The sequence below is a fragment of the Mesorhizobium sp. M0626 genome (assembly GCF_040320665.1).
Classification (GTDB): Bacteria; Pseudomonadota; Alphaproteobacteria; order Rhizobiales; family Rhizobiaceae; genus Mesorhizobium.
Genome location: NZ_JAMYQD010000010.1, coordinates 108985 through 166655 on the forward strand (window position 1 = coordinate 108985; position 57671 = coordinate 166655).

At 62.6% G+C, this 57671-nt stretch carries 47 protein-coding genes and 2 pseudogenes (2 of these 49 only partly in view); 25 read left to right on the forward strand and 24 right to left on the reverse strand.

Annotation, left to right across the window (positions count from 1 at the left end):
- Positions 1-182: the 3' end of a hypothetical protein gene (locus NKI37_RS14485; RefSeq protein ID WP_023715203.1), read on the forward strand. Its footprint begins 688 nt before the window's first position; only the last 182 of its 870 coding nucleotides appear in the window; its start codon lies beyond the left edge, outside the window; it ends in the stop codon at positions 180-182.
- Here the strand turns inward: NKI37_RS14485 and NKI37_RS14490 are convergent.
- Positions 179-805: a TetR/AcrR family transcriptional regulator gene (locus NKI37_RS14490; RefSeq protein WP_023835099.1), complete on the reverse strand. Its 627-nt coding sequence runs from the start codon at positions 803-805 to the stop codon at positions 179-181. The genes NKI37_RS14485 and NKI37_RS14490 overlap by 4 nt on opposite strands.
- 170 nt (positions 806-975) lie before the next feature.
- Here NKI37_RS14490 and NKI37_RS14495 point away from each other — a divergent pair, with 170 nt between their 5' ends.
- Positions 976-2163: an MFS transporter gene (locus NKI37_RS14495; RefSeq protein WP_023821184.1), complete on the forward strand. Its 1188-nt coding sequence runs from the start codon at positions 976-978 to the stop codon at positions 2161-2163.
- Between the two features lie 79 nt (positions 2164-2242).
- A complete protein-coding gene (locus tag NKI37_RS14500) occupies positions 2243-3178 on the forward strand; it encodes a bifunctional helix-turn-helix transcriptional regulator/GNAT family N-acetyltransferase (protein ID WP_352790322.1) in 936 nt (311 codons plus the stop codon).
- Positions 3179-3220: 42 nt separating this feature from the next.
- On the opposite strand, the gene NKI37_RS14505 is transcribed toward NKI37_RS14500, so the two are convergent.
- The gene (locus NKI37_RS14505; RefSeq protein ID WP_352790325.1) at positions 3221-4054 is read right to left on the reverse strand and encodes an AraC family transcriptional regulator; all 834 of its coding nucleotides are present in this window, start codon (positions 4052-4054) and stop codon (positions 3221-3223) included.
- 462 nt (positions 4055-4516) lie between these two features.
- Between NKI37_RS14505 and NKI37_RS14510 the strand changes: the two genes are divergently transcribed.
- The 4 genes and pseudogenes from NKI37_RS14510 (at position 4517) to NKI37_RS14525 (ending at position 11014) form a co-directional block, all read left to right on the forward strand.
- Positions 4517-4987 carry a MarR family winged helix-turn-helix transcriptional regulator gene (locus NKI37_RS14510; RefSeq protein WP_023705728.1) on the forward strand — a complete coding sequence of 157 codons (471 nt, stop codon included), beginning with the start codon at positions 4517-4519 and terminating at the stop codon, positions 4985-4987.
- Positions 4984-6177: an HlyD family secretion protein gene (locus tag NKI37_RS14515; RefSeq protein ID WP_352790328.1), complete on the forward strand. Its 1194-nt coding sequence runs from the start codon at positions 4984-4986 to the stop codon at positions 6175-6177. The genes NKI37_RS14510 and NKI37_RS14515 overlap by 4 nt, the downstream gene beginning before the upstream one ends.
- Positions 6178-6524: 347 nt before the next feature.
- Positions 6525-8061: pseudogene (locus NKI37_RS14520) on the forward strand (DHA2 family efflux MFS transporter permease subunit).
- 334 nt (positions 8062-8395) lie between these two features.
- A complete protein-coding gene (locus NKI37_RS14525) occupies positions 8396-11014 on the forward strand; it encodes an EAL domain-containing protein (protein ID WP_352794479.1) in 2619 nt (872 codons plus the stop codon).
- 29 nt (positions 11015-11043) lie between these two features.
- On the opposite strand, the gene NKI37_RS14530 is transcribed toward NKI37_RS14525, so the two are convergent.
- From NKI37_RS14530 to NKI37_RS14545, 4 genes are all read right to left on the reverse strand, one after another.
- Complete coding sequence (locus tag NKI37_RS14530; RefSeq protein WP_023671529.1) at positions 11044-11574, reverse strand: CAP domain-containing protein; 531 nt, start codon at positions 11572-11574, stop codon at positions 11044-11046.
- A gap of 145 nt (positions 11575-11719) precedes the next feature.
- The gene (locus tag NKI37_RS14535) at positions 11720-12352 is read right to left on the reverse strand and encodes a LysE family translocator (protein WP_023705731.1); all 633 of its coding nucleotides are present in this window, start codon (positions 12350-12352) and stop codon (positions 11720-11722) included.
- Between the two features lie 155 nt (positions 12353-12507).
- Positions 12508-14481 carry a pilus assembly protein gene (locus NKI37_RS14540; protein WP_023816294.1) on the reverse strand — a complete coding sequence of 658 codons (1974 nt, stop codon included), beginning with the start codon at positions 14479-14481 and terminating at the stop codon, positions 12508-12510.
- A 187-nt stretch (positions 14482-14668) separates the two neighbouring features.
- Positions 14669-16558 (reverse strand): pilus assembly protein TadG-related protein, encoded by a 1890-nt coding sequence (locus NKI37_RS14545; protein WP_027049673.1) that lies wholly within the window; start codon positions 16556-16558, stop codon positions 14669-14671.
- 336 nt (positions 16559-16894) lie between these two features.
- Here NKI37_RS14545 and NKI37_RS14550 point away from each other — a divergent pair, with 336 nt between their 5' ends.
- Both NKI37_RS14550 and NKI37_RS14555 read left to right on the forward strand, forming a co-directional pair.
- Entirely contained in the window at positions 16895-17755 is an 861-nt protein-coding gene (locus NKI37_RS14550) for a TIGR01459 family HAD-type hydrolase (protein ID WP_023829494.1), read from the forward strand.
- A gap of 9 nt (positions 17756-17764) precedes the next feature.
- Positions 17765-18748 (forward strand): bifunctional riboflavin kinase/FAD synthetase, encoded by a 984-nt coding sequence (locus NKI37_RS14555; RefSeq protein ID WP_023682976.1) that lies wholly within the window; start codon positions 17765-17767, stop codon positions 18746-18748.
- Between the two features lie 29 nt (positions 18749-18777).
- Here NKI37_RS14555 and NKI37_RS14560 read toward each other — a convergent pair whose 3' ends face one another.
- The 4 genes from NKI37_RS14560 to NKI37_RS14575 all read right to left on the reverse strand — a co-directional run bounded on the left by NKI37_RS14560 (position 18778) and on the right by NKI37_RS14575 (position 20671).
- Entirely contained in the window at positions 18778-19332 is a 555-nt protein-coding gene (locus NKI37_RS14560) for an HdeD family acid-resistance protein (RefSeq protein WP_023671535.1), read from the reverse strand.
- A 128-nt stretch (positions 19333-19460) separates the two neighbouring features.
- Entirely contained in the window at positions 19461-19874 is a 414-nt protein-coding gene (locus tag NKI37_RS14565; protein WP_023671536.1) for an MAPEG family protein, read from the reverse strand.
- 12 nt (positions 19875-19886) lie between these two features.
- Positions 19887-20369 carry an SRPBCC family protein gene (locus NKI37_RS14570; RefSeq protein WP_352790335.1) on the reverse strand — a complete coding sequence of 161 codons (483 nt, stop codon included), beginning with the start codon at positions 20367-20369 and terminating at the stop codon, positions 19887-19889.
- The gene (locus tag NKI37_RS14575; RefSeq protein ID WP_352790338.1) at positions 20366-20671 is read right to left on the reverse strand and encodes an ArsR/SmtB family transcription factor; all 306 of its coding nucleotides are present in this window, start codon (positions 20669-20671) and stop codon (positions 20366-20368) included. The genes NKI37_RS14570 and NKI37_RS14575 overlap by 4 nt, the downstream gene beginning before the upstream one ends.
- Positions 20672-20883: 212 nt before the next feature.
- On the opposite strand from NKI37_RS14575, the gene NKI37_RS14580 reads away from it, so the two are divergent.
- From NKI37_RS14580 to NKI37_RS14590, 3 genes are all read left to right on the forward strand, one after another.
- Entirely contained in the window at positions 20884-21687 is an 804-nt protein-coding gene (locus NKI37_RS14580; protein WP_023824511.1) for a MipA/OmpV family protein, read from the forward strand.
- Positions 21688-21919: 232 nt separating this feature from the next.
- The gene (ileS, locus tag NKI37_RS14585) at positions 21920-24901 is read left to right on the forward strand and encodes an isoleucine--tRNA ligase (protein WP_023824512.1); all 2982 of its coding nucleotides are present in this window, start codon (positions 21920-21922) and stop codon (positions 24899-24901) included.
- A gap of 200 nt (positions 24902-25101) precedes the next feature.
- Positions 25102-25785: a hypothetical protein gene (locus tag NKI37_RS14590; protein WP_023700630.1), complete on the forward strand. Its 684-nt coding sequence runs from the start codon at positions 25102-25104 to the stop codon at positions 25783-25785.
- A 27-nt stretch (positions 25786-25812) separates the two neighbouring features.
- On the opposite strand, the gene NKI37_RS14595 is transcribed toward NKI37_RS14590, so the two are convergent.
- Positions 25813-26265 (reverse strand): nucleoside deaminase, encoded by a 453-nt coding sequence (locus NKI37_RS14595; RefSeq protein ID WP_023694762.1) that lies wholly within the window; start codon positions 26263-26265, stop codon positions 25813-25815.
- Positions 26266-26445: 180 nt separating this feature from the next.
- On the opposite strand from NKI37_RS14595, the gene NKI37_RS14600 reads away from it, so the two are divergent.
- From NKI37_RS14600 to NKI37_RS14620, 5 genes are all read left to right on the forward strand, one after another.
- Entirely contained in the window at positions 26446-28614 is a 2169-nt protein-coding gene (locus NKI37_RS14600) for a pseudouridine synthase (protein ID WP_352790342.1), read from the forward strand.
- Positions 28615-28661: 47 nt separating this feature from the next.
- A complete protein-coding gene (rsmD, locus tag NKI37_RS14605) occupies positions 28662-29216 on the forward strand; it encodes a 16S rRNA (guanine(966)-N(2))-methyltransferase RsmD (RefSeq protein WP_023730465.1) in 555 nt (184 codons plus the stop codon).
- Positions 29217-29312: 96 nt separating this feature from the next.
- Complete coding sequence (locus tag NKI37_RS14610) at positions 29313-30668, forward strand: M16 family metallopeptidase (RefSeq protein WP_023730466.1); 1356 nt, start codon at positions 29313-29315, stop codon at positions 30666-30668.
- Positions 30669-30856: 188 nt separating this feature from the next.
- The gene (locus NKI37_RS14615) at positions 30857-32233 is read left to right on the forward strand and encodes a M16 family metallopeptidase (RefSeq protein ID WP_023730467.1); all 1377 of its coding nucleotides are present in this window, start codon (positions 30857-30859) and stop codon (positions 32231-32233) included.
- A complete protein-coding gene (locus tag NKI37_RS14620; RefSeq protein WP_023819980.1) occupies positions 32230-33090 on the forward strand; it encodes a patatin-like phospholipase family protein in 861 nt (286 codons plus the stop codon). The genes NKI37_RS14615 and NKI37_RS14620 overlap by 4 nt, the downstream gene beginning before the upstream one ends.
- A gap of 43 nt (positions 33091-33133) precedes the next feature.
- On the opposite strand, the gene NKI37_RS14625 is transcribed toward NKI37_RS14620, so the two are convergent.
- The 10 genes and pseudogenes from NKI37_RS14625 to NKI37_RS14670 form a co-directional block, all read right to left on the reverse strand.
- Positions 33134-33670 carry a dihydrofolate reductase family protein gene (locus NKI37_RS14625; RefSeq protein WP_352790346.1) on the reverse strand — a complete coding sequence of 179 codons (537 nt, stop codon included), beginning with the start codon at positions 33668-33670 and terminating at the stop codon, positions 33134-33136.
- Positions 33671-33778: 108 nt separating this feature from the next.
- On the reverse strand, positions 33779-34447 hold the full coding sequence (locus NKI37_RS14630) for a 4'-phosphopantetheinyl transferase family protein (RefSeq protein WP_352790349.1): 669 nt from the start codon (positions 34445-34447) through the stop codon (positions 33779-33781).
- Positions 34444-34902, reverse strand: coding sequence for a GNAT family N-acetyltransferase (locus NKI37_RS14635; protein ID WP_352790350.1), 459 nt, complete (start codon positions 34900-34902; stop codon positions 34444-34446). Before NKI37_RS14635 ends, NKI37_RS14630 begins: the two co-directional genes overlap by 4 nt.
- Positions 34902-38991: pseudogene (locus tag NKI37_RS14640) on the reverse strand (Pls/PosA family non-ribosomal peptide synthetase). The gene NKI37_RS14635 and the pseudogene NKI37_RS14640 overlap by 1 nt, the downstream one beginning before the upstream one ends.
- A 308-nt stretch (positions 38992-39299) precedes the next feature.
- Positions 39300-40481 carry an arabinose transporter gene (locus NKI37_RS14645; protein WP_352794481.1) on the reverse strand — a complete coding sequence of 394 codons (1182 nt, stop codon included), beginning with the start codon at positions 40479-40481 and terminating at the stop codon, positions 39300-39302.
- A 29-nt stretch (positions 40482-40510) separates the two neighbouring features.
- Complete coding sequence (locus NKI37_RS14650) at positions 40511-40945, reverse strand: lipocalin-like domain-containing protein (RefSeq protein ID WP_352790357.1); 435 nt, start codon at positions 40943-40945, stop codon at positions 40511-40513.
- A gap of 57 nt (positions 40946-41002) precedes the next feature.
- Positions 41003-42019, reverse strand: a complete 1017-nt coding sequence (locus NKI37_RS14655) for a zinc-dependent alcohol dehydrogenase family protein (RefSeq protein ID WP_352790359.1) — start codon at positions 42017-42019, stop codon at positions 41003-41005.
- Between the two features lie 25 nt (positions 42020-42044).
- Positions 42045-42440, reverse strand: a complete 396-nt coding sequence (locus NKI37_RS14660; protein ID WP_352462990.1) for a (R)-mandelonitrile lyase — start codon at positions 42438-42440, stop codon at positions 42045-42047.
- Positions 42441-42459: 19 nt separating this feature from the next.
- Positions 42460-42930 (reverse strand): cyclophilin-like fold protein, encoded by a 471-nt coding sequence (locus NKI37_RS14665; RefSeq protein ID WP_352462989.1) that lies wholly within the window; start codon positions 42928-42930, stop codon positions 42460-42462.
- The gene (locus tag NKI37_RS14670) at positions 42927-44117 is read right to left on the reverse strand and encodes an MFS transporter (RefSeq protein ID WP_352790362.1); all 1191 of its coding nucleotides are present in this window, start codon (positions 44115-44117) and stop codon (positions 42927-42929) included. Before NKI37_RS14670 ends, NKI37_RS14665 begins: the two co-directional genes overlap by 4 nt.
- Positions 44118-44265: 148 nt before the next feature.
- Between NKI37_RS14670 and NKI37_RS14675 the strand changes: the two genes are divergently transcribed.
- From NKI37_RS14675 to NKI37_RS14685, 3 genes are all read left to right on the forward strand, one after another.
- Positions 44266-45159: a LysR family transcriptional regulator gene (locus tag NKI37_RS14675; RefSeq protein ID WP_352790364.1), complete on the forward strand. Its 894-nt coding sequence runs from the start codon at positions 44266-44268 to the stop codon at positions 45157-45159.
- Between the two features lie 358 nt (positions 45160-45517).
- Complete coding sequence (locus tag NKI37_RS14680; protein ID WP_352761141.1) at positions 45518-47182, forward strand: DNA cytosine methyltransferase; 1665 nt, start codon at positions 45518-45520, stop codon at positions 47180-47182.
- A gap of 36 nt (positions 47183-47218) precedes the next feature.
- Positions 47219-47641: a very short patch repair endonuclease gene (locus NKI37_RS14685; protein ID WP_352761142.1), complete on the forward strand. Its 423-nt coding sequence runs from the start codon at positions 47219-47221 to the stop codon at positions 47639-47641.
- A gap of 2 nt (positions 47642-47643) precedes the next feature.
- On the opposite strand, the gene NKI37_RS14690 is transcribed toward NKI37_RS14685, so the two are convergent.
- Genes NKI37_RS14690 through NKI37_RS14700 form a run of 3 tightly spaced genes read right to left on the reverse strand, consistent with a single transcriptional unit; the run spans position 47644 to position 51882 of the window.
- Entirely contained in the window at positions 47644-48606 is a 963-nt protein-coding gene (locus NKI37_RS14690; protein ID WP_352761143.1) for a protein NO VEIN domain-containing protein, read from the reverse strand.
- On the reverse strand, positions 48584-50548 hold the full coding sequence (locus NKI37_RS14695) for an SNF2-related protein (protein WP_352761144.1): 1965 nt from the start codon (positions 50546-50548) through the stop codon (positions 48584-48586). Before NKI37_RS14695 ends, NKI37_RS14690 begins: the two co-directional genes overlap by 23 nt.
- An 8-nt stretch (positions 50549-50556) precedes the next feature.
- Positions 50557-51882 (reverse strand): hypothetical protein, encoded by a 1326-nt coding sequence (locus NKI37_RS14700; RefSeq protein WP_352790367.1) that lies wholly within the window; start codon positions 51880-51882, stop codon positions 50557-50559.
- Between the two features lie 394 nt (positions 51883-52276).
- On the opposite strand from NKI37_RS14700, the gene NKI37_RS14705 reads away from it, so the two are divergent.
- From NKI37_RS14705 to NKI37_RS14725, 5 genes are all read left to right on the forward strand, one after another.
- On the forward strand, positions 52277-53335 hold the full coding sequence (locus NKI37_RS14705; protein WP_352794484.1) for a LacI family DNA-binding transcriptional regulator: 1059 nt from the start codon (positions 52277-52279) through the stop codon (positions 53333-53335).
- Positions 53336-53404: 69 nt separating this feature from the next.
- Positions 53405-54643, forward strand: a complete 1239-nt coding sequence (locus NKI37_RS14710) for an ABC transporter substrate-binding protein (protein ID WP_023689585.1) — start codon at positions 53405-53407, stop codon at positions 54641-54643.
- A 329-nt stretch (positions 54644-54972) separates the two neighbouring features.
- A complete protein-coding gene (locus tag NKI37_RS14715; RefSeq protein ID WP_352791282.1) occupies positions 54973-55893 on the forward strand; it encodes a carbohydrate ABC transporter permease in 921 nt (306 codons plus the stop codon).
- Positions 55893-56750, forward strand: coding sequence for a carbohydrate ABC transporter permease (locus tag NKI37_RS14720; RefSeq protein ID WP_023712775.1), 858 nt, complete (start codon positions 55893-55895; stop codon positions 56748-56750). Before NKI37_RS14715 ends, NKI37_RS14720 begins: the two co-directional genes overlap by 1 nt.
- 37 nt (positions 56751-56787) lie before the next feature.
- On the forward strand, positions 56788-57671 hold the 5' portion of the coding sequence (locus NKI37_RS14725; RefSeq protein ID WP_352791284.1) for a glycoside hydrolase family 127 protein. The gene runs 1078 nt beyond the window's last position; the window shows 884 of its 1962 coding nt (coding positions 1-884); its start codon is at positions 56788-56790; its stop codon lies off the right edge, out of view.

Consider the following 57671-nt stretch of genomic DNA (forward strand, 5'->3'; position numbering starts at 1 on the left):
GCTTCGACTATGGCAAATTCGACTTTGTCGTGCATGAGGGCAGGGCCGTGCTGCTCGATGCCAACAAGACCCCAGGTCGCGCCAGGAACCTGTCGAAGATTGTTGCCGCCGGCACAGCCAACCTGGCCGACGGCTTCGAAAACCTCATCCACCAGACCGGACGGGGTCGAATCGGGCGCTAGAGAAACAGTCCCAACTGCGTATGGATGATCGACCGGTAGTCCTCGATGGTGTGGCGGCTTTCCTCCTGGTCCTGGGTCAGCGCCATACGCACGACGCCGCCGGCCAGCTGGAAGATCAGGAAAACCATACGGCCGAACTCATTGCGTCGCTCTGGCGCGAGAAAGGGGCCGACATGGTCGCAGAACATCGTCGCCTGGTGCCGGGTTTCGGCGATGTCGAGATTCTTCAGCGCCTTGTCAGCCTGGATGGCGTTTTGCAGGTCCTGAATGGCGGGGTCGCCGGCGACGCGCTCATGGTAGTCGTCGAGCAGCCGGTCGGCCGCAGCGATAACGTCGCTCAGCCCGCCGACGTCGGCAACGATCGCGGCAAGCCGGGCGCGGCTCACTTCGGAGAATCGCTCGTAGAGCATCGCCAGGATCGCCGACTTGTTGGGGAAGTAATGATAGACGGTGGCGATCGGCCCGCCGGCCTGTGCGCCGACTTCCTTCATGGTGACGGCGTCGATGCCTTTCTCGCCGATCAGCCGCATGGTCGTCGACAGGATGGCGTCGATGCGCTCGCGGCTGCGCTCCTGTTTGGGCCTGCGCCTCGGTTCGGTCGTCATCTGCACTGCTTCGTTCATGCCGCCATCCTCTCGATCGCCCAGACCATTCGATCGCCAAGACCATCCCCAGCCTTGTTGGTGCCAAGTCCCGCTACTGATTGACAAACGAATATGATCGAGTATCAGTTTCTAAATGCTGACAGACTGTCAGTTTTTTTGCCGTCAGGCAAGGACGTTGGGAGGCGACCGTGACTTCTGCTGGTAACGCGGATGCCGGGAACGGCGACTGGCTGGTCGGCAACCCCACTGGGGCGCAACTCGCCTCGGCATTGTGGATCGGCTCGGTCGGCCTGCTCATTCTCGGGCTGCAGCCGGTGCTTCTCGGCGCGCTCTACACCGAAGGGCATGTCAGCGGTGACGAACTCGCGCTGGTCGCCACGGCGGAGATGATCGCCATCGGCATCGGATCGGCGGCCATCGCCATGATGCTGTCCGCCCACAATATGCGCTTGAAAAGTGCCGTCCTTCTGCTCTTGCTGGCGCTGGCGAACGGGGCGACCGCCTATGCGCTGACCTCGACCTCGCTGATTGCCGCCCGCGCGGTGGCGGGCCTCGCCGAGGGTGGGCTGGTGGCGGTCGCCACGGAACTGATCGCCCGTTCGCGCCGGGCCGAGCGCATCGGCGGCTTCTTCGTCACCCTTCAGACGCTGGCGCAATGCGCCCTTGCCCTGCTGCTGGCGCTTTACGTCATCCCGGCCGCCGGATCGGCAGGCGGCTTCATCGTCCTTGCCGTCGTCTGCATCGCTTCGGTGGCGGTCGCCTTCATCGTTCCCGATAGCTATGCCGACCTGCCCAAGGAGGAACAGTTCAGCAATGTGCTGACCGTTCCTTCGCTTGCCGCTTTGCTGTGCGTCTTCTGCTACTTTATGTTCTTCGGCTCGGTCTGGGCGTTTCTCGAGCCGCTTGGCGCACAATACGGCATCGATGGCCGCAGCGTCGGCCTGATCGTCTCGGCCAGCCTGGCATTGCAGGTGCTGGGCGCAATGACGGCTACCGTCTTCGAGGCGCGTATCGACTACCGCTTCGCCATCGTGGCGATCGGCGTGGTCGCCGTCGCCAGTTCCGTGGTGCTCGCCGGCAGCCCCGGCCTGACGGTTTTCTGGGTCGCGGCCTTGATCATGGGCTTCATCCTTCTGTTCATCGTGCCCTATCAGATCCGGCTGGCGATCACCGCCGACGAGACGCGCACGGCCGTGCTTCTGGTGCCGGCGGCCCAGCTTTTCGGTCTGGCGATCGGCCCGGTCGCGGCATCGCTGCTGATCGACGGCAAGGATTTTCGGCCGGTGCCGGAATTTGCCGCCGCCAGTGCTGCGGCCAGCGTTGTGCTGCTCGGCCTGTTCGTCCTGATCGCACGGCGCCGCCGCGCCATCGCCTGAGACACGACCGGGGGAGCATCTCCTCGATACTTGACTAAGTCAAATAAATGACCGATCGTTGATGGGCAGGAGGCTTCCCATGACGATCCATCATCAACCCGGCAAGGAACGCATCGACGCGGTGCGGGCTTTCAACCGCTTCTACACCCGCCAGATAGGTCTGCTCGACGAAGGCCTGCTGAAAAGCGCCTTCTCGCTGACCGAGGCGCGGGTGCTCTACGAACTGGCGCATCGCGATGGCCTGACCGCCAGCGATCTCATCCGCGATCTCGGCCTCGACGCCGGTTATGTCAGCCGGCTCCTGAAGAAGTTCGAGCACCTGCAGCTGATTGCGCGCGCGCCGCTGGCGTCGGATGCGCGGCAGTCGTCGATCACGCTGACGCCGGTGGGGCGGCAGGCCTTCGCGCCGCTGAACCGGGCTTCGCACGACCAGGTCGCGGCCTTGCTGGAGCGGCTTCCTGCTGCCGAACAGGACCGGCTGGTCAAGGCCATGCAGACGGTGCAGCAACTCCTGGGCGACAGCCCGGAGTCCAAAGTGCCGTATATGCTGCGCCCCTTGCAGGTCGGCGACATCGGCTGGGTGGTGCGCCGCCAAGGACAGATCTACGCACAGGACTATGGCTGGGACGAAACCTACGAGGCGCTGGTCGCCGAAATCCTCGGCGCCTTCGTAAAATCCTTCGATCCAGAATGGGAACGCAGCTGGATTGCCGAACGGCAAGGGGAGGTGGTCGGCTCGGTCTTCGTCGTGCGCAAATCCGACGCGGTGGCGAAGCTGCGCCTGCTCTATGTCGAACCATCGGCGCGCGGCCTCGGCATCGGCAAGCGGCTGGTTCAGGAGTGCATCGGCTTTGCTCGTGCCAAGGGCTACACGACGCTGACCCTATGGACCAACGACATCCTGACCGCCGCCCGCCACATCTACGAGCGTGCCGGCTTCAGGCTGGTGGACGAAGAGCGCCATCACGCCTTCGGCAAGGATCTGGTCGGCCAGAACTGGAACCTGGAGCTGTAGCGCCTTTTCACCGGAAGAAGGCAAGATCGCGCGCAAACGCTCTCACACTCTAACCGGAATCCATATCTCCAGCCCGCCATTGCCACTGCGCGGATCGAACTCCGGGCCGTAGCGTTCGAATTCGGGGCCGTCGGCTATATCGTGCCCCGAGGCCGGCAGCCATTTGTTCCAGATCGTGTTGACGGTGCGGCGGATCGTGGAGATGTGCTCGGCATGGGTGAACACGGCGTATTTCTGCACCGGCACGCGCACCCGGGAAAGCTCCTTCGGCAGGTCGGAGAAATCCAGCACTTCGACGCCGGCGATGTAATCGAAATTGCCGGCATCGTCGCCGTTGACGCAGACGCCATAGGCGACGTCGCCGGTCTCGCCCGGAATGTTGCCGATATAGGGACCGAAACGCTGCCACTGCATCGGAATGGCAGCGCTGGTCTCGCAGCTGTAGCGTTCACCGAGCCCGGCAATGAGGAAGGGGCGGCCGGTCTCGAAGCGCGGCGGCGGCAGTGAGGCGAGGAAGGACTGGTCCATCAGGATCGGCTCCACGAGGTCGAGATTGCTGAGGCTGCCCTGCGCGCGCACCAGTTCCGGCGTCGTGCCGAACTGGTCGCGGAAGGCACGGGTGAAGGCTTCGTGCGAGGCGTAACCGGCATCGAGCGCGACCGCGAGGATGTCGGGCGCGCCGGAGGCCAGCTTGCGCGCCGCTTCGGTCAGCCGGCGCGCGCGCATATAGCCCATCACCGAACGGCCGGTGGCGGCGCTAAAGGCGCGCGTCACATGAAAGCGCGAGACGCCGCTGCTTTGCGCGACATCTTCAAGCGAGATCGCTTCCGGCAGATGGCTCTCGACAAACCACAGCGCTTTCTCGGTCGGGTTCATAGGTCTCCTCGCATTTGGCGGCACATTTTGTCGGCTTTTTGCGAGGCCAGTTTGATCGAAATTGCGCCTGTCGTAAAATCGAAGGGCGCTGGTCGACTGTGGCAGGTCACCATCGTGGAAAGCCGTTGCTGGGCGGCCTCGGCCTGGCTCGCTGGGACAATATCTGGGCGCGCTAGGTGCGGGCACCACCCTTGCCTATGCGCTGTGGAACCACCGCCGGCTCGATGCCGTCGCCGCCGGCGAAATGCCGCCGAAAGCCTAGGTGTGCCGGTGGCGAGGACGCGCAAGACGACCTTTCTTCTCACGGCGTTCTCGACGGCAATTCACGTCTCGGTCGGGAGGTCATCCGCAACCGTTATTGACTGTGCCATGACCGCATCTGCATGGCTGCCATCCCTCTTTTTCGGCTCTGGTGCAATGCGGCGCCTTGAATGGTAAGCACGCTTATAATATATACCGCTCATGGTTTCCGACGGCATAGATAGATTGGGCTTTTTGATCCACGACGTGCAGCGCCTTATGCGCAAGCGCTTCGAGGCGCGCGCCAGCGGACTTGGCCTTTCCTCGGCACAATGGCGGCTTCTGGTTCGCGTTGCCAAGGAGGCGGGCGTCGCCCAGGCTCGCCTCGCCGAACTTCTCGAAATCGAGCCGATCAGCGTTTCACGCCTCGTCGACCGGATGGAGGAGGGCGGCTGGATCGAGCGGCGCTCCGACGCAACTGACCGGCGCGTGCGTATGATCTTCCCGACAGCCAAGGCGAACGCGGCCTATGCCGAGGTCAAAAGCCTTGCTGGCGAAGTTTATGAGGAATCGCTGGTCGGCGTTTCGCCGGACGACCGCCGCGTCCTTATCCGGGCGCTGGACACCATCGTGCAAAACCTGGCGGACGGCGAGACGTCGTCCTTGAAGAGTACGGAAGGGGCAGCAGCATGAACGCGGCAGCCAAGCTAGACGAGAATGTAACCAAGATCGAGACGCCGGCAAAGCCGGCCGCCGAAGCGCCTGCACAGCCGGCCGCAGCACCTGTCGCGGTGGCTCCCCCGGTTCAACCCGCTCCGGCTCCGGTCAAGAAGCGCCGCCTCGGCCGCTTGCTGCTGATGGTCGCCCTGCCGGCCGCGCTGGCCATTGGTGGCGGTTATGTCTGGGTGACCGGCGGCCGCTATCAGGAAACCGAGAACGCCAATTTGCAGCAGGCCAAGGTGTCGATCGCCTCGGACACCGCCGGCCGCATCGTTCAGGTCGGCATCTCGGACAATCAGCAGGTCAAGCAGGGCGATGTGCTGTTTGCCATCGACCCCGAGCCCTACCGGATCGCGTTAGCCCAGGCCGACGCGGCGGTCGCAGTCGCACGCGTCGGAATCGAACAGCTGCGCGCCGCCTACAGCCAGGCACTGGCGCAGGAAAAGTCCGATGCCAGCCAGGTCGACTACGCGCAGTCGCAGTATGACCGCGCCGCCGACCTTGCCCAGAAGGGCATCAACGCCAAATCGTCGCTGGACGAGGCCAAGAACGATCTCGACAAGGCCAGGCAGCAACTGGCCGTTGCCGAGCAAGGCATCATCAGCGCCAAGGCGGCTCTCGCCGGCAATCCCGATATCGAGACCGACAAGCATCCGACGGTGATGGCCGCACTCGCCGCGCGCGACAAGGCCGCCTACGATCTGGCGCAGACCACGGTCAAGGCGCCGGCCGACGGCGTCATCAGCCAGGCCTCCTCGTTCAAGGTCGGCCAGTATGTCGGTTCCGGCACGCCGCTGTTTGCGTTGGTCGAGACCGGCGACACCTGGATCGATGCCAATTTCAAGGAAACCCAGCTTACCCACATGAAGCCTGGCCAGAAGGCCGAGATCGTCGTCGACACCTATCCGGGCAGAACTTTCGAGGCCACCGTCAAGGCGATCGGCGCCGGCACCGGCGCGGAGTTTTCGCTGCTGCCAGCTCAAAACGCGACCGGCAACTGGGTCAAGGTCACGCAGCGCATTCCGGTGCGCCTGGAGCTGACCGATGCCGACGCCAAAATGGCGCTGCGCACCGGCATGAGCGCCTCGGTTACGGTGGATACCGGCGTTGCCCGCGGCTTCCCCGCTATCTTCGGCCCCGCCACCGCAGGCGAAGCACAATAGACTGTGAATGGACCGTGATCTCGAAAAGCAGGAACACGGCCCGGCAGAACGCCCGCCGCAGGCGAGGTGAAGTTGAGATGACAGGATCGGTCCGACGGCAGGTTGAACGAGGGGTGGATTGGACCGGGCCGCATCGCGGCCTGCCCAGAACCTGGACCACTTCGGCGCCGTCTTCGGACCTTGGATTTCCGGGCGGCAAGCGCCTGATGTGTCGAGACCTTCGATCGATGTAACCCCCACATCGATAGATCGCGTCCCACCGCGATGAGGGTCTCTTCACCAGAGAAGGCCTCGCCGCCCGGAAACCTAGTGTACACGTTTTTGTTACCTGTCGGAAGTTCCGCATCATGACCACACCAGAACCTTTCAAGGAAGTGCCGCATCGCGGCTTGATCACCGTGGCGCTGATGCTGGCGACCGTCATGCAGGCGCTCGACACCACGATCGCCAATGTCGCGCTGCCGACCATGACCGGCGACCTCGGCGCCTCGCCCGACAACATCAACTGGGTGTTGACCTCCTACATCGTTGCCGCCGCGATCATGACGCCCGGTGACCGGCTGGCTGGCCGACCGCTTCGGCCGCAAGGAACTGTTCCTGGCGGCGGTTGTCGGCTTCACCGTGTTCTCGATGCTGTGCGGCATTGCCTGGAGCCTGGAGAGCATTGTGTTCTTCCGGCTGATGCAGGGCGTGTTCGGCGCAGCCATCGTGCCGCTGTCGCAGACCTTCCTGCTCGACATCAACCCCAGGGAACGCCACGGCCAGGCGATGGCCATCTGGGGCGCCGGCATCATGCTGGGGCCGATCCTGGGTCCGACGCTGGGCGGTTGGCTGACCGAGAATTTCAACTGGCGCTGGGTGTTCTTCATCAATTTGCCGGTCGGCATCATCGCCTTCCTCGGCATGGCAGCCTATTTGCCGGTCATTGCCCGGCGGATACGCAGCTTCGATTTCTTCGGTTTCGCCATGATTTCGCTCGGCGTCGGCGCACTGCAGCTGCTGCTCGACCGCGGCGGCGAGGTCGACTGGTTTTCCTCGGTCGAAATCTGGATCGAGCTTGCTCTTTCGATCACCGGCTTCTGGGTTTTCATCATCCATACACTGACGGCGGAACGTCCTTTCATCGACCCCAAGATCTTCCTCGACCGCAATTTCGTCACCGGTCTGGCCTTCATCTTCGTCATGGGCGTGCTGATCCTGGCCTCGATGTCGCTGCTGCCGCCGATGCTGTCGACCATCTTCGGCTATCCGACCGTCACCATCGGCGTCGTCCTGGGGCCGCGCGGTGTCGGCACGATGATTTCGATGCTTGTCGTTGGACGGCTCATGAGCAGGATCGACGCCCGCATCCTCGTCGTCATCGGCTTTCTGCTCACCGCGCAGTCGCTCTACACCATGTCCTCCTTCACGCCGCAGATGGACAATTGGCTGATCCTCAGCTCCGGCGTCATCCAGGGCCTGGGCATGGGCATGGTGTTCGTGCCGCTGTCCACGGTGGCCTTCGCCACGCTCGACGTGCGCTTCCGCACCGACGCCACGGCCCTGTTCAGCCTGGTTCGAAATCTCGGTTCGTCGATCGGTGTGTCGGTGGTGACGGTTCTCATGGTGCGCAACACGCAGGTTAATCACACCGAACTGTCGGCTTTCATCAACCCGTTCAACCCCAATTTGTGGGCGGCCTCGCCGGCGGCAGCAGGCGGCGATCCGACGGCACTTTCGCAGGTGGACCGCATGGTCAACATCCAGGCGATGATGATCTCCTACGTCAACGACTTCAAACTGCTGATGGTGATGACGCTGGTTGCCATTCCGTTTGTCTTCCTGCTGCGCAAGCCGAAGACCGCTCCGGCCGGCGCGGCCGCTCCTGCCGCGCATATGGATTGAGGCGGGCGCCGGTAGCGCTGGCAGCAAGCTGGTTGCCCCTGATGATTTGTTGCTCGGATGATCGTCAAAACCCGCGTGTGCAAAAGAATATCGATAATGAGCCGTTGGAAGTTGATTTGAAATGACATTTGCACCTTTGGTATCTGGTTGCTGACGCCTCCAATTCCGTTACAGTTCATCTTGAATTAGCACATCTGTAACATTGTCAGTCGACTTTCGTCTGGCACGACAGAGGCCCTTTCTTGTTTCAGGTGCCAAACCGGAGGAGGTCTGTTTGGTCACGAAGTCATCCAGAAGATCCGTCGGGGCGCGCGGGCCGGTGGGCGTAGCCGCATTGGCAAGACTGGCTGACGTTTCCTACGATACGCTCGAGGGAGAACTTCGCACGACCATTGCGGGTCTCGAAGGGCAGACCCTGCGCTTCGAGACTGCGATCGAGAATATTTCGCAAGGCATCTGCTTTTTCGATGCCGATGAACGGCTGATCCTGAGCAACCGGCGCTATGCGGAAATCTACCGCATTGCGCCCGAGGAATTGCGGCCTGGCGTGACACTGAGCGAAATCGTCGAACGCCGCGTCGCCGCCGGCACGGCGGCGACGGCCGCCGACACCTATCTCGCAACGGCTCGCTCGATCAATTCGGGCAAGGCTTCGCGGCTCTGGACCGCCAAACTTGTCGATGGTCGCACAATCCAGATCCGTAACCAGCCCATGCCCGATGGCAGTTGGATCGCCACGCATGAGGACATCACTGAACTCCTCGCCAATCGGCAGATCGTCGACGAGCGCATTTCGCTGCAGGCGCTGATCGACTGGGTGCCCGATTACCTCTGGGTCAAGGATACGCAAAGCCGTTTCGTCGTGGTCAACAGCGCCCTTGCGACCGATAGCGGCCGCAACAAGACCAGCGACATGATCGGTTTGACCGATTTTGATCTCCACCCCCCGGAAGTTGCGCGGAAATTTCGCCTGGTCGAGCAGCGCCTGCTCAAGAGCGGACAACCAATGATCGACGCGGAAGAGTTTGTCGTCGATGCGTCGGGGAACGGCAAATGGCTTTCGTCGACGAAGGTGCCGTTGCGCAATCGCCAAAATGAAATCTTCGGCCTGGTTGGCATTGCCCACGACATCACCGCCCGCAAGCAGGCGGATGTCCTTCGCAGCGGGCAGGCGCAGATCCTCGAAATGATTGCCACGAGCGCGCCGCTGGAGGACGTGCTCGACCGCCTCATGCGCTTCGTCGAGGCTCAGTTGAAGGGGATATTCGGTTCCGTCCTGCTGCTCGACAAGGACGGCATTCATTTGCGTCACGGTGCGGCGCCGGGCCTGGCGAAAGCCTATACGAGCGCCATCGATGGGGCGGCCATCGGTCCCAAGGTGGGATCCTGCGGAACCGCCATCTACCGGCGGGAACCGGTCATTGTTACCGATATTCTGCAGGATCCGCTTTGGGACGATTACCGCGAACTGGCGGCACCCCATGGCTATCGTTCGTGCTGGTCAACCCCGATCCTGTCGCATCGGGGCGTCGTGTTGGGCGCCTTTGCCATGTATTCGATGACCGTGCGCGAACCCACCCATGCCGAGACCCGCCTGATCGAGTTCACCACACACATTGCCGGCATCGCGATCGAGCGCAAACTGGCGGAAGACCAGATCCACTTCATGGCCAACCATGATGCGCTGACCGGCCTGCCCAATCGCGCTTTGCTGGAGGATCGGCTTTCCCAGGCGGTCCTCTACGCGCAGCGATACAATCGCTGGATGACGGTAGTGTTCATCGATCTCGACAATTTCAAACTGGTGAACGATACGTTTGGCCACAATGCCGGCGACGAACTCCTCAAGACCGTCGCCAGCCGTTTGGTTGGATGCGTGAAGGCCACCGACACCGTCGTGCGGCTTGGCGGCGACGAATTTGTCATCGTCCTGTTCGACCAAACCACCAATGTCGATGTGGTCTCGGAAACCCTGCAGACGATCAGGGATGCGATCGCGGAACCGGTTCTTGTCGGAGAGCATCGGCTGAGAACGACGGCCAGCATCGGCATCGCAAATTACCCGAAGGACGGGACCAGCCCGGATACGCTGTTGGCCAATGCCGACGCCGCCATGTATCGCGCCAAGGAATTCGGCCGCGACAATTTCCAGTTCTATGCCCCGGAGTTCAACTCAACGGCACATGAAAAATTCCTGCTTCAGGAGGAATTGCGAAACGCGCTCGCCCGGTCGGAATTCGCTCTGCACTATCAGCCACAGGTGGATCTGCGATCAGGGCAGGTTTTCGCCGTCGAAGCGCTGGTGCGCTGGAACCACCCGACGCGAGGCCTGGTTTCGCCGGCGATGTTCATCCCGACCGCCGAGGAGACCGGGCTGATCGTGCCGCTCGGCGACTGGATCCTGCACGAAGCCTGCCGGCAGAACAAAGCCTGGCAGCGCGCCGGTCTGTCGCCCGTAACCGTCTGCGTCAACGTGTCGGCGCGGCAGTTCCGGGAGAAGAACCTGATCGACCGCGTCGTCAACGCATTGAAGGAAAGCGGCCTGGAGGCGAGGTATCTCGAGCTCGAAGTGACGGAAAGCCTGATCATGCAGGATTTCGAGCTGGCGGTCGCAACGATGAACGGACTGCAAAAGCTCGGCGTGCAGATATCGATCGACGATTTCGGAACAGGCTATTCCAGTCTCAGCGCCCTCAAGACGTTTCCGGTGGCGCGGCTGAAGATCGACAAGTCCTTCATCAACGATCTCGCGACCGACGAGAACGATCAGGCGGTCACCGGCGCCGTGATTTCCCTGGGGCAGAAGTTGAACCTTCGGGTGCTGGCCGAAGGTGTCGAAACGGAAGACCAGGTCGCCTTCCTGCGCAAGAACAATTGCGACGAGGTGCAGGGCAATTATTTCAGCAAACCGCTGTCGGCCGGGGATATCGGCAAGTTGATCGCGAAAGGCTGACGGCCGGCTCGCGTCGTAGCCGCTGGTCTTTACTTTCCGAGCACCAGGCTCCAGTAGCGGATGGCGCTGTCGCGCCCGTCGCGTACATAGGCGAGGCCGAAGCGGCTGAAATCCGGATCGAGCATGTTGCGGCGGTGGCCGGCCGAATGCATCCAGATGTCGAACAGTTTCTGCTGGTCGAAGCGGCCCTCCGCGATGTTCTCGGCGGCGGCGCCCCGCACGCCATTGTCCTTCATCCGCGACGCGAAATCCTTTCCCCAGCCCGTCGTGTGGCTCATGCGTTCGCGTGAGGCCATATAGCCGGCCTGCTGCCGAGCGGCCTGCTCGAGCTGGGCGTCCGGCACCAGCGCCGGCAGTCCGGCCGAAGCTCGGATGCCGGCCAGCGTCGCGGTGGCGGAGGACGAGACACCGGCGCCTTCGCCGGTCGGCACCGAGACCGTGCTGCAAGCAGCGAGGCCGGCCATGGCTGCAAGGCCGATCAGCAGCAGGCGCCTGTTTGGTTTTGGACTTGCTGCGCCAGAGCGGGTTTGCGCGAGCGGGTGATTGGTGGTGCAGATCATTGTCATGCCTGCCTGACTTAGCGGCGATCATGGCTTTTGCCGGGCAGGGCTGCGAAAATCTCAATCGCTGGCCTCCGTGCAGGTTCGGCCGGCCGATTCGAATGGGAAGGTCGGCGGCCGATGTAGTCTCGGCGCGCTGCGTCGATCAGCGTTGCGCGTCGGTCGCCATTTTAAGCGCCAGCCCAGCAAGCACCGTGCCCATCATCCAGCGCTGGATGACCATCCATAGCGGCCGTCCGGCAAGAAAGGTGGCGATCGAACCGGCCGTTACCGCGATGATGGCATTGACGGTCAGGCTGATCGAGATCTGCGTGGCGCCGAGCACCAGAAGCTGCGACAGCACATGGCCCTTGCCCAGCGAGATGAACTGCGGCAGCAGCGACAGATAAAGCACCGCCACCTTGGGGTTCAGGAGATTGGTCATCAGGCCCATCGCGAACAGCTTGCGCGGCCTGTCCTTCGGCAGTTCGCGCACCTGGAATGGTGAGCGCCCGCCGGGCCGCACTGCTTGCCAGGCGAGCCATAGCAGATAGAGCGCGCCGGCAATGCGCAGTGCGTAATAGGCAAACGGCACGGCAAGCAGCAGCGCGGTGATGCCCAGCGCAGCCGATACGACATAGAACAGAAAGCCGGCCGCCACGCCGCCGAGCGAGATCAGCCCGGCCTTGGGGCCTTGCGACAGCGAGCGCGAGATCAGGTAGATCATGTTCGGCCCGGGCGTCAGCACCATGCCCAGGCAGACCAGCGCGAAGGCTAGATGGTTGGCGGTTTCGGGCACGGGCAATCTCCGGGAAGCGGTGACGATACCGAGCACGCGTTTTGACTCACCGCAAGAGCATGATGGCCGGAGACTTTGCGCCAGCGTCGAAAATTGGCGAAAGCGGCGAAGCCGCCAATTTCCCCCGCAAGGGGGAAGATCAGCAGCTTCAACCCTCAGCTCACCACGCGCAGGTTCGAGAGCTCGTTGGCGATTTCCTTGAAATTGTCGGACAGCGTGGCGCCGGTCGCGTTCCAGAACAGTTTTGCAGGCTTGCTCGGGTCGGTCGGATCCTTGCGGAAGCGCGAGTCCGACGAGCACGTCTTCAGTGCCTCCATCGCGCTCTTGTCGCCGGCGTCGGTCGTCGACATATCGAGCGCCACCGTCATCACCATGATGTTGGCCGCCTTGGCGTTGTTGCACAGCGTCGCCATCTGCTCGTTGAGCGCGGCGGTGTAGTTGCTCGACGAATAGTTGAGCTGGCCGATGGCGCTCGACGTGCCGCCGAACAGGCGGGTGACCGCAGTGCCGTTGTAGCCGACGCCGGTATAGCCATAGCCGGCATAGGTCGACTTGTTGCCGGCGGGGTCGGAACTCACCGTCGAATAGGTGTTCTCGCCGTCGGTGAGCACGATGACCACCTTGTCGTTGCCGCGCTCCGTCTCAGGACGTCCTCCTGTGAAAGGCTCCGTGCTGGAGACGGTGCGCCAGCCCCAGGCCATGCCTTCCGGCACATTGGTGTTGCCGTTGGGCGCCATAAGGTCGATCGCAGCCTTGATCTTGGTCAGCCCGGCGGCGTTGGCGACGTCGGTCAGCGGTGTGATCGGCGTGGTGGTGCAGCTGTAATTCGGACCGGCACCCGTCCCCAGCACCGGCGCGTTCATCGGCCGTGGCTGGAAATACTTGGCCATGTTGGACTGCCTGGTCTTGCCGGTGGTGCTCGCCGGATCGTCGTTCCACCAGCTGTTGGCCGCGCCATAGGTCTTGGGAGCCACCTCGTCGGGGTCCTGCGTTATGTACCAATGATTGCCCGGCTCATCCGGCGCGAACATCGGCACGAACATGGTCGCGGGATCGCCGACGCCGGTGCCGGTGTTGTTCGGTCCGCCGGAGGCCGGCGCGTCGTTGACATTATAGGGATAGGGCCGCACTTCGACGCAGCCCTGCCAGCTGGCGAACGGTCCATATGTGTCGTTGTAGTCGTATTCGTTGTGGCTGTCCGAGCATGTATGATTGGCGCGATATTTGTCGCAGACCACGCGTTTGCTGCCGACGATGCGCTCGTGGCTGGTGACCACCTTCATGTCGCGGTAGAGCGAGAAGCGGGTCAGCATCTGCCCCTCCTGCTCACCCCAGCCAGTGCCTTTCTTGTACCAGATGCCGCCGATCTTCTGGGCATATTTGTCGGCTGCGTTAAGCGTGGACCAGGCGAAATTCTCATTGTGGATGGGCGACAGCCCGTAGGCGTCGATCCACGACGCGTTGTCGTTGCTGGCGCCGACATTGACCGAGGCGGCGAACGGCACCAGGCTGAACTGGACCGGCTTGTCGATCTGCTTGATCATCGCGGCCTGCAAGGCAAGCGTGTCGACGAGCTGCTTGGCGGCTTGCTTGAGAAGGTCGATGCGCTTTTGTCCGGCACCCGTGCCCGTGTTCGACATCGACCCCGAATTGTCGAGCACCATGGCCACTTCCAGCGTGTTCTTCAGCCGGACTTGCGAACACACGGAGTAGGTGACGTTTTCCGACGTCCTGCCGATCAGCATCGCCGCTGCCGGCAGGAAATAGGGCTTGTAGACCAGGCTGGCGCACAGCTTGACGATGCCGCCGCCGGTCGTGCTGCTGGGCAGCGTAACGCTGAGCGTCGTGTCGGCGGGATCGACGTGGTTGAGGTTTGCCTTGAAGAAGTCGAGCGCATAGGCCCGCAACTGGTCGTCGGTGGCGCCTTCCACCAGCCGGCGCGCTGTGGCGAAGTTGGCGGCGTCGAGCGCGTTGACCACCCTCTGCTTCTCGCTGACCACGCCGGTGTAGTCGACAGCCATTGCCACGCCGCCCATCAGTGGCACCATCGCCACAACGGTCATCAGAGCGTAATTGCCGCGGCGGTCACGCCAGAAGTCACGCCGGAATGTGCGCCAGAGTTCACGCATGTGATGTAAGCGGCCCCGCCTGCGTATTCTTCAATGCCGCCACAGTTTCACAAAACGTTGAAGGACGGGTTTGGGAAACTGCTCGATTGCGCGGATAGCGCTTCACCAGGCGCTAACCAAATGCGCCAGCTGCCGAACGCAAAACGCCCCGCCGAGGCGGAGCGCCTTGTTCGAAAGATCGCGCCGATCAGCTGACGATGCGCAGGTTCGACAGTTCGTCGGCGATTTCCTTGAAACTTTGCGACAAGGTGGCGCCGGTCGCGTTCCAGTACAGCTTCGCCGGTTTGCTCGGGTCGGTCGGATCCTTGCGGAAGCGCGAATCCGAGGAGCATTTCTTGAGCGCATCTATGGCAGTCTTTTCCGCCGGCTTGGAACTAACAAGGTCGAGCGAGACGGTCATCAAGAGAATGTTCGAATTCTTCGCATTGGCGCAAAGGGTTTGCATCTGCTCGTCAAGCGCGGCCGTGTAGTTGGTCGCCGTATAGGTTGTCTTGGCGACGGTCGTGTTGACGAACAGGCGGGTCGCAGGCTCCACTGGCTTCGGAAAATTAGGGCCGGTGTAGCCATAGGCGGCGTAGGTCGATCCATTCTTGGCGTAGTTGCTGGTCATGTCGTTGCTGGGGCCGATGCTATAGGTGTTTGCGCCGTCGGTCAGGACGATGACCACTTTGTCGTTGCCTCTTTCGGTGTTCGGCCGGCCTTGCGTAAAAGGCTCGTTGCTCGACACCGTCCGCCAGCCCCAGGCCAGCCCTTCCGGCACGTTGGTGTTGCCCGTCGGGGCCATGGCATTGATGGCATCCGTCAGGATTTTCTTGCCATCGGTGGTGGTTATGTCCTGCAACGGCGTGATCGCGGCGGTCGTGCATGCCGAATTGGGTCCATCATCGGCCGCAGCGGCTGCTGCGTCCCAGGGCTTTGTCAGAAAATACTTACGCATATCCGCCTGGCGTTTGGCGACAGTCAGCGTGTCGGAATAATCGATCCACCAATTGTTGGCGTAACCCCACGTCGATGTGCTGGTGCGAGTTGTGTCGGTCCAGAAATTGCCAGCTTCGTCCGGCGCGAACATCGGCACGAACATGGTGGCGGGCGTGCCAGTGGTCGGCGACGTGTCGTCGTCATTATAGGGATACGGCCTCGCCTCCACGCAGCCCTTCCAGGCTTCGTATTTGGCGACGACGGAGGTCTTGCAAGTGCCGTTCGAGTTTTTCTTCGTACAGGTCGTTGCCATCATGTCCTGATAGAGGGTGAAACGCGTCATCTCCTTGTCTTTGTCAGTGCCCCAGCCCGTGCCGCGCTGGTAGTAAACGCTGCCTACTTTTTCGATCCATTTGGTGGCATTTGCTGCCGCTGTCATCGTCGACCAATCGAAGTTCTGATGATGGATCGGGGAAATGCCGGTCGTGTCCAGCCACGTCGGCAATGGAGCCGGGGGGATCGGAGCGCCGACATTGACCGACGCAGAAAACGGGACCAGCGAGAACTGCACCGGCTTGGTCACCTGCTTCATTTGTGCGGCCTGGAGCGCCATTGTATTGACAAGCTCCGTCGCGGCCTTCTTGAGCAAATCTATTCGCGGCTGGCCGGTGCCGGAGCCGTTGATGCTCATGGAGCCGGAATTGTCGAGCACGAGAGACACTTCCAGCGTGTTTTTGAGGCGGATCTCCGAGCATGCCGATGTTGTGACGTCGGCGGCGGTTCTTCCGATCATCATGGCCGCTGCCGGCAGGAAATAGGGGTGGTACGTCAATTCGGCGCACAGCTTCAGCGTGCCACCACCTGCGTTGTTGTTGGGAAGCGTCACCGTCAGGACCGTATTGGCTGCTTTGACGCGGCCGAGATTGGCTTCGAAGAAATCCTTCGCATAGGCCTTGACTGCCGTGTCGGTCGCCCCGGTGACGATCTGCTGTGCCGTGGCAATCCCGGCGGCATCCAGCGCGTTCAGCATGTTCTGCTTTTGGCGCAAGAGATCGGTGTAGTCGATGGCAAGCGCCAGCGCGCCCATCAAGGGCACCATGGTGATCACTGTCATCAAGGCATAGTTGCCGCGTCTGTCGTTCAGAAATCTGCGGATCATGCCTTCAGCACCCCTGCCAGGACCCCAATATCGGTCCGAAGATGCCCACAAAATCGTTAAATTTCAGGTTGCTGAAATGCGTTCAACATAGGCCGATCTTTTCAAGGCTCGTTAACCACTCGGCCCTGGTGACCAGCGGTGCGACATTGTTTCGATAGACCAAAGCTCGGAGAAGGGTGGTTCCTGCCTGTGCAACCTTCGATCAGCCCGTTGCGCAACAGCCTGGCAAGTGCCGAAAAGCTGGTGACAGGATGAAACGCTTCGGTTAATGCGGGGCCGGTTGCGGCGGACCGTCGGCTGCAGCTCTCGCAATGATCGTCACAGCAGGTAAACGGCATGGCGGATTCGCCTGATATCATCGGCTCGCTCGCGGATTTGTCGGGCGCCTACTCGGCCATCCTGTGCGATGTCTGGGGGGTGATCCACAATGGCGAATGGCATTTTCCGGCGGCTGCCCAAGCGCTTGCCGCCGCGCGTGCGGCGAAGGTCCCGGTCGTCCTGATCACCAACTCGCCGCGCCGCAATGCCGATGTGGTGGCGCAGATGAATGCGATCGGCGTTCCCGCCGCCGCCTACGACCGCGTCGTGACCTCAGGCGATGTGACCCGCGACCTTATCGCCGAAGGCCCACGAAAAATCTTCCATATCGGCGCCGACCGCGATTTCACCCTCTATGACGGTCTGGACGTCGAGCTCGTCGAGGAGTTCGAGGCCTCCGGCGCGGTCTGCACCGGGCTGTTCGACGACGAGGTGGAAACGCCTGAGGATTACGCCGATCTGCTGCGCCGGCTGCGCGCCAGGAACCTGCCTTTCATCTGCGCCAATCCCGACATCGTGGTCGAACGCGGCGAGCGCATGATCTGGTGCGCCGGCGCCTTGGCGCGCGACTATGCCCAGCTTGGCGGCCGCACGCTGATCGCCGGAAAACCTTATGCGCCGGTCTATGACGTAGCGCTGCGGGAGGTTGCCGTGCTTCTCGGCCGAGACGTCGCGCGCACCGAGGTGCTGGCCATCGGCGACGGCATGATGACCGACGTCAAGGGCGCCGCCGACAACGGCATCGACGTGCTTTACGTCTCGGGCGGCATTCACGCGCGCGACTATGGCGATCCCATGCAGCCGGACCCCGCCAGGCTTGCAGCCTTTCTGCAAAAGCACGGCTACCGGCCGGTCGCCGTCATTCCGAGACTGCGGTAGGGTTGCTGCATGAGCGCAGCTTTCGAACACATTTCAGCAACCGCGCCGCTGCCGCCGCATTTGCGCGGCGGCGTGGTGGCGATCGGCAATTTCGACGGCGTCCATCGCGGCCACCAGGCGGTGCTCGATCGCGCGCTTGCCGAAGCCGGGCGGCGCGGCGTGCCGGCGCTAGTGCTGACCTTCGACCCGCATCCGCGCAAGGTGTTCAGGCCCGATATGCCGCTGTTCGTATTGACGCCGCCGCCGATGAAGGCGCGGCTGCTGTCGCATCTGGGCTTTGCCGCACTCGTCGAACAGCCGTTCACGCGCGCCTTTGCCGGCCTGTCGGCCGAGGCTTTCGTGACCGATGTGCTGGAGACGAACCTCGGCATCACCCATGCCGTCACCGGCTTCGATTTTCACTTCGGCAAGGACCGGCAGGGCGGTCCTGCGTTTCTGATGGCGGCAGGCGAGCGCCATGGTTTCGGCGTCACCCTGGTCGACGCCTTTCGCGACGAGGGCGCCGAGGTGGTGTCGTCGAGCCGTATCCGCGAGCTGCTCTGCGAGGGAGAGGTCGCCGAGGCCGCAGGCCTGCTCGGCTACCGCTTCACCGTCGAAAGCGAAGTGATCGGCGGCCAGCAGCTCGGCCGCACGCTCGGCTTCCCGACAGCCAACATGAGGCTTTCGCCGGAAACGACTCTGAAGGAAGGGATTTATGCCGTCCGCTTTCGCCGCGCCGACGGCACGCTCTATGATGGTGTCGCCAGCTTCGGGCGTCGCCCGACTGTCGACGACAATGGCGCGCCGCTGCTCGAAACCTTCGTCTTCGACTTTGCCGGCGATCTCTATGGCGAGATCTGCGACGTATCGCTCTTCGGCTTTTTGCGTCCCGAGGTGAAGTTCGATGGGCTCGATGGGCTGGTGGCACAAATGAAGCGCGACGAGGCGGAGGCGCGCGCGCTGCTGGCCGGCGTCAGGCCGCTTTCGGATCTGGACGGCGCCATCGCTTTTTGAGCCTTCCGGCCGCTTACCTCTTCAAGCCCCTACTTCTTCAACGCCAGTCCGAGAGCGATGAAGCTCCAGCCCTGGAAGATCAGGTCGATGGCCAGGAACAGGCCGAGCACCCACAGGCTGTTGACCGGCCAGCCCATGGCGATGGTCAGCCCCGCCAGCACGCTGATCAGGCCCGCCGCGACGACCCAGCCCCAGCCCTTTTCCGGTCGGTGGCTATAGCCGACCCAGGCCCTGAGCGCGCCTGAAGCGACCAGCGCCACCGCCAGCAGCAAGGTCAGCACCGTCGAGGCCAGCAGCGGATTGTCGAAGGCAAAGAAACCGGCAACGGCATAAAGTAGGCCGCTGAGCAGCCAATAGAAGAAGCGACTCCAGGTCTTCACGCCGAAGGCATGCACGATCTCGATGATGCCGGCCATCAGCATCAGCCAGCCCACGACATAGACCGAGGCGACGGTGGCGATGAACAGATTGCCGAAGGCAATGCCGCCGAAGATGAGCAGCAGCACGCCGAGCGCGACGAACCACCCCCATTTGTCCCGTGTCCGGCCGATCGCATCTTTCAGGGTATCACCGTGCAGGGTCATGGCTGCATCTCCTCGAAATCGCCTGGCACCTTGCCGGGAGGTTAGCCCCGGCTGTAGCGGACGTCCAGCCGATGGCGACGGCTAGCAAACAAACAAAGCGTCGGTGGCTTGAGGTTCGCGCGTACGTGTCAATTTATGGCAGCCCACCCAGTCACAAGGACGAGGACAAGCGTGACGATCGCTCCAGAGACGTAGACGATCGTTCTGACACTGCCACCCTTGGCGGCATTGCCGCCGCGTAGGTAAACCCCCAGGTGAAGCAGGCGTATCGCCACATGAACCCAGACAATGGTCGCCAACGTGGCCGACCCAACGCCAACCATCATGGCCAGCACCGCCGGGACGACAAAAGGCGCCAGCGCCTCGACCGAGTTCATATGCACGCGGTCGATCCTGTAGAGGAGATTGGCGTCGTCGGCCGGGATCACCGGACCGGAAAGCGCTCCCGCAAATCCCTTGGACGAACCCGAGTAAACCGCCAGCGCGACTGACAAAAGACAGAGGATCAGTACACCGAGGATGCTTAGCCAATAGGGTTCCATAATTGTGCTCCTTCAGGTCACCTTGCCGGCAAAAAGATCTTGGAATCGCCTGAGATACAGCGGCCAGCCTCGATCACCGTCAATCCCAAAGCGCACGCCTTCCCAGCCTTCGCCATGACGTTCGAGATTGCGATGCTCGATCTCGACGCGGGTCCGGCTATTCGTCTCCGCCGTAAACCGGACTTCCCACTCGCTGGTCCTGTCCGGATTGGTCTCGATCTGCCATTGAGGGCTGATATCCCAACTCAGAAGCAGTCGGTTCGGCGGCTCGTAGGCCAGCACCCGTGCCCAGCGGCACTCGCTGCCATCCACACCGCGGTCGTAGACGTGACCGCCAACGCGGGGTTCGAAGATCGTCTCCGCGATCGGCACCGCAAGCAGGTTATGCTCTTTGGGTTTGAAACTGCCGAAGTCCTCGGTGAAGAGCTTGAAGGCATGTGCGATCGGAGCCTCGACAAGGATGGAGTGCCTCACGGGCGGTTGATGCGTGCTCATTCCTGCTCCTTCAAGGCCTGTTCGACGACCACTTTGTAGGCCGCCAAGGTTTTGCTCCAGAACCGGTCGAGTTCGGCGCGCAGGCTGGCCAAGCCTTCCGGTTCGACCCGGTAGATGCGTTGCTTGCCCAGCCGTGTGTTGGCCACGAGGCCGGCGTCCTTGAGCACCTTCAGGTGCTGCGAGACCGCCGGCCGGGTGACAGGAAGCGCACGAGCCAATTCCCCGACCGAACAGGGTTGTTCGACCAGCAGTTCGAAGATCGTCCGCCTGGTCGGGTCGCCAAGCGCTGTCCATCTGTTCATGTTAGTCTGCACTAACGCGAATTTAGGCAACCTCGCTATTTCTGTCAACTCGCCACAGGCCCGGCGGCGCCCTGTTCAAATGGGCCACAGCGCAAAAAACAGGGTCGCAGTTGCCGCCACTGCTGTAGATTTTAAGTCAAATTTTACCGAACCGGCGCCATGGCTTTGGCTGCCGGGTGTTCTCTCCGTTTTGTTTCGCGTATGGGGTGGTGATGCGTATTGTCTGGACGATTCCGCTGTTTCTCGCCTCGGCGCTGCTCACTGTGTCCACCGCCAATGCGGGCGAGGGTGCCTTCGGCTGGATGTCCGGCGACTGGTACCTGACGCTTGGCGCCACCGGCATGGTCGCGCCGAAATTCGAGGGCTCCAACAGCTATCTGCTCAGCGCATCGCCGATCATCTCGCTGGGCAAGGCCGGCCCGGCCGCGCGCTTTACCTCGCGCAACGACAACATCTCGCTGGCGCTGGTCGACGATGGCGGCGTCCGCGCCGGCCTGACCGGAAAATTCCTGTTTTCCCGCGACAGCAAGGATGAGCTCAAGGGCCTCGACCCGGTGCGCTGGGGCGGTGAGGTCGGCGGCTTCTTCGAAATCTATCCGACGGACTGGCTGCGCGCCCGCGCCGAACTGCGCCATGGCATTCGTGCCCATGATGGCTTTGTCGCCGACATCGCCGCCGATGCTTTCTACGACGTGACGCCGACTGTCAGAATTTCGGGCGGACCACGCGTGTCCTTTGCCTCGTCGGGCTATTTCGACTCTTATTATGGTGTCAACGCCAAGGAGGCTGCGGCCTCGGGCCTGAGCGAATACCATCCTGGCGGCGGCCTGAAATCGACCGGCCTTGGTGGCGCCATCACCTGGAAGGTGACCGATCCGATGACCGCCAGCCTGTTCGGCGAATATGCGCGCCTGATGGGCCCGGCTGCCGATTCCAGCCTGGTCAAGGAGCGCGGCGACCGTAACCAGTTCACGGTCGGCGTCTCGACCACCTATCGCTTCGACTTCGCGATGTAAGTGAATCGAACAAGAGACGCTTTATTCCTGCGGCTTTCTCGGCTAAAAGCCCGGCAATGACGAGCTTTTCACGCCTTCGCGCGCTGACGATACGAATTACAGGCCCGGTGTTCCGGGCGGCCTGAGCGCCGCCGGAGCCGCCGGGAGTTTTGCGCGCCCCCTCGCGCTTTTCCAATCATGATAGTTCACGCCCGAGCTTTTACGCCCGCCGGGCAATGCACATGGCAGACCAATGACCGACACTGTTGAAACGATCGACTATTCCAAGACGCTTTACCTGCCGCAGACGGATTTCCCGATGCGCGCCGGCTTGCCTGAAAAAGAACCGCAGCTGGTCAAGCGCTGGCAGGACATGGATCTCTACCGCAAGCTGCGCGAGGACGCGGCCGGCCGCGAAAAATACGTGCTGCATGACGGCCCGCCCTACGCCAATGGCAACATCCATATCGGCCATGCGCTGAACAAGATCCTCAAGGACGTCATCACCCGTTCGTTCCAGATGCGCGGCTATGACGCCAATTATGTGCCGGGTTGGGACTGCCATGGCCTGCCGATCGAATGGAAGATCGAGGAACAGTACCGCGCCAAGGGCAAGAACAAGGACGAGGTGCCGGTCAACGAGTTTCGCAAGGAATGCCGCGACTTCGCCGCGAACTGGATCACGGTGCAGGGCGGCGAGTTCCAGCGGCTCGGCGTCGTCGGCGATTTCAAGAACCCCTATACGACAATGGCTTTCCACTCGGAGTCGCGCATCGCCGGGGAGTTGTTGAAGTTCGCCATGTCGGGCCAGCTCTATCGCGGCTCCAAGCCGGTAATGTGGAGCGTCGTCGAGCGCACCGCACTGGCCGAGGCCGAGATCGAATACCAGGACTATGAGTCCGACACGATCTGGGTGAAGTTTCCAGTTGTGTCAGGATTTTGGAGCGTTGAGCACTTTGTATCAGACGCTGCACCGTCCATGCGCGTTCCGGAAAGCGTTGCACTTTTGGACAACGCCCACGTCGTCATCTGGACGACAACCCCGTGGACGATCCCCGGCAACCGTGCCGTCAATTATTCGTCACGGATCGGCTACGGCCTTTATGAAGTTACCGCAGCCGAAAATTCGTTCGGTCCACAGCCCGGTGAGAAGCTGATCTTTGCAGATGCGCTTGCCGAAGACTCCTCGGCCAAGGCCAAGGTCACCTTGAATCGGCTTCGCAGCGTTTCGGTCGAAGAGCTTGGAAGCCTTACACTTTCACATCCCTTCAAAGGTCTCGGCGGTGGTTACGAATTCGCCGTACCCATGCTTGCCGGGGACCATGTCACCGACGATGCCGGTACCGGTTTCGTCCACACCGCGCCCGGCCATGGCCGCGAGGACTTTGATGCCTGGATGGATGCGGCATCGGATTTGCGCGCACGTGGCATCGACCCTGCCATCCCCTTCACTGTAGATGATGCCGGCTTCTTCACCAGGGACGCGCCGGGTTTTGGCCCGGATCGCGAAGGTGGCGCCGCGCGTGTCATCGACGATAACGGCAAGAAGGGCAATGCCAATCAGGCGGTCATCGACGAACTGATCAAGCGCAACGCGCTGTTCGCGCGCGGCCGGCTGAAGCATTCCTACCCGCATTCCTGGCGGTCGAAGAAGCCGATCATCTTCCGCAACACGCCGCAATGGTTCGTCTATATGGACAAGGACCTCGGCGACGGCACGACGTTGCGCAGCCGTGCGCTGAAGGCGATCGACGACACACGCTTCGTGCCGGCGGCCGGCCAGAACCGTATCCGCGCCATGATCGAGGAACGCCCGGATTGGGTCTTGTCACGCCAGCGCGCCTGGGGCGTGCCGATCGCCGTCTTTGCCGATGAGGATGGCAACGTGCTGAAGGACGAAGCCGTCAACCAGCGCATCATGGACGCTTTCGAGAAGGAAGGCGCCGACGCCTGGTTCGCTGCCGGCGCCAAGGAGCGTTTCCTCGGCAATCACGATGCCTCCAAATGGAAGCAGGTGATGGACATCCTTGACGTCTGGTTCGATTCGGGCTCGACGCATGTCTTCACGCTGGAAGACCGTCCGGACCTGAAATGGCCGGCCGACGTCTATCTCGAAGGTTCCGACCAGCACCGCGGCTGGTTCCACTCCTCGCTGCTCGAAAGCTGCGGCACCAGGGGCAGGGCACCTTACGACACCGTCGTCACCCATGGCTTCACCATGGATGAGGAGGGGCGAAAGATGTCGAAATCGCTCGGCAACACCGTCGTGCCGCAAGACGTCATCAAGCAGTCCGGCGCCGACATTCTGCGGCTATGGGTGGTGACGACGGATTATTGGGAAGACCAGCGTCTCGGCAAGAACGTGCTGCAGACCAACATCGACGCCTACCGCAAGCTTCGCAACACCATCCGCTGGATGCTGGGCACGCTCGCCCATGATGATGGCGAGGAGGTGCCGCTGGACAAGATGCCGGAACTGGAGCGGCTGATGCTGCATCGGCTGGCCGAACTCGATGAGGTCGTGCGCTCGGGCTACGACGCGTTCGAGTTCAAACGCATCACCCGCACTTTGCTCGACTTCATGGTGGTCGAGCTGTCGGCCTTCTATTTCGACATCAGGAAGGACGCGCTCTATTGCGAGGGACCCGCCAGCGTGAAGCGCAAGGCCTCGGTACAAGTGGTGCGCCACCTCTTCGACTGCCTGGTGAAATGGCTGGCGCCGATGCTGCCCTTCACCACGGAAGAAGCCTGGCTCGACCGTCATCCGGATGCTGTCTCGCTGCATCTCGACCAGTTCCCCGAGATTCCGGCCGACTGGAAGAACGAGGCACTGGCTGAGAAATGGCGCAAGGTGCGGCAGGTTCGCCGTGTCGTCACCGGCGCGCTCGAGATCGCACGCGCTCAGAAGGTCATCGGTGCCTCTCTGGAAGCCGTGCCGGTCGTGACCCTCGACGATGCCGCGCTTGAAGCCGCGATCGCCGATGTCGACATGGCCGAGATGGCGATCACCAGCGATCTCGTCATCGCCCATGGCAAGGCGCCGGAAGGCGCCTTTGCGCTCGACGATGTCAAAGGTGTCTCGGTGGTGGTCGAAAAGGCCGAGGACCGCGGCTTGGTCAAATGCGCGCGTTCGTGGCGCTATACCGCCGATGTCGGGCAGGACGTGGAATTCCCCGACGTGTCTGCCCGCGATGCCGCCGTGCTGCATGAACTCAAGGCTCTGGGACGTTTGTGAGTGCTCAAAGCCGGTGCACAAATGCCACGGCGGGCGGGTGAAAAGCGCCCGCGCGTTGCCCTTAACGAGTGGTTGAGATAAACACGCGAAACTCCGGAAGACAAATTGTCGCCGGAATTCCGTCGCAAGAGCGTGGACGATGGGGACCGGGCCTTCGGCCGGTGACGATCGAGAGGCTGTCTAGAGTGGGACTTTTTGGCATGACCAAGAGAACTTATGCGCGCGTTGCGCTGCTGGCGCCGTTTGTCGCGTCCGGCCTCGCTCTGTCCGGCTGCATGGGTTCGCCGACCTACGGCACCGACAAGACGGCTGGCGAGCAGCTTGCCGGAGACCTTTCCGGCGCCTTCGCGATCACGCCCAAGCACAAGGAACAGATCGACTACAGGCCGCGTCCGGAGCTGGTAAAGCCGGCGCCGGGGCAGAAGGAAGTGCTGCCGCCGCCTCAGGAAAGCATCGAGACGGCGAGCACCGATTGGCCCGAATCGCCCGAGCAGCGCCGCGCCCGTCTGCGTGCCGACGCCACTGCCCACCAGGACGACCCGTCCTATCAATCGGGGATCGTCGATGACGTGCAGACCGATCCGGCTTCCGTGAAGAAGGCGCTGGCGGATTCGGGCTCCAGCCACCCGCCGGCCTGGTCGCCGAAGGATTCAGACAAGGGCCGCGCCGCGGAGATCCAGCGCCGCACCGCAGAGCAAAAGCAGGGCGATCCCAACACTCGCAGATATCTGAGCGAGCCGCCTCTGGCCTACCGAGCTGCCTCCGACACGGCGCCGCAGGGCGAACTCGGCGAGGATGAATACAAGAAGGAACGCCGCCTCAAGAAGGAAGCGGCCGCCAAAGGCAAGAGCGGCGGGCTCTTCGACTGGCTGCCCTCCTGGTAGGAACGCCGCCTTCGGTAGCTGAAGGCTCTACGTTTCGCGTCTTTCCCGAAAGAATTCCCTGAGCAGCAGCGCCGCATCGGCCTCGGCCATGCCCGGATAGATGTCGGGCGTATGGTGGCAGGTCGGCGAAGCGAAGAAGCGCACGCCGTTGACCACCGCGCCGCCCTTCTCGTCGGCCGCGCCGAAATAGAGCCGGCGCAGCCTGGCGAAGGAAATGGCGCCGGCGCACATGGCGCAGGGTTCCAGCGTCACATAGAGGTCGTGGCCGGTCAGCCGCTCGCTGGAGAGCGTTTGGCAGGCCGCGCGGATGGCCAGCATTTCGGCATGCGCCGTCGGATCGGCAAGTTCGCGGGTGCGGTTACCGGCGGATGCCACCACCGTGTCGCCGCTGGCGATGACGGCGCCAACCGGAACTTCTCCGCGCAAGGCGGCGGCTTGCGCCTCTTTCAGCGCCAGCGCCATGAAATCCGGCCGCTTCACGCGGTTTCCATTCCGATTATCTCCTCGCCACTTGGCGGTGATCCTGTTATGGAGCGCGTCAACCCGAATATCGGAACAGATTTTCGGAAATGATCATGCGCCAAATCAAAGTGCTATAGCGTCCTTTGCGCGTCCGAAAGGATGCGCCACGCTGTAGCAGCGCAACAAGGCAAAGGCCACATGGACGACAACGACAAGAAATCTCCGCGCCACAAAGGCCCGGGCAAAAGCGGCCCTGGAGCCGCGGGGCCGCGCCGCGATGGCGCCGCCGGCAAAAGCGGCAAACCCTCCTTCGGGGCCAAGAAACCCTATTCACCGCGAGGCGCCCGGCCCGCAGCGGCTGAGGGCGAGCGGCCCAAGCGCGATTTCAAAAGTGGCGACCGGCCATTCAGCAAAGGTCCGCGTTCCGAAGGCAAGCCCTTCGAAAAGCGCGAGGGACCGCGCAAGCCATATGCACCACGCGGTGACCGGCCGATGGCAGCCGAAGGCGAGCGCAAGCCGTATGAAAAGCGCGAAGGGCCGCGCAAACCCTATGCGCCGCGTGGGGATCGCCCTATGCCGGCCGAGGGTGAACGCAAGCCGTATGAAAAGCGCGAGGGGCCGCGCAAGCCTTATGCACCGCGCGGCGATCGGCCGGTTGCGGCCGATGGCGAGCGGCCAAAGCGCGATTTCAAGGGCGGCGATCGGCCATTCAGCAAGGGGCCGCGTCCCGAAGGCAAGCCTTTCGAAAAGCGTGAAGGGCCGCGCAAGCCCTACGCACCGCGTGGCGATCGGCCTGCTTCCGCCGAGGGCGAAAAGCGTTTTGACCGGCCAAAGCGCGATTTTGGCGATCGCCCGCAGCGCGACGCCGGAGATCGTCCCAAGCGTGACTTCAGCGATCGCCCCAAGCGCGATTTCGGTGGTGACCGGCCGCAAGCATCTGGCGGCGCCTTCAAGCCGCGCCCGCGTCCGGCAGATGCGGAAGAAGCCGGCGAGCGTATCGCCAAGCGGTTGGCCCGCGCCGGCCTGGCGTCGCGCCGCGACGCCGAAGACCTGATCGCGGCGGGCCGTGTCAAGGTCAACAACCGGGCTTTGACCTCGCCGGCCTTCAACGTCATGCCAGGCGACATCATCCATCTCGACGGCATGGAGATCCCGCCGATCGAGCGCACCCGCCTGTTCCTGTTTCACAAGCCGGCCGGCGTCGTTACCACCAACCGCGACCCCGAGGGCCGCAAGACCGTGTTCGACGTGCTGCCGGCCGAATTGCCGCGGCTGATGACCATCGGCCGCCTCGACATCAACACCGAAGGCCTGCTGCTGCTCACCAATGATGGCGGTCTGTCGCGCGTGCTCGAACTGCCTGCCACTGGCTGGCTGCGCCGTTACCGCGTGCGCGTTCATGGCAAGGTCGAGGAAAGCATGCTCGCAGGCCTGCGTGAAGGCATTGCCGTCGACGGCGTCTTCTACGGCGCCATCGAGGCGACGCTCGATCGTGAACAAGGCACCAACGCGTGGCTGACGATCGGCCTGCGCGAAGGCAAGAACCGCGAAGTGAAGAACATCCTTGGATCGCTCGGCCTCGACGTGACGCGGCTGATCCGTATCTCCTACGGACCGTTCCAGCTCGACGATCTCGCCGAAGGCCATGTGCTGGAGATCAAGGGCCGCGTCTTGCGCGACCAGCTCGGCGAGCGACTGGTCGAGGAATCCGGCGCCAATTTCGACGCCGAGATCATCAAGCCGTTTTCCAACCAGCCGGTGCGGCGAGAGCGTGACGTGGAGCCGGAACGGCCGAAAGTCACCCGCGAGGGTGACCATCGGCCGATCGGCGAGGGCGGTCTGATCAAGAACCGCAAGCGCCGCGAAGGCAGCCGCGACGAAGCGCTCGGCAAGCTGTCGACCAGTCCCGAAAGGGGCGCGAGGCCGGAAAAGAGCTTTGGCGAACGCGGCCCGAGACCTGAGCGCAGCGAGTTTTCGGACAAGCCGCGCAGCGAGTTTCGCGAAAAGCCGCGCGGCGATTTTGGCGACAAGCCCCGTGGAGGCTTCGGCGACAAGCCGCGCGGCGCCTTTGGTGACAAACCGCGCGGCGGCAAGAAGCCCGAGCGCGAGCAGCGGCCGATCGATCCGCCGGGCCAGCGCAAGGCTAATGTCTGGATGGCGCCGGGCGCGCGTCCGATCGGCAAGGGCAGGGCGGAAGCCGATGCCGCCAAGGCGGCTGAGGCCAAGGCGCGCAAGGCGTCGTTCAAGCCGTCCTATGGCAAGCCGGGCGGAGCCAAGCCGTTCGGCAAGCCGGGTGGCGAGCGTCCGGATGGCGGTCGGGGCGGCGAGCGGCCACGCAACGGTCCCAAGGGCCCGAGGACCAGATGATGCCGGGACTTAAATGAGATCCGGCCTTAAATGAGACCCGGGAATAAATGAGAATCGTCGGCGGCCAATTTCGCGGGCGTCCGCTGGCGACGCCGCGCGACCATGCCATCCGCCCGACGACCGACCGCGCCCGCGAGGCCGTCTTCAACGTGTTGGCGCACCGCTTTGCCGACAAGCTCGACGGCGCGCGTGTGCTCGACCTTTTCGCCGGCACCGGCGCTCTCGGCCTCGAAGCGCTGTCGCGCGGCGCTTCCTATGGCGTCTTTATCGAAGAATCGGCCGAAGGGCGCGGCCTGATCCGCACCAATGTCGAAGCTTTTGGCCTTACCGGCCGCACCAAGATCTTCCGCCGCGACGCGACCGCCCTGGGTGAGGCCGGTACGCTTGCGGCATTCGGCCTGGTCTTCGCCGATCCGCCCTATGGCAAGGGCCTTGGCGAGCGCGCCCTGCGCTCGGCCAGGGATGGCGGCTGGCTGCTGCCAGGCGCGCTGTGCGTGGTCGAGGAAGCCGCCTCGGCGCCCTTCGAGATTGGGCCGGAATTCTCGGTGCTTGATGAACGAAACTACGGCGAGACGGTGATCCGGTTCGTCGAGCTTGCGTAAGGGTGGGGCGATCGGCGCCTTCAAAATGACGCACAATTCACTTTGCCTCCCCGGCTAACCTTGCCTATCGTCGCGCGATAACAACCGGAGCCATCAATGACATTTCATACTGAATGGCTGCGGAGAGCCTTGCTCGCCACCGCGCTGACCATGGCCGGCCCGGCCCTGGCCGCGGATGATGGCAAGGTGGCCAACTTCCTGCTCGACAATGGCATGGAGGTGGTGGTCATTCCCGATCATCGCGCCCCCATCGTCACCCATATGGTGTGGTACAAGATCGGCAGCGCCGACGAGCCGCCAGGCAAGTCCGGCATAGCGCACTTCTTCGAACACCTGATGTTCAAGGCCACGACCAACCACGCCGCGGGCGAGTTCGACCGCGCCATATCGGCCATCGGCGGCTCCAACAACGCCTTCACCTCATATGACTACACTGCCTTCCACGAGACGGTGGCGCCCTCGGCACTTGGTGAGATGATGAGCTTCGAGGCCGATCGCATGCGCAACCTCATCTTGACCGACGAGGTCATCAAGACCGAGCGCGACGTGATCCTGGAAGAGCGCCGCTCGCGCATCGACAGCAATCCGCAGGCGGTGCTCGACGAAGAGGTCGACGCGACGCTCTGGCAGAACCAGCCCTACCGCATTCCGGTGATCGGCTGGATGCAGGAGATGGAGCAGTTGAACCGCACCGATGCGGTTGCCTTCTATGACAAATACTACCGGCCCAACAATGCGGTGCTGATCGTGGCCGGCGATGTCGAGCCGGAGGTCGTGAAGGCGCTGGCCGAAAAAACCTATGGCAAGGTCGCGCGCGGTCCCGACCTGCCCCTGCGCATCCGCCCGGTCGAGCCGGAGCAGAACACCAAGCGCACGGTGACGCTCACCGATGGGCGCGTTTCGGTGCCGAGCTTTTCGACGCAATGGGTGGTTCCGTCCTACCACACGGCAAAACCCGGCGAGGCCGAGGCGCTCGACCTGCTGGGAGAGATCCTTGGCGGCGGCAGCCGCAGCAGGCTCTACCAGCAACTCGTGGTCAAGCAAGGCATCGCATCGGCGACCGGCGCCTTCTTCCAGGGTACGATGCTCGACGCCACCAATTTCACCGTCTATGGCGCGCCGCGCGGCGACGCCAAGCTGAGCGACGTCGAGGCGGCCGTCGAGGCCGAGATCGCCCGCATCGTCAAGGACGGCGTCACCGCCGACGAGCTGGAGAAGGCCAAGGCCCGCTATATCAGGGCCATGATCTTCGCCCGCGACAAGCAGGACGAGATGGCCAATCTCTACGGCGCCGAGCTCGCCACCGGCGGCAACGTCAGGGATATCGAGGAATGGCCGGACCGCATTCGCAAGGTCACCGCCGATGAGATCAAGGCGGTCGCCGCACGCTATCTGCTGCTCGACCGTACGACGACCGGCTATCTCTTGCCGCAGCAACAGGCTGGGAATTGATGATGACAAGATTGAGCATTGGCGCTGCCCCTCACCTGCCTGCCGGCATCCTCTCTCCGTATAGTGACGGGGAGAGGGGCGCTGTCATCGCCGATTTCGCCAACCATCAGCGTCGTAAGAAGAGCGCCAGCGTCGCGGCGAGACCCCTTCTCCCCGTCACTATACGGGGAGAAGTGCCCGGCAGCGCGATGAGGGGCGGAGCTGACCTTGGCGATCAATGGCCTGATGCGATTGCTGATAGGCGCATCGCGGTTCTCCACGCCCTCGCCACACTGTTCCTCGGCATCTTCTTCCTCATCCTGCCGGCGCTTGCCGCGCACGCGATGGACATCCAACCGGTGACCTCGTCAAAGGGCGTCAATGCCTGGCTGGTCGAGGACCACTCCATTCCGATCATCGCCATCCGCTTCGTCTTCGATGGCGGCTCGACGCAGGATCCGGCGGGGCGGGAAGGGTTGGTCAATCTGATGACCGGCCTGTTCGACGAGGGCGCCGGCGACCTCGACAGCGAGGCCTTCCAGATCAAGCTTGACGATGCCGGCGCAGAGATGGGCTTCGAAGCGGCGCGCGACGGCACCTATGGCGCGATGCGGATGCTGGCCGAGCAGAAGGATGCGGCCTTCGACCTGCTCAGGCTGGCGGTCACCAGCCCGCGCTTCGACCAGGCGCCGATCGACCGCATCCGCGCCCAGATCCTGTCCGGCATCATCGCCAATGAGCGTGACCCCAACACCGTCGCGCAAACCAAATGGCTGCGCGCCATCTATGGCGACCATCCGTATTCCAGGCCCGACCAGGGCACCAAGGACAGCATTGCCACCGTCACGGCGGCGGATCTGGCGGCCTTCCACAAGGCCAATTTCGCCCTCAGCGGCCTGCATGTCGCGGTGGTCGGCGACATCGACGCCGCGACGCTGAAGCGGAAGCTCGATGAGGTCTTCGGCGATCTGCCGGAAAAGCAGGTGCTGCAACCGGTTGCCGATACCGAGCTGAAGCTCGGCCAGCAGCTCGAGGTCGACTACGACCTGCCGCAGACCTCGCTGCAGTTTGCCTACCCCGGTGTGAAGCGCGATGCGCCGGATTTCTTCCCCGCGGTGCTGATGAACCAGATTCTCGGCGGCGGCACCTTCACCTCGCGCCTCTATGACGAGGTGCGGGAAAAGCGCGGCCTGGCCTACTCCGTCGATTCCAACCTGGTCGACCACCAGCATTCCAATGCGCTGATCATCACCACGGCGACGCGTTCCGACCGCGCCGCCGAGACGCTCGCCATCGTCAAGGAGGTGGTCAAGAAGATGGCGCAGGAGGGGCCGACCGAGGCCGAGCTGGACGCGACCAAGAAATACATGGTCGGCTCCTATGCTATCAGCAATCTGGATTCTTCCAGCGCCATTGCCGCGACCCTGGTGGAATTGCAGCTCGACAATCTCGGCATCGACTACGTGCAGCGCCGCGCGGCGCTCATCAACGGCGTGACGCTCGATCAGGTCAAGGCAGCGGCGAAGAAGCTGCTGACGCCGGCGCCCGCGATCATGAGCATCGGGCCGAAGCTGGAGGCCAAATGACAGGTCCGACTTTCGGTATCGCCTTTGGCGGCGGCGGCGCGCGCGGCCTCGCCCATATCCACATCGTCGAGGCGCTGGATGAGCTCGGCATCATGCCCGTGGCCATCGCCGGCTCCTCGATCGGCGCCATCATGGGCGCCGGCATGGCCTCGGGCATGAGCGGCAAGGACATCGAGGACTACGCCCGCTCGATCCTCGGCCGCCGCGCCGAGGTGGCGGCGCGCATGTGGCGCTCGCGTCCCGGCACCATCGCCGAGGCGATGCAGGGCGGCATCCGCGTCAGCCAGTTCAACATAGAGCGCATCTTGAAGGCGTTCCTGCCGGAAGCCATCCCGGAAACCTTCGCCGAGCTGAAAATCCCGCTGAAGGTGACGGCGACGGACTATTTCGGTCACAAGCTGGCCGTCTTCGACGAGGGCGACCTGCATTCGGCGCTCGCCGCCTCGGCTGCCATTCCCGCCGTGTTCCGCCCGGTGACGCGCGACGACCGCGTGCTGATCGACGGCGGCATCTACAATCCGGTGCCGTTCGACCTCATCGAAGACGCCGCCGACATCATCATCGCGATCGACGTCGTCGGTGCGCCGAGCGAGGCCGAGCGCAAGCACCCGACCACCGTCGATCTGATGTACGGCGCCACGCAATTGATGATGCAGTCGATCATCGCCCACAAGCTGAACCAGCGCCCCCCCGACATACTGATCCGCCCGCCGGTGTCGAAATACCGCGTGCTCGATTTCATGAAGATCGACACGCTGCTTGCCGAGACGCACGAGGTCAAGGACGAACTGAAGCGCGAGGTGGAAAGAGTGGTCGAGGCGCGTGGCAAGGGCAAGCGGGGGAAGAAAGCAGGGTGAGCTGCCGATCTCCCCCCAAGGGGGAGATTACACCACCAGCGTCTCACACCTTCCCAGCCGCATATTCCAGCGCCACCACGCCATTGCTGAACTGTACGGTCGAGATCGGCTCCAACGCCACCGGCATATCGGACGGGAACAGCTTCTTGCCCTCGCCGACGGTGCCAGGGTAGCTGAGCAGCCTGACGCGATCGACCAGACCATGGCGCAGCAATTCCCGCGCGACGCTCAGGCTGCCATGCACATAGATGTTGCCGCCGCTGCCTTGCTTCAGCGCCCGAACCGCTTCCGGCAACGCACCCTTCAGCAACTCGGCCGGTTTCCAGTCGAGTGCCTTCGGGCTTGTCGACGCGACATATTTCGGCAGCGCATTGAACCGGTCGGCGAAGTCTCCGGTTTCCTTGGGCCAAGAGCCGGCAAAAATCTCGTAGGTCGTGCGCCCCAGAAGCATGGCCCCGCTGTCGGCAAGCTCGTCCTCCTTGAACCTTTGCATCTCATCGTTCCAGGTCACGCTGGGCAGCTTCTCGACCTCGGCGATGCCATCGATGCTGATGAACTCGGTGACAATAAGGTTTCTCATGGCGCTCTCCTTCTTCTGTCAAAGGACGAACCGCGTGAGCCTTTTGCGACCGCTCTGCGAAAAAAATGCGCTTTGTTGAGCAGCTGTCGGGCGCCGGCCCATTCGCGCTTAAAGGGGGGCGCTTCGGACACCATCGACAAACGCCAGAACGACCACACACGGAGCAACGCAGTAAACCAGTCTCGCTCTGCGGCCCGTCTTCGTCACAGCGTCGCTTGCGTCGAGATCGACGGTGATGTCCTCATAGCCCAGCACTTCGCCATCAAGCGGGTAGGCGGCCTTGTAGACAGCTTCCTTGGCGGCAAAAAGGATGCGACCGGCAAGATACGGGTCGGTTGCGTCGATCCGGTCAGCGGGGACTGCAACCAGCGCGAAGATGTCGTCGGGCAGGGGCAAAGCGGGCTCGATATCGATGCCGAGCGAGGCGACGTGGGAGAGCGGCGCGACGGCCGCCACGGCTATCTCGTCGTCGTGAGCCAGCGACCCCGTTACTCCATGAGGCCATACCGGTGCGCCGGAGGAGCCGCGGAGGATAGCGACGTCGTTCAAGCCCATATCCGCCAGCAACTCGTGCGCGATCCACCGCGCCGCGCCACTCGCCCGCCGCATCAGCGGCAGGCGTGACGGGATGGAGCGTGCTTCCTGCGGCAGCAAATGGTTCTCATCGCCTTCGCGGATCGTGCGGCATCCGATCCGAACGCCGGCCGGTGCCATGGCGGCCATCGCCGCCAGCAACTGCGCCGACAGGCTGGCACCGGCATCGAGCCGGCGCGTCATGGCTGTTCGCCCCGCAGAGCGAGGTCGGCGATCATTTCCCCGTCCTCGTCGGGCCCTTCTTCGACGAAACCGGCAGCGCGATAGAGGCGGCGTGCCGCTTCATTCCCAGGTTCGTAGCAGATCGAAACGTGGCTGATGTGGCCGAGCCGCATGATTTCATCCAGCACTTCGCGCAAAGCGGCCTTGCCGTAGCCTTGGCCCTGATGGACGCGACCGATCATGAAGCGGTAGATTCGCGCCTCGTCGTCGTCCTGCGGCGCCTCGTACATCAGGAAACCGACGACGCGATCCCCTGCCATGACGACGCGCGGCCGAGCGTCCCCGTCGGTTTCGGCTTCGTCCAGCGACTCCGCATTGCTGGCGACGAAATCCATCTGATCCGCAGCCAGTTCCAGAGCCGCGACCAGGGCCCGGTTGGCCGCAGCCAGCGAAACGAGACGGACGTCTGCGCCCATCAAGCCGTTGCCTTGACGCTATCCTCCGGCAGCGGCTCGACGAAGCGATGCAGCTTGGCCGGGTTGCCCCGCCAGATCGAGTTGGGCTCCAGCTCTTCGCCCTTCATCACGAAGGAGTCCGCGTCGACCATCGAGCCTTTGCCCATCACCACGCCGTAGTGGACAAAGGCGGAAGGCCCGAGCGTGCAGCCATCGCAGATGCGGATGAAATCGGACTTGAACGCGCCTTCTTCCAGCGAATGGGCCTGGATCACGCAGCCCTCGTTGAGCGTGACGTCGTCGCCGATCTCGACCAGCGAACGCTCGGTCAAATTGCTGCCGCCGTCATAGACCCGGCTGCCGACCTTGACGCCGAGCAGGCGCAGGATCATCGGCCGGAACGGCGTGCCGGCGAACAGGCGCACGATGGGCGAATCCGCCAGCTTCCAGTGGCGCTCGTGGCGCCAGAAGGCGACGTCGTAGATGGTCGTCATCTGCGGCTTCAAGCCGCGGAAACCAAGACTTGCCCGCTCGACCAGAATGTAGAACGGAATGGTGATCGCCGAGGTCAAGATGACGGCGGCGAACAGCGCCACCTCCGCCCATTCCGTATAGTAGTTCAGCGCCCGGTCCCAGATCGCCAGCGTGACGAACAGCATGACCCATTGCGTTGCCAGGAACAGAAGAATGGTCACCAGGTTGTGGCGGTTCTTGAACGGGATGCGCCGGCGCCGGTCTGCCTCGTCGACGCCCGCGATAAGCTCCTTGTCGCGGTTCACCATGCGCGGGATTTCAAAGGCGGGCGAACCGAGAAGGCCGACATTCTCGCGCAACGGCCCGTCGATGGGGATCATCACCTTGGTGCCGAGCAGGACGTTGTCGCCCGTGCGCCCGTCCGGCGGATAATAGATGTTGTTGCCGAGATAGTTGCGCTCGCCGATGCGCGTCGGCTCGAGCCTGAAGGCCGAGGCGGACTTGTGCATGTTGATCATGAACAGCCCGTCCGACACCATGGTCTCGGTGCCGATCTCGCACAGAAGCGGGTTTTCGTGCTGCTGGTTGGAGCCGAAATTGGAACCGGTCTGCACCACTCTGTTGAGGTTCCAGCCGATGGCGCGCATGTAGTGCACGATCGCCGAGCTGTCGCCGGCCAGGAGCCCGAGCACGCGGGAATTGCTGGCGAATTCGGCGACGGTCTGCAGCCAGTAGCGGAAACCGTAAAGCGTGTAGGTGCGGCCCGGCTTCAAGATCAGGCTCGTCAGGCGCGGCACCAGCGTCGCTGCCAGGAAAGCCGCCGCGATATAGCCGAAAAGCGTGACCGTGGTGCCGATTGCGACAAGGCCGATCGTCTCCTGATAGTCGTCGCCGACATATTCCCAGTAGCTGTGGAACAGGAGCGGCAGCGGGGTGACGAGGCCAAACAGGCCGACCAGCTGCAGCGCTTCATAGAGGAAGCGCCGGACCTGGTAAGGATTGACATTGCGCACCTTGCAATAGTCCGCCGTGGTCGGCACCGCCGGCGATCCATGCCAGTGCTCGCCGTCGGGAATGCTTTGCCCGCGATGCAGCGAGGACGAATGGCCGAGCTGGGCGCCGTTGCCGATCCTGGTGTCGATGTCGAGCGTGGAGCCGACGCCGACGAAGGCATCGCGGCCGATGGTCAGCGGCCCGGTGTGGATATAACCGGACTGGGCCCTGAAGCCGAGGATCATCGATTCCTTGCGCAGGATGGTGTTGGCGCCGATGGAAATAAGATCCGTGCAGACGGGCACGGACTTCGATTCGATGACGGCGTTTTTCCCGAGTTTGGTGCCGAGCAGCTGCAGATAGAGGCTGTAGAGCGGGCTGCCGCGGAACAGCACGACGGGTGCGGTGCGGATCAACGTCTTGACCACCCAGAAGCGGAAGTAGCGCACGCCCCAGATCGGAAACGCCTCGGCCTTCCAGCGGCCGATGAGCACCCATTTCGCCAGGACTGCAAAGCCCGACATGCCGAAGAACACGGCGGCCGAGAGCGCCACGCACCGGATATAGAGCTGCAGCGGATCGTCGAGCGCGTCATACATCCAGTTGAGGCCGTCATTGATCGCCCAGAGGGCCACGTAGCTGTAGAGGCCGTAGAACGAAAGCTGCGCCGCGCCGCAGGTCCAGTAGGCGAAATTCGAGGCCCGGCGGGTGAGGACCGGCTCGTTGGTTGCCGTCGTCATCTCCTCCGCTACCCCCAGATGCAGCGCCAGGCGCGCCACTGTGGGATAGAGATAGATGTCGCGCATCGACGTCGTCGCCCATTCCTTCCTGGTGCGCACGCGCGCGCAGAAATGCGCCATCAGCAAGGAGTTGGCGCCGAGATCGTCGAAGAAGTGATCCTCGACCGACACCGCGCCGAATTTCAGCACCGTGGCCAGCGCTTCCGCCAGGAAACGCTCGTCCTCATTGGCGGGCGGCACCATCGTGCGATCGGCCGAAAGCCGGATGCTCGTCGGCTTCGGCAGCTGGCGCAGGTCTACCTTGTTGGAGACGGTCATCGGGATGGCAGGCAGTTCCTCCAGATAGGCGGGCACCATGTAGTCGGGCAGCCGCCGCTTCATCGTCTGGGCGAGATCCGCACGGGAAACCGCCGCTACGCCGGTTTTAAGCGCGTAATAGGCAACGAGTTCGACGCGGCCGGGCTCGATCTCCCAGGTGGTCACGGCGGCCTGGGCGATCTCGGGCTGGTCGAGCAGCACCGCCTCGATCTCGCCGAGTTCGATGCGATATCCGCGAATCTTCACCTGCGTGTCGATGCGCCCGGCATACTCGATCTCGCCGCTATCGTTGATCCGGCCAAGATCGCCGGTGCGGTAGATGCGCTGCGACGGGTTGTTCGGCAGGCCGACGAAATCGGCGATGAATTTCTGGTCGGTCAGGTCCGGCCGGTTCAGATAACCGACGGCGAGCCCGATGCCGGCAATGCCGATCTCGCCCAGTTCACCGGGCTCGGCAAGTTGCGGCAGCGAAGCGTCGAGAATGACGATCGAGTAAGTCGGCAACGGCGCGCCGATTGTGACGGGACGGTCCGGCGTCAGCGCCCCCATCGTTGCGGTGACGGTCGCCTCGGTCGGCCCGTAGGTGTTGAGGATCTGCCGGCCCGGCTTCGACCAGCGCACCACCAGATTGTGCGGGCAGGCCTCGCCGCCCACCAAAAGCGTGCGCAGGCTGGGAACGTCCGATGTCATCGATGACAACAATGTCGGGCTGCAGGCCATGCAGGTGATGTCATGGAGGCGCAGGAAATCCGCCAGTTCCTCGCCCACCAGCGGCATCTGGCCAGGTGCCGGCACCACCGTCGCGCCGGCGACGAACGGCACCCAGATCTCTTCGGAGGAAAAGTCGAAGGCAATGGTCATGCCCTGATACGCCCGGTCGCCCGGCCGGTAGCCGTAGGAGGCGGCCGCGACGTGTATGAAATTGACGAAGCTCTGGTGCGTGATGACCACGCCCTTGGGCTTGCCAGTGGTGCCCGAGGTATAGAGGATGTAGCAAATGTCGTCGGCCGCCTGCGGCTTCAGCGGCGCGGGCGACTGCGCGGAAATCTCGGCGGCGGCGCTGTCGATCAGCACATGCGGAACGGGCAGTTGACCGGCGCGCGACGCATAGGCGGCGATGGTGACGATCATGCTGACGGCGGCGTCTTCGATGATCAGCGCCATCCGCTCCTGCGGAAACGCGGTGGCCAGCGGCACGAAGGGCAGCCCCCGCCTTCATCACCGCCAGCAACGCGACATAGGTTTCCGCCGATCGGTCGAGAATGAGCCCGACCCGGTGGCCCGGCCGCACGCCGTGCTTGATCAGCATGCGGGCGAACTGGTTGGCGCGGCTGTTCAGCTCCTGATAGGTCCACACGCGCCCTTCGGAGATCACCGCCGGCAGTGCGGCAAACGTTACGGCGAGCTGCTCGAACACCGTATCGAGCCGCTCACCCGGCTGCCGGGCAAAGTCGGCGCCCGTCAGGACCTGGCCGTTCCTTGTCGGGCCGCGAGCGATCCGTGCCAGCGCATCGATGCCTGGCAGGCCGCCGATCGGTGTTGCCGCGTCGCTGTCCAGTTCGGCGATATCGTAGTCCATGTCCATACTTTCTCGTCCTCGCCGGGCATCGCCCGGCTGTTCGTGCCGCCGCTGGAGGAGGCACTGCGCCGCCGCTGCGATTTTGTTGGTGGAGGGCTTCCAAAAAGGAAGTGCCCGGAATCCCGACGGGGAAGCTTATGCCACCCGATCTTTTCGCCGGTTTTTCCGAACTGTTGAATTTTGTTTCTGGAGTGTGTCTGGGCGGGGAGCTTGGCCGGCCGCTCGCTGCACCTTGCGGGGGAGGGCTTCAGCGTTGGTGGCAACCCGGAAACAGAATATGAGCGAACCTCATGCGGACGACGCCGGCGAGCTGTCTATCTTGGAGCGCTACGGCGACCCAGCAGCAGAGCGATGCCCAACGCCGGAAGCGTCGCCGCCGCGACGGCCAAGAAGACGAATTGCAGCCCGGTCGACGCGGCGACCAGGCCGAGCGCCGGACTGCCGAAGCCGAGCGCCACGTCGAGGAAGACGGTGTAGAGTCCCATGGCCAGGCCGCGGCTGCGCGACGGAAGACGGCTTACGGCCTCGGCGCCGAGACCGGGATAGACCAGCGAGTAGCCGAGGCCAGTCAGACCCGCTCCGATTGCGGCGACAACAGGCCCGGTCGCAAGCCAGATCAGCATCAGCCCTGCCGCCTCGACCACAACGAAGATCACAGCGACGCGTGCGCCTCCAAGCCTGTCGGGCAGGTGGCCGAAGCACAGCCTTGCCACAATCAGAGACGCAGCATAGGCCGTGAAAGGAAGCCATACCGGCTGCCAGCCCTGCTCGGCGAAGAGCAGGGCGCCGAAGCCCAGAATAGCACCATAGCCGAGGCTGCTGAAAGCAGCTCCGACGCCAGGAAGCCAGACCGCTTTCGCCACGCTCCTCCATGACTGCGGCACGCTGCCCGAGGCGGCGCTGGTGCCGCGCATCGGCAGGATGGCAAGCAGCGTCGCCAGCGGCAGGATGATCGTCGCGAGCGCGATCGCGGTGAAACCGCTCGCCGCATAAAGCGCAGATCCGACCGGCGCCCCCAGCGCGAGCGCCGCAAACATCGCCGTGCCCACCCAGGCTATGACTTTTCCGGAGTTCTGTCCGCCCGCAACGGAGAGGCCCCAGGCGACGCCGCCGGTGATGATGAAGCTCTCGGACGCGCCCAGCACCGCCCGTCCGGCGAACAGCGCCGATGCGGACGCTACCGGCCGGTCGAGCAATGCCAGCGAGCCGAGGTAAAATAGCCCGGCAAGGGCAGCGGCAACGAGGCCGACGACGACGGCGCGCTTGCCGCCGCGTCCATCGGCATAGTTTCCAGCCCCGATGCGCGACAGCATCGAGGCGACGAACTGGCTGCCCGTCACCAGCCCGACTGCGAAGGGGCCGAAGCCGAGCTGCTGGTGAAGATGCAGCGGCAGGACGGGTAGCGCCAGGCCGATCAGCAGGAAGCCGGCGAAGACAGCCGCCATGATCGGCACCAGTTCCGCGATGACGCCATTTCGGTCTGACATCCGCGCCATTTTGGCCATCGGCAGCCCAACTGTTCGGATCAGTAGCGTTCGTAGGTTACGCGCCAGCCTTCGGCCGGGTTGTCCGGCGTGAGGACCAGTTTGTTGTCCGAGACCTCGAATTTGCGTTTCATGCTCTTCCCGACAAGGTTGCGGACCAGGGAGGACTCGATTGTGATGACGAAGGTCTTGTCCTGGTCGTTGATGGCGACCGACCCGTAATAGGCTTCGTAGCCATTCGCCGTGTAAGGCGTGTCCTGCGCCTTGGGGTCGGGGTTCTGCGCCTGCACAGAGAGGGTGCCGGCCTCGGTGAAGATGACCTGGCCGGAATAGGACACGGGCTTCAGGTTTCCCTCGGAGCCGGCCTCGAGCGAAATCATGCGCCATGCGCCGATGATCGCGGATTCTTGCGAGAGAGCCGGCGTGGCGACCGAAAGGGCAAGCGCAAGGGCGGCAATCTTTAATCTCATAGTCATATGTCGTTGTTCCTTTTCTGAGTTGTGGGTGCGCACAGGCCGTCCGCCCGATCTTGCTCACACCGAAAGCATGACCTTGATGGCGCGACGCTCGTCCATGGCGCGATAGCCTTCAGCGACCTCGGCCAACGGCAGCTTGAGGTCGAAGACCTTGCCGGGCATGATCCGACCTTGCAGCACACGGTCCATCAGGTCGGGCAGGAAGCGGCGCACCGGCGCCGGGCCGCCCAGCATGCGTTTCTGGCCGAAGAATAGTTTTTGGCCGTCGAAGTTCACGCCGTGCGGCACGCCGACATAGCCGATGGTGCCGCCGGGGCGGGAGCAGGCCAGCGCCTGGTCGAAGGATTCTCCCGTGCCGACGCATTCCAGCACGGAGTCCGCGCCGACGCCCTTGGTGAGTTCCTTGATGAGGGCCACGCCTTCCTCGCCGCGCTCGGCGACGATGTCGGTCGCGCCAAACTCGCGGGCGAGCTTTTGGCGGCTTGCGTGCCGGCTCATGGCGATGATGCGCTCGGCGCCCATCTCCTTGGCCGCAAGCACGCCCATCAGGCCGACCGCACCGTCGCCGACCACTACCACCGTCGATCCTTCGCGGACCTCGGCCGCGTCGGCCGCATACCAGCCGGTGCCGAGCACATCGGACACCGCCAGCAGGTCAGGGATGAGGTCGGCCGGCGGCACCTCGGCGGTGGCGACCAGTGTGCCATCGGCCAAGGGTACGCGGGCGTAAGGCGCCTGCGCGCCCGACATGAACTCGCGCTGCACGCAAGACGACTGGAAGCCGAAGCGGCAATGCGGGCAGGTATTGTCGGAGAGGCAGAATGACCCGACGACGAACTGGCCGGGGCGGACCGTGCGCACCTCTGCGCCGACCTCGACGACGATGCCGCAATATTCGTGGCCCATATGCATCGGCCCGGCGACCGGCTGCAGCCCGCGATAAGGCCACAGGTCCGAGCCGCAGATGCAGCTTGCCGACAGCTTGATGATGGCGTCCGTCGGCCGCATGATTTTCGGATCGGCGATTTCCTCGCAGCGGATGTCGCCCGGGTTGTGAAGAACGGTTGCAAGCATGTTGGTTCCTTTCGAGGCGAGAAGATCAGCCGCCGTAGTCGGCGTCGCTGACATGTTCCAGCCAGTCCACGACCTTGCCGTCCTTGACCTCCTGGAGGGCAATGTGGGTCATGGCGGTCTGAGGCGATGCGCCGTGCCAGTGTTTTTCGCCGGGCGCGAACCAGACGACGTCGCCCGGACGGATTTCCTCGACCGGGCCACCCTCGCGCTGAACGCGGCCGAGGCCGGAGACGACGATCAGCGTCTGGCCGAGCGGATGCGTGTGCCAGGCGGTGCGGGCGCCGGGCTCGAAGGTCACCTGTGCGCCTTGAACCCGCTCGGCGTCGAAGGGATTGAAGAGCGGATCGATCCGCACCGTTCCGGTGAACCAGTCAGGCGGTCCCTTGCCGGAAGGCCTGGTGCCGGCGCGAAGAATGTCCATGGTGATCTCCTTTGCGTCCTCAAATGCGTTCGATGCGAAGCGGGAATTTGCCGCGAATGTGCAGGGCCTGCTCGCCCTCGTCGAAGCGGCCAAGCCTGATCAGCCCGGGATGGCGGTAGTCGGCGTAGAACATGGCCAGGTTGCCCCAGGGCATGAAATAGCACAGGTCATAGGGCTGCTCGTCGGCGAACGGACCGCTTCCCTCCTCGGTCAGCTTGCGCGGCAGATAGGCGATCTTCTCGTTGTGGGCGTAGTCCTCGATCTCGACGTCGAGCGGCAGCATGGAGAAGAAGTCGCGCGCCGACGGATTGTCGTAGAGCGTGGCGGTCATGGTGCGGCCGTTGAAAACCATCCTGATCTTGATGTCGGTGGGCTCCTGGCTGACGGGAGATTGGTCTTCCTGGCTGGCGGCTGTGCGAGGCAGGGCCGCCGCCGCGAACGCGGCGCCGAGCAATGTCCGGCGGCTGAGCGGCGCATGTTCGTTCGTCACGGCAAAGACCTCCGGGCCATATGCGCTGCGGCAAGGGCGGCGAGCGCCGATCCGCAGAGCAGCACCGCGCCCAGAGTGAACGGTCCCCACCAGCCCACCGTATCGAACAGCGTGCCGCCGATCGCGGCGCCGCCGGTGATGGCGAGCTGGATGACGGCTACCTGCAACCCGCCGCCGGCCTCCGCGTCGTTCGGCAACGTTCGGCTGAGCCACGTGCCCCAACCGACCGGCGCGGCCATGCCGAAGAAGCCCCAGGCAACGAGCAGCAGCGCTGTGGGACCCGGGAGTGCACCGAGGGCGATGAGCGCGGCGGCCAGTGCAGCCATGACCAGCGGGATGACGGTGAGAATGCTGAACAGACGCGTGCGCAAAAGCCGGCCGACGCACCATGTGCCGAGCACCCCGGCCAGCCCCATCGCCAGCAGGACCGCCGAGAGGGCGGCGATATCGAGCCGGGTGACGTTCTCGAGGAAGGGCCGCAGATAGGTGAAGAGCGCGAACTGACCCATGAACAGCATCATGATCGACGCCATGCCGGTGGCGACAGGAAGACGGCCGAGCAGCGGCAGCGGGTTGCCGGCACGATTCCTGCGGCGCGGCGGCAGCGCCGGCAGGCTTGTCCACTGCCAGGCCAGCGCCAGGAGACCAAACGGCACGACGAGGAAGAAAGCGCCGCGCCAGCCGACATAGGCGCCGAGAAAACTGCCCAGCGGCGCGGCGATGGTGGCCGCAATGGCATTGCCGGCGTTCAGCATGGCGAGACCCTTCGGAACCATGTCTTGCGGCACGAGGCGCATGACGATCGCGGTCGACATCGACCAGAACCCGCCGATCGCGATGCCGAGCAGCGCCCGGCCGACCATGAGCAACGCGTAGTTCGGCGCGAAGGTGACAGCCAGACCGGACACGATGAGTAGGAGGGTGAAGCCGGTCACGACCAGTCGGCGGTCGATGTGGCGCGTGAGGCTGGCGACCAGCAGGCTGGTCACGACGGCGAAAGCGCCCGAAATCGAGATCGCCTGTCCCGCCCGGCCCTCGGTGATGCCGAGATCGTCCGCTAGCGGCGACAGCAGGCTGACCGGCATGAATTCCGACGCGATGAGCACGAAAACACACAGCGCCATCGACAACACCGCGCCCCATGCGGCGCGGTTTTCAACAAGCCTTGTGTCGTATGTGGTTTCCATGATTGGCATCCTGGCAAAGCGACCGGACGGATCAGCCGCAAATTCCCGTCGCTGCCAGAAGATATTGCAAGGGGACCCATTTAAGTAGACCAAGCAATCCGCATGGACTTATCTGCTCATGATATGAATGTCCGACGGGAGGTGCCCTATGCAGCGCGATGGCATGAAGGATTTGCTCTGGTTCGTGGCGGTCGCCAGGGAGCGCAGTTTCACCAGGGCGGCGGCAAAGCTCGGAACCTCGCAGTCGACCCTGAGTTCGACAATCAAGGAGCTTGAAGCTCGTCTTGGCGTCCGCCTGCTGACGCGTACGACGCGGAGCGTCTCTCCGACGGAGGCCGGCGAGCGACTTTTCCAATCTCTCGTTCCCCGCTTCGAGGAAATCGAATCCGACCTCGCAAGCCTGGTGGCGTTTCGCGACAAGCCCTCCGGAACGGTCCGCATCACCCTGTCCGACCATGCGCTCCAGACGACCGTCTGGCCGAAGCTCCAGCCCTTGCTCAACGACAATCCCGACGTGCGCGTCGAGCTATACAGCGACAACGGCATGAAGAACATTGTGGAGGAGCGCTTCGACGCAGGCGTGCGGCTTGGCGAGAGCATCGACAGGGATATGATCGCAGTGCGCATCGGGCCGGATTGGAGGCTGGTGGCCGTGGCTTCGCCGGACTACTTTTCCCGCCATCCGGTTCCGGCCGCGCCCCAGGACCTGGTCGATCACGACTGCATCAATATGCGGCAGGCGACGTTCGGCGGATTGTATGCCTGGGAATTCGCCAGGGAAGGCCGCGACCTTCGTGTGCGGGTGGAAGGCCAGCTCACCTTCAACTCGTCCATTCCCATGATCGAGGCTGCGACAAGCGGTTTCGGGATCGCCTATGTCCCGGAAAACCTCGTCAGCCACCACATCGCCGAGGGACGCCTCAGGCTCGTGCTTGACGACTGGAGCCCGCCATTTGCCGGCTATCACCTCTACTATCCGAGCAGGCGACAGCTCTCCCCTGCCATGGCGGTGATCATCGACGCGCTCCGCCATCGCATCTGACGCCAGGACTGTTTGGATTATGAAGCTGACCTGGTGAATGCAGGTCCTACCTGGGCATCGCCCGGCTGTTCATGCCGCCGCTGGGGCAGGCGATGCGCCGCCGCTGCGATTTTGTTGGTGGTCCAAAAAGGAAGAACGCGGAATCCCGACTGGGAAGCTTATGCCACCCGATCTTTTCGCCGGTTTTTCCGAACTGTTGAATTTTGATTTGTGGAGTGTGTCTGGGGCGCACAAGATGCAGTAGGGTCTGGTGCTCAGAAGGCGGCGCTACTGGTGCTCGCGCTCTAAGCCGCATAAAGATCTTGCCAAACCCGCCAAGGAACTATTCATAGGGGTACAGCGAATTCAGGGGCGACTCGTGACTGCCAGGAAACTAAAGGCGATCGATCTCTACTCTGGCGTAGGAGGGTGGTCATTGGGCCTCCGACTGGCAGGAATCGATGTTGTGGCTTCGTATGAGCTTTGGGGGCCAGCAAACGAAACCAACTTCAAGAACAATTCCCATCAGGCGCAAACTGTCGACATCCGGCGGCTGTCCTTGGAGGATTTGCCAAAGGGGATCGACATCGTTGTGGGGAGCCCGCCTTGTACGCAGTTCTCGTTCAGCAACAGGGGGGGCGGCGGCGACATCGCTGACGGTTTGCAGGACATCATCAGATTCCTAAATATCGTAGATCGTCTTAAACCAAGGCTATGGGCGATGGAGAACGTCCCCCGCGTGGCCAAGATCATTGAAATGGAGCTCAGATCCGGAGGCGCGCTAGCGGAATTCGCCCACCTTGGCTGTGCCACACATATCGTTGATATGGCCGAGTACGGACTCCCCCAACGTCGGCGCCGATGCATCGCTGGCAATTTCGATGTCGACCTGCTGCAGTCCTATCGAGAGAAAGCGAAAATGCGTACGCTTGGGGACGTGATCACCGCCTTGGCGAACGACTGCGTGGACGATCCCCTATTTGGTATCACGATGCCGCGAGCGGAGGTGACAGATCACGTAGAAGAGGACATCCTCAGCACTGAGGAGGTACGCATCAACTGTGCAAACAAGATGACCCACACGGTCTATAATGCCATGCCTTTCCCGGATCCGCTCCATCGCAGCGTTCGCACGATTACGGCAACATGCACTCGGGTATCCCGCGAGAGTATTGTCATAGCCACGCAAGATCGCCCTGATGCGTTCCGTCGGTTGACCTTACGTGAGCGCGCTAGCTTGCAGGGTTTCCCAATTACATTCCAATTCTATGGCGCCAACTACAGTCAGAAGCTAAGGATGATCGGGAATGCAGTGCCGCCTGCCTTCGCCTATCTCATGGGTCACGCGCTCCAGGATCATGCGGCAAACGAAGTCCTTTCGCTCGACCAGGCTGGCAAGTATTTGAAACGGCCCGTGCCGTTACCGGTTGAGACGGCACCCGATAGAGTTGGCGCAAAGTATCCATCGGATAGGACCTTCAGGTTCGCTATTCCAAGCCTTCAACTCAAAAGCGGCGTCCGGTTTGAGCTGTGCAATGACCGCTCGGGCGATGTCGTCATTTGGCGGATGGCCTTCTATTTCGGGACTTCAAAGGCGATCCATGCAGTGGCGCTGGATGAGGCATTGGCACAGGACCTCGCGCACGGCATGTCGGCGGCATTAAGTGCTGTGGTCAAGACTGCGCTTGACGATGTGAAGCGCTTCATCGCGACCGCCGACATACCCAACATGCAAGCTGTGTGGGCTCACCGGGGACCGGGAGGTACACGCGCGTTTATGGTGCTGGACAAGCTTGATCAGGTCGGAGCAGCGCTTGTCGATGTGCTCTCAAAATACGACGGCGAGGCCCGCCTTCTGGTTGAGAAGGCGATCATCAACGAACACGGTTCAAAAGCTGAAAAACTGCCGGGTTTAGCAAAGCTAGCAAGAAACGCCACAACGATCCTTGCGGGATTGCTGATCGGCTCCGCAGTCAATCCGCTCTTCGACGGTCACGCGCATCGGAGCCCGGCTAGCAGAAAGCCAGCTTTTGGGATGGGGTGACTATGGTCGGGGAGACCCCCGCCCTATATTCGGCGTATGGTTGATCGTCTATCGCCAGCGGGGCGAAGCGCCCTCATGTCACGCATCCGAAGAGCGGACACCAAGCCTGAACTCATCGTCCGGCGACTGCTGCATGGTCTTGGGTACCGTTTCCGCACTCAGTTGGCGCAGGTACCGGGCCGTCCGGATATCGCGTTCCCGGCTCGCCGCAAAGGCATCCAGGTACATGGATGCTTCTGGCACGCGCATGGCTGCAGCCTGTCGCGGCTACCCAAGAGCCGTACAGCCTTCTGGCAAGCGAAGTTTGCTCGCAATAGGGAGCGCGACGAACGGCTGGAAAAGGCTGCCGCTGAAGTAGGCTGGGTAATCCTGACGATCTGGGAATGTGAGACACTTGATGCGGAGCATCTGCGCGATCGTCTGGTTGAGTTTATTGGCGAGACACGGTTGCGGCAATAAATTCAACCTAAGAGTGCAACGTGCTCGAACGACGTTGCCTCGACCTTCCAGCCGCTTCCCGGTAGTGCGAACATCTCAGGTGAGGGTCCTGAGATGATATGCGGAGAATAGCTGGACTGATAGGTCCGCGTACGATCCACAAGATAGAGAGCATACTCTTCGCCGAACTCCGCGGCAGTAGCGATCTCGTTCCTTGACCAGTGGAACGCCTTTGTCGCACCGTATGACTTAACCTCGATGAAGAGATCGTGCTGAAGCGAGGAATGTGCTGCAAACGACATGATGTCGTATCCTGCTGACACATCATCGACAGATATGCGCCGTATCTGGTCTTGGAATGGGTGATTTCGCAGCCGGTTTCGCTCGTACTCAAGTACCCATAGCTCGGCAGCCTCTCCCATTTCTGCCTGCCGCGCTAAATCCGCAGCGAGCTTTTCGGCTGATTTCGAGTGCTTCGGCCGTGCCGCATTGGCCTCTCGCACGGCTGAGATGAATACGGCTCGGTACCGCTCAGTGACTTCCCAGAAACGAGCCTCGGTCCGGTCGCGGGCCGCGATCTCGAAATCTGTCACCCACATGCCAAGACCATCACCCATCTTCGGCATGGTCATTGCGTCTATTGTCACCATGCCGCTGGGATCAAGCCGCATACATCCCCAAGCCCTCTCCTTGACAAGGCGGCCGACTAGCTCGCGCGCGATAGAATCCGAGATTAGGGTCATCGGATTCTCTGCGAAGTCGCCCGCGAGGCGGATCAACCCTGTGGAAGATGTGGCGATGACCCCATAGCCAAGCAGCTTGGCGACTGTGTTCCACGCTCGCGACCAGGAAATTGGAGTTGACGCCGCGAGATCGCGGATCAATTGCTCCTGTGTGGTTCCACCGGCCCGATCCCGAACGAGATCGACGAGAGCTAGGGTCGATGTCGCCGGCAACAGGCCGTCACTGAGTTTTGCGGCGTTCATAGGCTTCGAAGATCGCACGGAGATCGCCAAGGTTCTCATCGTCGGCAGCGGTCAACAACGGGATGTCAGCCGTATCTACAAGATCGGCGAGGCGCCGCTCCTTAACGGCCAAGCGCATGTCTATGTCCTGATCCACGGTGTTTGGGGTCACAAGATGATAGTAGGTTACCGGCCCGCCGCCGTCAGGATTGTAACGGTGGATGCGGTCCTTTGACTGGATGAACCTGCCGGCATTGAAATCACGATCGAAGTAGATTGCCGACCGACAGGCCTTGTGAAGCGAGATCGATTCCCCAACCGCCTGCGGATTTGCGATCAAGATTGCCTTGCCATCGGTCGCATGGAAGCGATCGATGATGTCCTCGCGGGTTCCAATCTCAACCGCGCTCTCGTCCTCGTCGCCCGCGACTGGCGTGGCGCCGGTCAGGACCTCCACGAAAGGCGCGACAGGCCCAAAGCTGCGCCGGAGAAGATCGAGGTTTCCAAGGAAATACGACCAGATTAGCACTTTGCCCTGTAATTGGAGGATGTCACTGACCAAAGTCTTGCAAACATCGAGTCTGGCGAGCTTGTCCACTGCGTGGAAGTCTCGAATAAGTTCGGCGACCTCGAGTTCGTTGAAATTGAGATCACCGGTCCCGCCTGTGTCGAATATGCCTTCTTCCTGTTCGAGCGGGCGCAAAAGCAACTCAGGGTTGACAACGGCCTGCCTCAATCGGATCAACCGGGCGCGCAAACGGACGTTGGCTTGAGGGTCGTCGAACTGCTGACGGAGATGAGGTACTATACGGCTTTCCAGGCTGCGGTAGATACGCTCTTGTTCGCCATCCAGGGGAACTGCGATCCTTTCCTCTTGCATGCTCGGCAGTCCCAAATCCACCTTTCGGATGCGAGTATAGAAGGGCTGAATCCTCGTTTTCAGCTCACTGACTGCGTTCGGCATCAAGCCGTCCGTCATCGCACGCAGGGAGGCCGTTGGAAATCCGATGATATTGCGGCTGGGGTAGATGAACTTGAAAAGGTTCGCGAGATCTTCGTACCCGTTTGGTGCTGGCGTACCAGTGAGCACGACCCGCGACCGCGCCATTGGCGCCAAGCGTAGCGCCGCCGCCGCCTGCATGCCGTCGCCACTCTTGATGTAATGCGCCTCGTCGAGCACCATCATGGTGCGAGGCCCTACATGCTTGAGGAAGATGCGGAATTCATCTTCCATGTTGGCTAGCGTCTGATACGTCGTCAGCGTCAGTTCCGTCGACCTCGATGTGATCGTGATGCCGCGGAGATGATCGGTCCGATCGAGAGCGGCAATGCCTCCAGAAATGCGCCGACTCGGGGGCTTGTTGCCGAAGATAGATGCATATTCGTCTTCCCAAGCTTTGAACGATGATAGCGGCCCTACAATCAGCAGCCGATCCACCGACTTAGGATTTTCCGCCGGAAGGCTGCGAAGGTAGGAATAAGCGGCGTAGACAACCGATGTCTTTCCGGATCCTGGGACCGAGAAATTGCAGGCATTCTGCGAAAATGCCAGATGGAAGGCCGAGAGGAGCTGTTTGCGGTAAAATGTCCGGTTCGGACATGCCTGCTCGACGACCTTGACGAATCCACGAAAGGCTTCGGTATCGATCTGGGCGTGCCAGATTTCATAGGCCTCGCGGGAAAACTCGGTGAACCGACGTTCTTCGCTTTCGACCTGATCGAGCGCGTCGGAGACATTGTTGCTGGTCTCAAGTGTGACACCAATTTTCTCTAACAAGCGCGTCAGGGTCGGATAGCGGGTAGTCAAGTCTTCGGGCGCAGTGGGGATTCGCAAAGTGCCGTCATCACCAAGTTTGCCACCGGCCTGCCGCATGAATGCCGCAAGCAAAGGATGACGCGAAGCGGCTCCAACCTCGCGGACAAGGAGGAATTCGTCCGCTGGATCGTACTCGACCTTCGCCATCGTATGGCTCAGCCAGCCAGCTTCTTGGGGCTGTTGCGGTCGAACCGCTTCTTGATTTCCCATGCAATACGGCTGATCTCCACCGCTAGGTCCATATTCTCGGACGACAGAAGCAGTGCATCGCTGTTGATGTCGATTTTGTCGAGCTGGTCCTTGGCTCGTTTCAGATATTCACCGGGCTTAAGTACCTCATTCGCGAGGGCGAGCTTGTAACTCGCCTGACGGAAATTGCCAGTCATTGGACCCTTGACCCTAGCGCTCCATTGGTTGTCCCGAGCGCGGGCGGCATCAAGTTTCGTTGCGTAGGCGTCTGGATCGGCCTGAATGAATTCTTCCAGCGAGCCTATGTCCATGGTGATCGGGTCGATCTCACCGGTATGGGAATCCCTGAACCGTTGCCAGATGTCCTTGCTCGCAAAGAAGTTCCTGTCCTTCCCCTGGTGGGAAATCTCGCGATAAACCTTTTTGGCGTCGGCAAAGTCGCCGAGACGTATGTAGTCGAACTGGATAAGGCGAAGCTGTAACGGGTCGATCTCCGCGTCGAACGCCCAGGGTATCTTTGCTTTGCCCGACCCGATCCGCTTCAGGTCCGCATGCAGGTCGACGAACATTCCCTCCTTCGTACCGTCCGCATCCTTCAACATCAGGTAAAGCCTGGGACAACCGATATGCTCAAGATAATCATCCATCAGTTGCATAATCTCAAGCAACTTCTTGGTGTTGCCCGCCGGCTCGCCCATCAGGCTGTCGATTTCATTCTCACCGATGTTGAGGTCATCGTGCAGCCGACGGGCGTGAAGGTACTTCTGGAGCGGTCCATATTCGACCTTGGAGTCTTCTCCAAGTTGATATTGTGTCTCTAGACGAACGATCTCCGCCTGATTGTCGGCGTAAGCATGCGGTAAAATAATTGCATCAAAATACTGTTTACCCTTTGGGTCCCCCAGCTTGCGCAAAAGCATGGCACGGCGGTTGCCATCAATGATCACACCATCGAGACTAACGATGCCGGGTCGCTGCTGGCCTTTGCTTGATAAATCGGTGAGGGTGGCCTTGTTGCGTCCCTTGTTGGACTCCCACAGAAAGCTTCCGATCTTGTCATGGAGCTCACTATCATAAGTGCCTATAGGAGCGGCATTCTCCTGCTCCCAAGTGAGCATCTCTGCTTCGATGCGGCCATTATGTCGATTATAGATCAGATAATCGAGATCGATGCGGAATACTTCAAAACTCTGAGTTTGGCCCATATAGTAGAGCTTTTGCTTATTTTGGCCATCTCCTGCCGCTCTGATCTCCGTAAGCTTCCTTTTGCGAACATCCGTTGACAGGACCATATTTCCCCCTCGTCGCGCCGCCAGCCTTAAAGAATCTTGGTTCACCCAAGCGGTCACCCGAGTTGATGCTATACTAATGACCCAGAGCCAAACAACCCGGCGATGGAAAGCATCCTAAGAACCGACAATGTTCTAAAGGCGCTAGTGGCTGGCTCAGCAAGGCGCGGAAACCAACAAGATAACTCCCTTCTTACCTTTGGCCGGTCCTCTGTTGTCCCTGCCGAATGCAGCTTCAACACCACCATGCCCCCTTGCCATTCCCAAATTCTCATCCTAATCTCCCTTTGAGAAAACCTTTTCCCAAACTCCGCAGCATCCGCCATCCACCCACCCCGACACGCACCAGGCCAGTAAGAGAAAACCTTTTCCCAACCCTAGGACTTACACCCAAACAATGCCCTCCGACGCCTCGCCAACGCCCGCCAAACAACCCGTCACCCTGCGTGAAGTCGCGGCGATGGCTGGTGTCAGTGTGGCCACCGCCTCGAAGGCGCTGAACGGGCAGGGGCGGATGACGGCCGAGACGCGGCAGCGCATTCGCGAGACGGCGCAGCGGCTCGGTTTTCGCCCCAACAGCCTGGCGCAGAGCCTGCTGCGGCGGCGTTCCTTCACCGTCGGGCTGTTGACCAACGACACCTATGGCCGCTTTTCGCTGCCGGTCATGTCGGGCATTTCCGATGCGCTGGTCGATGCCGGCGTTTCGGTGTTCATGTGCAATGTCGAGGACGATCCGCGGCTGGCGCAGCTGCATGTCGAGGCGATGCTGGACAAGCGCATCGATGGCATCATCGCCAGCGGCAAGCGCATCGACCGCCATCTGCCGGTCGACCTCGCCAATCTCGGCGTGCCCGTCATCTACGCCTTCAGCCAGCCCGATCCCGATGCCATCGCCTTCGTCTCCGACGATGCCGGCGGCGCGCGGCTGGCGGTCGAGCATCTTTGCCGGCTCGGGCGGCGGCGCATCGCCCATGTCAGCGGTCCCGAAAGTTTTGCCGTGGTGAATGAGCGGGCACAGGCTTTTCGCGATGTGCTGGCCGCGCACGGCCTGCCGGTCACCGAGCCCTTGCTCGGCTCGTGGTCGGAAGCCTGGGGGCATGAAGCCGTCGGAAAGCTGTTCGACGGCCCAACGCTCTTCAACAAGAAGGGAGAGAAACCCGATGCGGTGTTCTGCGGCAACGACCAGATCGCGCGCGGCGTCATCGATGCGCTGCGCGAGCGCGGCCTTGGCGTGCCCGGCGATGTCGGCGTCATCGGCTTCGACAATTGGGAGATCGTGGCGGAGGCAACCCGCCCGCCGCTGACCTCGGTCGACATGAACCTGGCGGCGCTCGGCCGCGAGGCCGGCCTCACACTGCTATCGCTCGTCGGCGGCCAAGCCGCCGCGCCGGGCATTCGAAAACTGCCGTGCCGGCTGGTGGTGCGTCAGTCATGCGGCCGTCCACCGGACGGCTAGGAAAACGCGCGGCGCCATCCAAGAGAGCGCCGCAACAGGGAGGAGAACAGAACCATGAGGAGGAAAACCATGAAGACCGTGATTACCGGGTTCGCGCTCGCCGCGAGCATCATTGCCTTGCCTGCAATGGCTGCCGACACCGCCAACATCTGGGTCCGCGCCGACGGCTCGAACTTCATGCCGCGGATCGTCGATGCCTTCAACAAGGGCCATGAGAACCAGGTCAAGCTCGACATCATTCCCAATGCCGAGATCATCCCGAAATATGGCGCCGCCGCCGCCGGCGGCACGGCGCCCGACGCGCTGTCGCTCGACCTGATCTACACGCCGTCCTTTGCCGCCGCCGGCCAGCTCGAGGACATCACCGACTGGGCGAAATCGCTGCCCTATTTCGCCAGCCTGTCGCCGGCGCACGTCAAGACCGGCACCTACAAGGACCACATTTACGGGCTGCCGTTCTCGGCCGACGCCTCGGTGCTGATCTGGAACAAGAAACTGTTCAAGCAGGCGGGGCTCGATCCCGACAAGGGCCCGGCCAACTGGGCCGAGATCGAGGCTGACGCCGAAAAGGTCAACGCACTTGGTGGCGACATCAAGGGCTTCTACTTCTCCGGCAATTGCGGCGGCTGCAACATCTTCACCTTCACGCCGCTGATTTGGGCCTCGGGCGGCGACATCCTCTCCGAGGACGGCTCGAAGGCGACGCTGGACAGCCCGCAGCTGCGCGGCGCCATCGACCTCTACCGCTCGATGGTCAAGAAGGATCTGGTGCCGGCCGGCGCGCAGACCGACACCGGCGCCAACTTCTTTGCCGCCTTCGCCACCGGCAATATAGGCATTTCGCCGTCCGGCGCCTTCGCCATCGGCGCGCTCAACACGCAGTATCCGGATATCGACTATGGCGTCACCTTCCTGCCGGGCAAGGACAGCGGCTGGTCTTCGTTTGCCGGCGGCGACAATTTCGTCGTCACCAAGGGCACCAAGAAGCTCGCCGTGGTGAAGGAGTTTCTCGACTTCGCCTATTCGCTCGAAGGCCAGACCATCCTGGCCAAATACGGCAGCCTGCCGGTGCGCGGCGACATCGCCAAGGAGGCGCTGAAAGATCTCGATCCGCGCTACCAGATCGCCGCCGAAGCCATGGCCAAGGGCCGCACGCCCTATTCCGTGGTGTTCAACGACCTGATCAACTCGGCCAACGGTCCGTGGACGCAGATGATCAACGAGGTCGTCTTCGGCGACGACGTCGACGGCGCGATCGCCAATGCCCAAGAGACCATGCAGTCGATCATCGACCAGGCGCAGAAATAAGGACTGGCCGGCGGCGAGGGCGCATGACGCCCCTGCCGTCGCAGGTCCTGATCCGGCCGCCCGATCCGTCTCCCTGGACGGGCGGCCGGCGCTCCTTACCCTCCCACTTGTGGGGAGGGTCGCTGCGCAGCAGCGGGGTGGGGGAGGTGTGTCCCACCGCCCTACGAGATCCAACGGAAGAGCAGCATGACCCCTGGCATTCTCAATCATCGCACCGACGCCCTACCTCTCCCTTGCGGGGAGGTCGGACCGCAGGTTCGGGTGGGGGGCCGGCGCCACACCCCCACCCCGCTGCTGCGCAGCGACCCTCCCCACAAGGGGGAGGGTAAATGACCGCCATCACCAGCACCCCGCCACGCGCCAGAAAACTGGTCGGCGTTGGCCGCCGGCAGTGGATCGGCCTGCTCTATGTCGCGCCGGCCGTGGCGCTGGTCGTCGTCTTCTTCATCATCCCGCTCGGCATGACCGCGTGGATGTCGCTGCACAACTGGCCGCTGATGGGCGAGCATTTTTACATCGGTTTCGACAATTACCGGGCGATCCTGCGCGACAACCGTTTTTGGAACGCGCTGAGCTTCACCGCCTACTACACCGTGATCGTCACCATCGTGATCTTCGCCGTCGCCTTTCCGCTGGCGCTGTTCATCGAAAAGCCCAGGCGGCTGACCGGCTTTTACCGGACATCCTTCTTCATGCCGGCGGTCGTCGGCTTCGCCTCGGCCAGCCTGCTGTGGTCGTGGCTGCTCAATGTCGATTCCGGCCTGTTCAGCCCGGCCGCCTACGATTTCGGCCTGACCGGGAAAAAGTTCAACCTGCTGGCGACGTTCCAGCCGGCCTTCTGGTCGATCATCGCCATGGTCGTCTGGAAGGTGGCGGGCTTCACCATGATCATCCTGATGACCGGCCTGCAGTCGATCCCGACCGATCTGCAGGAAGCGGCGATGATCGACGGGGCAGGGCCGTTCGCGCGCTTTCGCGCCATCACCCTGCCGCTGATGCGCCGCACGCTGGCGCTGGCGCTGATCCTGTCGATCGCCGGCTCGATCCTCGCCTTCGACCAGTTCTACATCATCCTGCGCGGCGGCCCGCGCAACCAGACGCTGACCGCCGTCTACTGGATCTTCAACCAGTCCTTCGTCTCGTTCAAGCTCGGCTATGGCGCCGCTTTGTCGATGATCCTGCTGGCCATACTGGTGGCGCTCAGCCTGGTCCAGCTGTGGCTGCTGCGCAAGCCGGAGGGCATCGACTGATGGCGCAGGCAAGAAGCCGCAGCAGCCGCCTCTGGCTCAGGATCGCCGAGCATTCGACCGGCATGATCGCCTCAGTGCTGTTCATCGCGCCGATCGTCTGGGCCGTGCTGTCGACCTTCAAGCCGGCGCAGGAGGCGCGCCAGCCGCCGCTGCCGCCATGGCCGACGACAGGCTTTTCGGTCGAGAACTACCGCACGCTCGACACCTTTGGCGACGGCCTCTGGCTGCCGGCGCAAAACAGCCTCTATGTCGCGTCGATGACGGTGATCCTGTCGGTCATCGTCAGCGTGCTGGCCGGCTATGGCTTTTCGCGCTTCCGCTTTCCCATGAAGGATGTGCTCTTCATTGTCATCCTGTCGACGATCATGATCCCGTTCCAGTCGATCCTGACGCCGATCTTCCTGGTGCTGACCAAGGTCGGCCTGCACAACACGCTGACCGGGCTGGTCCTGGTCTACACCACGCTGCAATTGCCGTTCTCGATCTTCATGATGCGCAACGCCTTCGACGCGGTGCCGCGCGAGATCGAGGAGGCCGCGCGCATGGACGGCGCCAACAACGTCACCATGCTGCTGAAGGTGATGCTGCCGCTGGTCTGGCCGGGCATCGTCACCATCGCGCTGTTCGCCTTCCTCGGCGCCTGGAACGAATTCCTGGCCGCCCTGGTGCTGATGACCGACCAGTCCAAATTCACGCTGCCTATCATGATGACCGCACTTCAGTCGGGCCGCTTCGGCGCCATCGACTGGGGCGCCGTGCAGGCGGGCGTCACCGTGATGATGGTGCCGTGCCTGGTGCTCTTCCTCTTGCTGCAGCGCTTCTACATCCGCGGCCTGATGGCCGGCGCGGTGAAATGACCCGCCGTGAATGACCACTATCCAACGGAGTGACACGATGACCGTTCAACCATCCGCCAACAAACTCGCCTTCCGCCCACTGCCGGTGCCGCAGGTCGATGTCCGCGGCTTCTGGGGCGACCGTGTCGATGCCGTGGCGTCGCGCACCGCCGACATCCTCTACGAGCGCTGCGTCGAGGCGCGCATGCTGGAGCAGATCGACCCGGACCGGCCCTCGCCGAGCGTCGTCATTCCGTTCCATTCGCCGTCGCCCGACGAGGCTGCCAGCCCCGGCTTCACCGGCTCGACGGTGACGACGCAGATGTTCTGGGACTCCGATTGGGGCAAGACCATCGAGACCGCGGCCTATTCGCTCTACCGGCGCAAGAACGCGGCACTCGAGAAGAAGATCGATGCCGTCATCGACCTCTACGGCAGACTGCAGCAGGAAGACGGTTATCTCTCCAGCTGGTACCAGCGTATCCAGCCCGGCAAGCGCTGGACCAATCTGCGCGATTGCCACGAGCTCTATTGCGCCGGCCATCTGATCGAAGGCGCGGTCGCCTACTACCAGGCCACCGGCAAGCGCAAGCTGCTGGATATCATGTGCCGCTATGTCGACCATATCGCCGACACCTTCGGTCCGGAGCCGGGCAAGAAGAAGGGCTATTGCGGCCATGAGGAGATCGAGCTGGCGCTGGTCAAGCTGGCGCGGGCGACCGGCGAGCAGAAATACATGGACCTGGCCAGGTATTTCATCGACCAGCGCGGGCAACAGCCGCATTATTTCGACGAGGAGGCGCGTGCGCGCGGCGCCGATCCGAAGGCCTATCATTTCAAGACTTATGAGTACAACCAGTCGCACAAGCCGGTGCGCGAGCAGGACAAGGTCGTCGGCCATGCGGTCAGGGCGATGTACCTCTATTCCGGCATGGCCGACAT

Excerpts from the sequence above, each read along its gene's own strand:
- NKI37_RS14540 (WP_023816294.1), bottom strand. The coding sequence starts at position 14,481 with ATGCGTGAACTCTGGCGCACATTCCGGCGTGACTTCTGGCGTGACCGC.
- NKI37_RS14560 (WP_023671535.1), bottom strand. The coding sequence starts at position 19,332 with ATGACCCTGCACGGTGATACCCTGAAAGATGCGATCGGCCGGACACGG.
- rsmD (WP_023730465.1), top strand. The coding sequence starts at position 28,662 with ATGAGAATCGTCGGCGGCCAATTTCGCGGGCGTCCGCTGGCGACGCCG.
- NKI37_RS14600 (WP_352790342.1), top strand. The coding sequence starts at position 26,446 with ATGGACGACAACGACAAGAAATCTCCGCGCCACAAAGGCCCGGGCAAA.
- NKI37_RS14675 (WP_352790364.1), top strand. The coding sequence starts at position 44,266 with ATGCAGCGCGATGGCATGAAGGATTTGCTCTGGTTCGTGGCGGTCGCC.
- NKI37_RS14690 (WP_352761143.1), bottom strand. The coding sequence starts at position 48,606 with ATGAACGCCGCAAAACTCAGTGACGGCCTGTTGCCGGCGACATCGACC.
- NKI37_RS14655 (WP_352790359.1), bottom strand. The coding sequence starts at position 42,019 with ATGCTTGCAACCGTTCTTCACAACCCGGGCGACATCCGCTGCGAGGAA.
- NKI37_RS14670 (WP_352790362.1), bottom strand. The coding sequence starts at position 44,117 with ATGGAAACCACATACGACACAAGGCTTGTTGAAAACCGCGCCGCATGG.
- ileS (WP_023824512.1), top strand. The coding sequence starts at position 21,920 with ATGACCGACACTGTTGAAACGATCGACTATTCCAAGACGCTTTACCTG.
- NKI37_RS14530 (WP_023671529.1), bottom strand. The coding sequence starts at position 11,574 with ATGATCTGCACCACCAATCACCCGCTCGCGCAAACCCGCTCTGGCGCA.
- NKI37_RS14545 (WP_027049673.1), bottom strand. The coding sequence starts at position 16,558 with ATGATCCGCAGATTTCTGAACGACAGACGCGGCAACTATGCCTTGATG.
- NKI37_RS14625 (WP_352790346.1), bottom strand. The coding sequence starts at position 33,670 with ATGAGAAACCTTATTGTCACCGAGTTCATCAGCATCGATGGCATCGCC.
- NKI37_RS14615 (WP_023730467.1), top strand. The coding sequence starts at position 30,857 with ATGAGGGGCGGAGCTGACCTTGGCGATCAATGGCCTGATGCGATTGCT.
- NKI37_RS14620 (WP_023819980.1), top strand. The coding sequence starts at position 32,230 with ATGACAGGTCCGACTTTCGGTATCGCCTTTGGCGGCGGCGGCGCGCGC.
- NKI37_RS14580 (WP_023824511.1), top strand. The coding sequence starts at position 20,884 with ATGCGTATTGTCTGGACGATTCCGCTGTTTCTCGCCTCGGCGCTGCTC.
- NKI37_RS14710 (WP_023689585.1), top strand. The coding sequence starts at position 53,405 with ATGAAGACCGTGATTACCGGGTTCGCGCTCGCCGCGAGCATCATTGCC.
- NKI37_RS14490 (WP_023835099.1), bottom strand. The coding sequence starts at position 805 with ATGAACGAAGCAGTGCAGATGACGACCGAACCGAGGCGCAGGCCCAAA.
- NKI37_RS14700 (WP_352790367.1), bottom strand. The coding sequence starts at position 51,882 with ATGGTCCTGTCAACGGATGTTCGCAAAAGGAAGCTTACGGAGATCAGA.
- NKI37_RS14515 (WP_352790328.1), top strand. The coding sequence starts at position 4,984 with ATGAACGCGGCAGCCAAGCTAGACGAGAATGTAACCAAGATCGAGACG.
- NKI37_RS14695 (WP_352761144.1), bottom strand. The coding sequence starts at position 50,548 with ATGGCGAAGGTCGAGTACGATCCAGCGGACGAATTCCTCCTTGTCCGC.
- NKI37_RS14505 (WP_352790325.1), bottom strand. The coding sequence starts at position 4,054 with ATGAACCCGACCGAGAAAGCGCTGTGGTTTGTCGAGAGCCATCTGCCG.
- NKI37_RS14570 (WP_352790335.1), bottom strand. The coding sequence starts at position 20,369 with ATGAGCACGCATCAACCGCCCGTGAGGCACTCCATCCTTGTCGAGGCT.
- NKI37_RS14510 (WP_023705728.1), top strand. The coding sequence starts at position 4,517 with ATGGTTTCCGACGGCATAGATAGATTGGGCTTTTTGATCCACGACGTG.
- NKI37_RS14660 (WP_352462990.1), bottom strand. The coding sequence starts at position 42,440 with ATGGACATTCTTCGCGCCGGCACCAGGCCTTCCGGCAAGGGACCGCCT.
- NKI37_RS14555 (WP_023682976.1), top strand. The coding sequence starts at position 17,765 with ATGAGCGCAGCTTTCGAACACATTTCAGCAACCGCGCCGCTGCCGCCG.
- NKI37_RS14715 (WP_352791282.1), top strand. The coding sequence starts at position 54,973 with ATGACCGCCATCACCAGCACCCCGCCACGCGCCAGAAAACTGGTCGGC.
- NKI37_RS14705 (WP_352794484.1), top strand. The coding sequence starts at position 52,277 with ATGCCCTCCGACGCCTCGCCAACGCCCGCCAAACAACCCGTCACCCTG.
- NKI37_RS14575 (WP_352790338.1), bottom strand. The coding sequence starts at position 20,671 with ATGAACAGATGGACAGCGCTTGGCGACCCGACCAGGCGGACGATCTTC.
- NKI37_RS14685 (WP_352761142.1), top strand. The coding sequence starts at position 47,219 with ATGGTTGATCGTCTATCGCCAGCGGGGCGAAGCGCCCTCATGTCACGC.
- NKI37_RS14635 (WP_352790350.1), bottom strand. The coding sequence starts at position 34,902 with ATGGGCGCAGACGTCCGTCTCGTTTCGCTGGCTGCGGCCAACCGGGCC.
- NKI37_RS14645 (WP_352794481.1), bottom strand. The coding sequence starts at position 40,481 with ATGGCGCGGATGTCAGACCGAAATGGCGTCATCGCGGAACTGGTGCCG.
- NKI37_RS14590 (WP_023700630.1), top strand. The coding sequence starts at position 25,102 with ATGACCAAGAGAACTTATGCGCGCGTTGCGCTGCTGGCGCCGTTTGTC.
- NKI37_RS14630 (WP_352790349.1), bottom strand. The coding sequence starts at position 34,447 with ATGACGCGCCGGCTCGATGCCGGTGCCAGCCTGTCGGCGCAGTTGCTG.
- NKI37_RS14550 (WP_023829494.1), top strand. The coding sequence starts at position 16,895 with ATGGCGGATTCGCCTGATATCATCGGCTCGCTCGCGGATTTGTCGGGC.
- NKI37_RS14720 (WP_023712775.1), top strand. The coding sequence starts at position 55,893 with ATGGCGCAGGCAAGAAGCCGCAGCAGCCGCCTCTGGCTCAGGATCGCC.
- NKI37_RS14650 (WP_352790357.1), bottom strand. The coding sequence starts at position 40,945 with ATGACTATGAGATTAAAGATTGCCGCCCTTGCGCTTGCCCTTTCGGTC.
- NKI37_RS14610 (WP_023730466.1), top strand. The coding sequence starts at position 29,313 with ATGACATTTCATACTGAATGGCTGCGGAGAGCCTTGCTCGCCACCGCG.
- NKI37_RS14565 (WP_023671536.1), bottom strand. The coding sequence starts at position 19,874 with ATGGAACCCTATTGGCTAAGCATCCTCGGTGTACTGATCCTCTGTCTT.
- NKI37_RS14500 (WP_352790322.1), top strand. The coding sequence starts at position 2,243 with ATGACGATCCATCATCAACCCGGCAAGGAACGCATCGACGCGGTGCGG.